The organism is Yoonia sp. SDW83-1 (genome assembly GCF_046762885.1).
Lineage (GTDB): Bacteria > Pseudomonadota > Alphaproteobacteria > Rhodobacterales > Rhodobacteraceae > Yoonia.
Genome location: NZ_JBKQXO010000008.1, coordinates 1 through 57,527, shown reverse-complemented (window position 1 = coordinate 57,527; position 57,527 = coordinate 1). Strand labels below are relative to the sequence as shown.

52 protein-coding genes and 1 riboswitch (1 of these 53 running past the window's edge) are annotated in these 57,527 nt (G+C 58.1%); of the genes, 36 read left to right on the top strand and 16 right to left on the bottom strand.

What is annotated here, in order from left to right:
* The 5 genes in view from ACFWW4_RS11755 to ACFWW4_RS11735 are tightly spaced (each overlapping or abutting the next) and all read left to right on the top strand, a layout consistent with a single transcriptional unit that may run on beyond the window.
* Positions 1 to 309, top strand: partial view of an acyl-CoA dehydrogenase family protein gene (locus ACFWW4_RS11755; protein ID WP_411891026.1) — the 3' end only. The gene continues 729 nt to the left of window position 1, outside the view; only the last 309 of its 1,038 coding nucleotides appear in the window; the start codon falls outside the window, past its left edge; the stop codon is at positions 307 to 309.
* On the top strand, positions 293 to 709 hold the full coding sequence (locus ACFWW4_RS11750) for a PaaI family thioesterase (protein WP_411891025.1): 417 nt from the start codon (positions 293 to 295) through the stop codon (positions 707 to 709). Before ACFWW4_RS11755 ends, ACFWW4_RS11750 begins: the two co-directional genes overlap by 17 nt.
* On the top strand, positions 706 to 1,473 hold the full coding sequence (locus tag ACFWW4_RS11745; RefSeq protein ID WP_411891024.1) for an oxepin-CoA hydrolase, alternative type: 768 nt from the start codon (positions 706 to 708) through the stop codon (positions 1,471 to 1,473). Before ACFWW4_RS11750 ends, ACFWW4_RS11745 begins: the two co-directional genes overlap by 4 nt.
* Positions 1,470 to 2,462: an NAD(P)H-dependent flavin oxidoreductase gene (locus ACFWW4_RS11740; protein ID WP_411891023.1), complete on the top strand. Its 993-nt coding sequence runs from the start codon at positions 1,470 to 1,472 to the stop codon at positions 2,460 to 2,462. Before ACFWW4_RS11745 ends, ACFWW4_RS11740 begins: the two co-directional genes overlap by 4 nt.
* Positions 2,459 to 3,934 carry a class I adenylate-forming enzyme family protein gene (locus ACFWW4_RS11735; protein ID WP_411891022.1) on the top strand — a complete coding sequence of 492 codons (1,476 nt, stop codon included), beginning with the start codon at positions 2,459 to 2,461 and terminating at the stop codon, positions 3,932 to 3,934. The genes ACFWW4_RS11740 and ACFWW4_RS11735 overlap by 4 nt, the downstream gene beginning before the upstream one ends.
* 964 nt (positions 3,935 to 4,898) lie before the next feature.
* Here ACFWW4_RS11735 and ACFWW4_RS11730 read toward each other — a convergent pair.
* From ACFWW4_RS11730 to rimO, 3 genes are all read right to left on the bottom strand, one after another.
* Entirely contained in the window at positions 4,899 to 5,111 is a 213-nt protein-coding gene (locus ACFWW4_RS11730; RefSeq protein ID WP_411891021.1) for a DUF3892 domain-containing protein, read from the bottom strand.
* Positions 5,108 to 5,317: a hypothetical protein gene (locus ACFWW4_RS11725; protein WP_411891020.1), complete on the bottom strand. Its 210-nt coding sequence runs from the start codon at positions 5,315 to 5,317 to the stop codon at positions 5,108 to 5,110. The genes ACFWW4_RS11730 and ACFWW4_RS11725 overlap by 4 nt, the downstream gene beginning before the upstream one ends.
* A 697-nt stretch (positions 5,318 to 6,014) precedes the next feature.
* On the bottom strand, positions 6,015 to 7,403 hold the full coding sequence (rimO, locus tag ACFWW4_RS11720) for a 30S ribosomal protein S12 methylthiotransferase RimO (protein ID WP_411891019.1): 1,389 nt from the start codon (positions 7,401 to 7,403) through the stop codon (positions 6,015 to 6,017).
* A 21-nt stretch (positions 7,404 to 7,424) separates the two neighbouring features.
* Between rimO and ACFWW4_RS11715 the strand changes: the two genes are divergently transcribed.
* Together ACFWW4_RS11715 and ACFWW4_RS11710 are read left to right on the top strand one after the other, a co-directional pair.
* A complete protein-coding gene (locus tag ACFWW4_RS11715) occupies positions 7,425 to 7,637 on the top strand; it encodes a hypothetical protein (protein ID WP_411891018.1) in 213 nt (70 codons plus the stop codon).
* Positions 7,638 to 7,825: 188 nt separating this feature from the next.
* Positions 7,826 to 8,485, top strand: a complete 660-nt coding sequence (locus ACFWW4_RS11710) for a VPLPA-CTERM sorting domain-containing protein (RefSeq protein ID WP_411891017.1) — start codon at positions 7,826 to 7,828, stop codon at positions 8,483 to 8,485.
* Positions 8,486 to 8,542: 57 nt separating this feature from the next.
* Here the strand turns inward: ACFWW4_RS11710 and ACFWW4_RS11705 are convergent, their stop codons facing one another.
* The 4 genes from ACFWW4_RS11705 to ACFWW4_RS11690 form a co-directional block, all read right to left on the bottom strand.
* Positions 8,543 to 9,313 (bottom strand): SDR family NAD(P)-dependent oxidoreductase, encoded by a 771-nt coding sequence (locus ACFWW4_RS11705; RefSeq protein WP_411891016.1) that lies wholly within the window; start codon positions 9,311 to 9,313, stop codon positions 8,543 to 8,545.
* A gap of 331 nt (positions 9,314 to 9,644) precedes the next feature.
* Complete coding sequence (gene argF, locus ACFWW4_RS11700) at positions 9,645 to 10,550, bottom strand: ornithine carbamoyltransferase (RefSeq protein WP_411891015.1); 906 nt, start codon at positions 10,548 to 10,550, stop codon at positions 9,645 to 9,647.
* Between the two features lie 37 nt (positions 10,551 to 10,587).
* Positions 10,588 to 11,070 carry a GNAT family N-acetyltransferase gene (locus ACFWW4_RS11695; RefSeq protein ID WP_393930323.1) on the bottom strand — a complete coding sequence of 161 codons (483 nt, stop codon included), beginning with the start codon at positions 11,068 to 11,070 and terminating at the stop codon, positions 10,588 to 10,590.
* Positions 11,063 to 12,241 carry an aspartate aminotransferase family protein gene (locus tag ACFWW4_RS11690; RefSeq protein ID WP_411891014.1) on the bottom strand — a complete coding sequence of 393 codons (1,179 nt, stop codon included), beginning with the start codon at positions 12,239 to 12,241 and terminating at the stop codon, positions 11,063 to 11,065. The genes ACFWW4_RS11695 and ACFWW4_RS11690 overlap by 8 nt, the downstream gene beginning before the upstream one ends.
* 260 nt (positions 12,242 to 12,501) lie before the next feature.
* Here ACFWW4_RS11690 and ACFWW4_RS11685 point away from each other — a divergent pair, with 260 nt between their 5' ends.
* Together ACFWW4_RS11685 and ACFWW4_RS11680 are read left to right on the top strand one after the other, a co-directional pair.
* The gene (locus ACFWW4_RS11685) at positions 12,502 to 13,659 is read left to right on the top strand and encodes an exo-alpha-sialidase (protein ID WP_411891013.1); all 1,158 of its coding nucleotides are present in this window, start codon (positions 12,502 to 12,504) and stop codon (positions 13,657 to 13,659) included.
* Positions 13,660 to 13,770: 111 nt separating this feature from the next.
* Positions 13,771 to 14,826 (top strand): AI-2E family transporter, encoded by a 1,056-nt coding sequence (locus ACFWW4_RS11680; protein WP_411891012.1) that lies wholly within the window; start codon positions 13,771 to 13,773, stop codon positions 14,824 to 14,826.
* Here ACFWW4_RS11680 and ACFWW4_RS11675 read toward each other — a convergent pair.
* From ACFWW4_RS11675 to ACFWW4_RS11660, 4 genes are read right to left on the bottom strand one after another with little or no spacing between them, the layout of a single operon-like run.
* Positions 14,760 to 16,298 carry a phospholipase D family protein gene (locus tag ACFWW4_RS11675; protein WP_411891011.1) on the bottom strand — a complete coding sequence of 513 codons (1,539 nt, stop codon included), beginning with the start codon at positions 16,296 to 16,298 and terminating at the stop codon, positions 14,760 to 14,762. The genes ACFWW4_RS11680 and ACFWW4_RS11675 overlap by 67 nt on opposite strands.
* A complete protein-coding gene (locus ACFWW4_RS11670) occupies positions 16,298 to 18,001 on the bottom strand; it encodes a sensor histidine kinase (protein WP_411891010.1) in 1,704 nt (567 codons plus the stop codon). The genes ACFWW4_RS11675 and ACFWW4_RS11670 overlap by 1 nt, the downstream gene beginning before the upstream one ends.
* Positions 17,998 to 18,555: an RNA polymerase sigma factor gene (locus ACFWW4_RS11665; RefSeq protein WP_393927595.1), complete on the bottom strand. Its 558-nt coding sequence runs from the start codon at positions 18,553 to 18,555 to the stop codon at positions 17,998 to 18,000. The genes ACFWW4_RS11670 and ACFWW4_RS11665 overlap by 4 nt, the downstream gene beginning before the upstream one ends.
* A complete protein-coding gene (locus ACFWW4_RS11660) occupies positions 18,552 to 18,716 on the bottom strand; it encodes a hypothetical protein (RefSeq protein ID WP_411891009.1) in 165 nt (54 codons plus the stop codon). Before ACFWW4_RS11660 ends, ACFWW4_RS11665 begins: the two co-directional genes overlap by 4 nt.
* 101 nt (positions 18,717 to 18,817) lie before the next feature.
* Between ACFWW4_RS11660 and ACFWW4_RS11655 the strand changes: the two genes are divergently transcribed.
* The gene (locus ACFWW4_RS11655; protein ID WP_393927593.1) at positions 18,818 to 19,627 is read left to right on the top strand and encodes a response regulator; all 810 of its coding nucleotides are present in this window, start codon (positions 18,818 to 18,820) and stop codon (positions 19,625 to 19,627) included.
* Positions 19,628 to 19,674: 47 nt separating this feature from the next.
* On the opposite strand, the gene ACFWW4_RS11650 is transcribed toward ACFWW4_RS11655, so the two are convergent.
* Complete coding sequence (locus ACFWW4_RS11650) at positions 19,675 to 20,172, bottom strand: Dps family protein (protein WP_411891008.1); 498 nt, start codon at positions 20,170 to 20,172, stop codon at positions 19,675 to 19,677.
* A gap of 38 nt (positions 20,173 to 20,210) precedes the next feature.
* On the bottom strand, positions 20,211 to 20,372 hold the full coding sequence (locus ACFWW4_RS11645) for a DUF1328 domain-containing protein (RefSeq protein WP_411891007.1): 162 nt from the start codon (positions 20,370 to 20,372) through the stop codon (positions 20,211 to 20,213).
* 161 nt (positions 20,373 to 20,533) lie between these two features.
* On the opposite strand from ACFWW4_RS11645, the gene ACFWW4_RS11640 reads away from it, so the two are divergent.
* From ACFWW4_RS11640 to ACFWW4_RS11615, 6 genes are all read left to right on the top strand, one after another.
* Entirely contained in the window at positions 20,534 to 20,863 is a 330-nt protein-coding gene (locus ACFWW4_RS11640; RefSeq protein WP_411891006.1) for a YqjD family protein, read from the top strand.
* A 3-nt stretch (positions 20,864 to 20,866) separates the two neighbouring features.
* On the top strand, positions 20,867 to 21,208 hold the full coding sequence (locus tag ACFWW4_RS11635) for a phage holin family protein (protein ID WP_411891005.1): 342 nt from the start codon (positions 20,867 to 20,869) through the stop codon (positions 21,206 to 21,208).
* Positions 21,209 to 21,615: 407 nt separating this feature from the next.
* Positions 21,616 to 22,344: a Crp/Fnr family transcriptional regulator gene (locus ACFWW4_RS11630; RefSeq protein WP_411891004.1), complete on the top strand. Its 729-nt coding sequence runs from the start codon at positions 21,616 to 21,618 to the stop codon at positions 22,342 to 22,344.
* Between the two features lie 102 nt (positions 22,345 to 22,446).
* Positions 22,447 to 24,273 carry a thiamine pyrophosphate-binding protein gene (locus ACFWW4_RS11625; RefSeq protein WP_411891003.1) on the top strand — a complete coding sequence of 609 codons (1,827 nt, stop codon included), beginning with the start codon at positions 22,447 to 22,449 and terminating at the stop codon, positions 24,271 to 24,273.
* 1 nt (position 24,274) lies between these two features.
* A complete protein-coding gene (locus ACFWW4_RS11620; RefSeq protein WP_411891002.1) occupies positions 24,275 to 25,924 on the top strand; it encodes a flavin monoamine oxidase family protein in 1,650 nt (549 codons plus the stop codon).
* Between the two features lie 3 nt (positions 25,925 to 25,927).
* Positions 25,928 to 26,956, top strand: a complete 1,029-nt coding sequence (locus ACFWW4_RS11615; RefSeq protein WP_411891001.1) for a 3-oxoacyl-ACP synthase III family protein — start codon at positions 25,928 to 25,930, stop codon at positions 26,954 to 26,956.
* Between the two features lie 7 nt (positions 26,957 to 26,963).
* Here ACFWW4_RS11615 and ACFWW4_RS11610 read toward each other — a convergent pair whose 3' ends face one another.
* Positions 26,964 to 30,881, bottom strand: coding sequence for an AAA family ATPase (locus tag ACFWW4_RS11610; RefSeq protein WP_411891000.1), 3,918 nt, complete (start codon positions 30,879 to 30,881; stop codon positions 26,964 to 26,966).
* A 274-nt stretch (positions 30,882 to 31,155) separates the two neighbouring features.
* On the opposite strand from ACFWW4_RS11610, the gene ACFWW4_RS11605 reads away from it, so the two are divergent.
* From ACFWW4_RS11605 to ACFWW4_RS11570, 8 genes are all read left to right on the top strand, one after another.
* Positions 31,156 to 33,219: a type VI secretion system Vgr family protein gene (locus ACFWW4_RS11605; RefSeq protein WP_411890999.1), complete on the top strand. Its 2,064-nt coding sequence runs from the start codon at positions 31,156 to 31,158 to the stop codon at positions 33,217 to 33,219.
* Positions 33,219 to 33,476, top strand: coding sequence for a PAAR domain-containing protein (locus ACFWW4_RS11600; protein WP_411890998.1), 258 nt, complete (start codon positions 33,219 to 33,221; stop codon positions 33,474 to 33,476). Before ACFWW4_RS11605 ends, ACFWW4_RS11600 begins: the two co-directional genes overlap by 1 nt.
* 24 nt (positions 33,477 to 33,500) lie before the next feature.
* Entirely contained in the window at positions 33,501 to 34,256 is a 756-nt protein-coding gene (locus ACFWW4_RS11595; protein ID WP_411890997.1) for a hypothetical protein, read from the top strand.
* Positions 34,253 to 35,866 (top strand): C39 family peptidase, encoded by a 1,614-nt coding sequence (locus ACFWW4_RS11590; RefSeq protein ID WP_411890996.1) that lies wholly within the window; start codon positions 34,253 to 34,255, stop codon positions 35,864 to 35,866. Before ACFWW4_RS11595 ends, ACFWW4_RS11590 begins: the two co-directional genes overlap by 4 nt.
* Positions 35,863 to 36,714 carry a hypothetical protein gene (locus tag ACFWW4_RS11585; protein ID WP_411890995.1) on the top strand — a complete coding sequence of 284 codons (852 nt, stop codon included), beginning with the start codon at positions 35,863 to 35,865 and terminating at the stop codon, positions 36,712 to 36,714. Before ACFWW4_RS11590 ends, ACFWW4_RS11585 begins: the two co-directional genes overlap by 4 nt.
* Before the next feature lie 114 nt (positions 36,715 to 36,828).
* The gene (locus ACFWW4_RS11580; RefSeq protein ID WP_411890994.1) at positions 36,829 to 37,839 is read left to right on the top strand and encodes a DUF4123 domain-containing protein; all 1,011 of its coding nucleotides are present in this window, start codon (positions 36,829 to 36,831) and stop codon (positions 37,837 to 37,839) included.
* Positions 37,839 to 40,871 carry a toxin VasX gene (locus ACFWW4_RS11575; RefSeq protein WP_411890993.1) on the top strand — a complete coding sequence of 1,011 codons (3,033 nt, stop codon included), beginning with the start codon at positions 37,839 to 37,841 and terminating at the stop codon, positions 40,869 to 40,871. The genes ACFWW4_RS11580 and ACFWW4_RS11575 overlap by 1 nt, the downstream gene beginning before the upstream one ends.
* 12 nt (positions 40,872 to 40,883) lie before the next feature.
* A complete protein-coding gene (locus ACFWW4_RS11570) occupies positions 40,884 to 41,774 on the top strand; it encodes a hypothetical protein (protein WP_411890992.1) in 891 nt (296 codons plus the stop codon).
* Here ACFWW4_RS11570 and ACFWW4_RS11565 read toward each other — a convergent pair.
* Complete coding sequence (locus tag ACFWW4_RS11565) at positions 41,771 to 42,619, bottom strand: DUF4123 domain-containing protein (RefSeq protein ID WP_411890991.1); 849 nt, start codon at positions 42,617 to 42,619, stop codon at positions 41,771 to 41,773. The two genes, ACFWW4_RS11570 and ACFWW4_RS11565, sit on opposite strands and share 4 nt — an antisense overlap.
* Positions 42,620 to 42,776: 157 nt before the next feature.
* Positions 42,777 to 43,649: a MurR/RpiR family transcriptional regulator gene (locus ACFWW4_RS11560; RefSeq protein ID WP_411890990.1), complete on the bottom strand. Its 873-nt coding sequence runs from the start codon at positions 43,647 to 43,649 to the stop codon at positions 42,777 to 42,779.
* Between the two features lie 113 nt (positions 43,650 to 43,762).
* Between ACFWW4_RS11560 and ACFWW4_RS11555 the strand changes: the two genes are divergently transcribed.
* The 12 genes from ACFWW4_RS11555 to ACFWW4_RS11500 all read left to right on the top strand — a co-directional run bounded on the left by ACFWW4_RS11555 (position 43,763) and on the right by ACFWW4_RS11500 (position 57,206).
* The gene (locus ACFWW4_RS11555) at positions 43,763 to 44,542 is read left to right on the top strand and encodes an N-formylglutamate amidohydrolase (protein ID WP_411890989.1); all 780 of its coding nucleotides are present in this window, start codon (positions 43,763 to 43,765) and stop codon (positions 44,540 to 44,542) included.
* Positions 44,542 to 45,099 (top strand): TRAP transporter small permease subunit, encoded by a 558-nt coding sequence (locus ACFWW4_RS11550; RefSeq protein WP_411891181.1) that lies wholly within the window; start codon positions 44,542 to 44,544, stop codon positions 45,097 to 45,099. The genes ACFWW4_RS11555 and ACFWW4_RS11550 overlap by 1 nt, the downstream gene beginning before the upstream one ends.
* Positions 45,099 to 46,424, top strand: coding sequence for a TRAP transporter large permease (locus tag ACFWW4_RS11545; RefSeq protein WP_411890988.1), 1,326 nt, complete (start codon positions 45,099 to 45,101; stop codon positions 46,422 to 46,424). The genes ACFWW4_RS11550 and ACFWW4_RS11545 overlap by 1 nt, the downstream gene beginning before the upstream one ends.
* A gap of 46 nt (positions 46,425 to 46,470) precedes the next feature.
* The gene (locus ACFWW4_RS11540) at positions 46,471 to 47,502 is read left to right on the top strand and encodes a TRAP transporter substrate-binding protein (protein ID WP_411890987.1); all 1,032 of its coding nucleotides are present in this window, start codon (positions 46,471 to 46,473) and stop codon (positions 47,500 to 47,502) included.
* A 93-nt stretch (positions 47,503 to 47,595) separates the two neighbouring features.
* Complete coding sequence (locus tag ACFWW4_RS11535; RefSeq protein ID WP_411890986.1) at positions 47,596 to 48,960, top strand: glutamine synthetase family protein; 1,365 nt, start codon at positions 47,596 to 47,598, stop codon at positions 48,958 to 48,960.
* On the top strand, positions 48,957 to 49,337 hold the full coding sequence (locus tag ACFWW4_RS11530; RefSeq protein WP_411890985.1) for a hypothetical protein: 381 nt from the start codon (positions 48,957 to 48,959) through the stop codon (positions 49,335 to 49,337). Before ACFWW4_RS11535 ends, ACFWW4_RS11530 begins: the two co-directional genes overlap by 4 nt.
* Complete coding sequence (locus tag ACFWW4_RS11525; RefSeq protein WP_411890984.1) at positions 49,334 to 50,704, top strand: aldehyde dehydrogenase family protein; 1,371 nt, start codon at positions 49,334 to 49,336, stop codon at positions 50,702 to 50,704. Before ACFWW4_RS11530 ends, ACFWW4_RS11525 begins: the two co-directional genes overlap by 4 nt.
* A 3-nt stretch (positions 50,705 to 50,707) precedes the next feature.
* Complete coding sequence (locus ACFWW4_RS11520; protein ID WP_411890983.1) at positions 50,708 to 51,853, top strand: iron-containing alcohol dehydrogenase; 1,146 nt, start codon at positions 50,708 to 50,710, stop codon at positions 51,851 to 51,853.
* Between the two features lie 18 nt (positions 51,854 to 51,871).
* Positions 51,872 to 51,957: riboswitch (glycine riboswitch) on the top strand.
* 162 nt (positions 51,958 to 52,119) lie between these two features.
* Complete coding sequence (gene gcvT / locus ACFWW4_RS11515; RefSeq protein ID WP_411890982.1) at positions 52,120 to 53,244, top strand: glycine cleavage system aminomethyltransferase GcvT; 1,125 nt, start codon at positions 52,120 to 52,122, stop codon at positions 53,242 to 53,244.
* A gap of 18 nt (positions 53,245 to 53,262) precedes the next feature.
* Positions 53,263 to 53,622 (top strand): glycine cleavage system protein GcvH, encoded by a 360-nt coding sequence (gene gcvH / locus ACFWW4_RS11510; protein WP_411890981.1) that lies wholly within the window; start codon positions 53,263 to 53,265, stop codon positions 53,620 to 53,622.
* A gap of 12 nt (positions 53,623 to 53,634) precedes the next feature.
* Positions 53,635 to 56,478, top strand: coding sequence for an aminomethyl-transferring glycine dehydrogenase (gcvP, locus tag ACFWW4_RS11505; protein WP_411890980.1), 2,844 nt, complete (start codon positions 53,635 to 53,637; stop codon positions 56,476 to 56,478).
* A gap of 254 nt (positions 56,479 to 56,732) precedes the next feature.
* Positions 56,733 to 57,206, top strand: coding sequence for a cupin domain-containing protein (locus ACFWW4_RS11500; RefSeq protein ID WP_411890979.1), 474 nt, complete (start codon positions 56,733 to 56,735; stop codon positions 57,204 to 57,206).
* Positions 57,207 to 57,527: the final 321 nt, after the last annotated feature.

Here is a 57,527-nt window from a genome sequence, read left to right as displayed (position 1 = left end):
TTTCAGGTTCTGGCGCACAGGCTGGCTGATATGATGCTTGAGGTGGAACAGGCCCGCTCTGCCGTGATTCTGGCGGCCGGGCATCTGCATGATGCGCCCGCCCAGCGTGATCTGCATGTTTCGGCCGCCAAGAACCTGATCGGGCGGGCCGGGCGGATGATTGCGGAAGAGGCGATCCAGATGCATGGCGGCATCGGCATGACCGAGGAATATGCGCTGGGCCGCTTTGCCAAACGCATCATCATGGCCGATCACCGGTTCGGCGATACCGATCATCATCTGGAGCGGTTCATTGCCTTGCGCGCCTGATCCGCTGATCATCACCGGCGAAACCGGCACGCAGCGCCTGATCGGGTATGTGCTGGATGTGTCCGGCACGGACAGCCGCGCCCGGTGTCGGCTGGATGTCCGTGATGATCATCTGAACCGTCACAACGTGTTGCATGGCGGCATCATCAGTTGCCTGCTGGACAGTGCCGCCGGTGCCACCGCATCGATGCAGGTGGACCCGGGCGGTCGTCAGCCGTTTCTGAGCATTTCGCTGAACGTCAATTTCATCGCCCCGGCGCGCCCCGGTCCGGTCGAGGCAGTTGGTGAGGTGACGGGCGGCGGGCTCAAGCTGAAATTCGTCAGTGCGGAACTGCGCGATGATGACGGGCGCCTGATTGCCACCTCGACCGGGACCTACAAGCAGGTGTCAGCGTCATGAGTATCAGACTGGAACAAAAGGATGCTGCCCTGATCATTCACAATCAGGAGGCAAGGCGCGGGGCCATACAGCCGGAGCTTTATGAGGCGATCAAGGCGGCGATGCAGACTGCTGAGGCCCCGGCCATTCGCGCCGTTATTCTGACCGGTGGTCCGTTTTTCTGTGCCGGTGGCGATCTGACCCAACTGCGGCAACGTGCCAGCCTGCCGGAGGATGAGCGGCGCGCGCGGATCGAACAATTGCATGATGTGATCCGGGCGATGCATGCCTGTCCGGTGCCCCTGATTGCGGCGATTGAGGGTGGTGCGGCTGGTGCGGGTCTGTCGCTGGCGCTTGCCTGTGATCTGATTGTGGCGGCGGAAAATGCGGCGTTTACAGCCGCTTATGTCAAGGTTGGCCTGACACCTGATGGCGGGCTGACATCCGCGTTGTCGCGGTTGCTGCCGCGCCAGTTGGCGATGGAGGCCTGTCTGTTTGGCACGCCGATCAGTGCGGAAACGCTGAACGATCTGGGCGTGATCACCCGGCTTTGTCCCAAGGGGCGGGCGCTGGCAGAGGCCGAAACCCTTGCCCGGCGCATCGCCGAAGGCCCAAGGCAGGCGCAGTCGCAGATCTGCGCCTTGCTGCGAAGTGCCGCGGACCAGCCGCTGGATGTGCAGATGGCGCGCGAGGTTGACAGCATGGCGCGGGCCGTCGCATCGCCAGAGGCGGCCGAAGGCATGGCCGCGTTTTTCGAAAAGCGCCCCCCGGTGTTCCAGTCATGACCCTGTTCCGGACGGCGCTGACTGACCGGCTGGGTATCAGAATGCCGATGCTGGCGGGCGGGCTGATGTGGCTGGGCGATGCGGATTATGTGGCGGCTGCCGCCAAAACCGGCATCCTTGGATTTATCACTGCGGCCAGTTTTCCTGACGACGCTGACCTCAAAGCAGAAATCGCCCGTGCCCGCAGGCTGTGTGGTGACAGGCCGTTTGGCGTCAATGTGTCGATGCTGCCGAAACTGGTGCCCGGCGAACGGACTGAAGATCTGTTCCGGCTAATCGCGGATGAAGGGATCACTGTAATCGAAACCTCCGGTCGCAATCCCGAACCCTATATGCCGCTGCTTAAAGACCTTGGCCTAACCATGATCCACAAGGTGCCCGCCGTGCGCTACGCGCAAAAGGCCGAGGCAGTCGGTGTGGATATGGTCAGCATCGTCGGAGCCGAATGCGGCGGACATCCGGGCATGGATATGATCGGGTCTTTCGTCAATGCCGCCATGGCTGGCGAGAGCCTCAAGATCCCGTTCCTGATCGGCGGTGGCGTCGGCCACGGGTCGCAACTGGTGGCGGCACTGTCCATGGGCGCATCAGGTGTCGTGTTGGGAACGCGACTGCTGGTGTCAGAGGAGTTGAACACGCATCCCGACTACAAGGCGGCCATCGCACAAGCAACCGAACGGGACACGGCCCTGACGATGCAATCCGTGCGCAATACCGTGCGGTCACTGGCCAACGAAACCACAAAAGCCGTCGCCCGGATGGAGGCCGAAAACCCCGATATCACCATTGCCGACCTGATGCCGCTTGTATCGGGCAAGATCGGGCGCAAGGCCTACCAGACGGGTGATGTCTCCCACGGTTTGTTGTCTGCGGGCCACGCACTCGGCCTGACCAACGCGGTCGCGCCAATGGCCGAGATCATCAACCAGATCGAAAAAGAAGCGGAAACGGCGATGGCAAGGCTCGACAAAATCAGGATACGGGCATGAGCGACCGTATTCATACCATTCTCGATCGACAGGTCGCCGCGCAACCTGACGCACCGGCGCTGACCGATACGCTAGGGCATATCTGGAATTACGATGAACTGGCGTCAGCCAGCAATGACCTCACTAACAAGCTGACCCAACTGGGTGTACGCAGGAACGACCGGATCATGATCCTGATGGAAAACTGCGCCGCAGCCCTCGCCGCGATTTTCGCCGCATCGCGCATTGGGGCGGCTTTCATCCCTGTCAATGCACGCCAAAGTGCCACCGAAATCGCACGGGTCATCACCCATGCCGATCCCGCAGCGATCCTGTTCACGGCGGAAGTATCAGACGAAGCGCGCGCCCATGCTAACGAGCTTGGCGCAACACCCCTCCACCTTGGTCTGCACGTACTGGCCAGAGTGTCAAACCCCGAGGATGTGTTGGAGGATGTCGCCACCATTCTCTACACCACCGGCACAACCGGCACGCCAAAAGGCGTCATGCTGACCCATGCCAACCTGATTTTCGGCGGTCAGGCCACACGCGAAACCCGACAGCTGCAAAGCAGCGACATCCTGTACGGTGTGCTGCCCATCAGCCATGTCTTTGGGCTCGTGTCGGTTCTGATGGGGGCGATGGTATCAGGCGCCTCGATCAGGCTTGAACCACGCTTTGCGCCCGCCACGCTGTATCAGGCGCTGACATCCGGTCTGACCATCCTCTTTGCGGTCCCGCAGATGCACGCGCTTCTGATGCAATACACCAAGGAACAGGGGCATGACCAGCTGCCCTCTGACACGCTGCGCTATGTTTCATCAGGGGCCGCCCCGCTTGACCCGGATTGGAAACGGCGGGCCGAGGCATTCTACGGCATTCCCTTGCAAAACGGCTACGGCATGACCGAAACCAGCGCGGGCGTTTGCGTCACCCGGCATGCCGACAATAATGACGACATCTCGGTCGGCCCGCCCTCGCCCGGGGTCAGGGTCAAACTGGATCTGGAGGCGCCGGGTGCGGAAGGCGACGTTGGCGAAATCCTGGTGGCTGGCGGCGGGGTGATGCAGGGCTATTTTCGCAATCCCGATGACACAGCACAGGTCTTCACCAGTGACGGCTGGCTGCGCACCGGCGATCTGGGGATGATCGATGATGTGAGCCATCTTCATATCAAGGGCCGGTCGAAGGAACTGATCATCCATGGCGGTTTCAACGTCTACCCGCCAGAGGTCGAGGCGGCGCTGAACGATCATCCACAGGTCATTCAATGCGCGGTGATTGGTCATGCCGAAGACGGTGATGAAAAGGTCTATGCCTTTGTCGAGGCCGCGCGCGACGACTGGCCGGACGAAGACGCGCTCCGCCAATTCGCCGCCGCCCGCCTGACGGGTTACAAACGCCCGTCAAGGATCATCCTAACCGAACGACTGCCCGCCGCCGCAACCGGCAAGATACTCAAACACAAGCTGCTGGATTTGTTGAAAAGCTGATCTTTGAGGGTTCTGGCAACTGCTGCAGCGGATGCGCATCAGTTGTGATTCAGACGGCGACAGGTCTGTGCAGTTTCTGACGCATGTGGGATGATCTCGACGTGACAGGTTAATCCAGCGGGCGGCGGTTCTTGGGCGGCGCAACGGGCAGATGGGCGAATCGTCAGTTAATGCGAGGTTTTGCTGGGATTTGGCCGGTCGGCATCGCGTCGGCAAAGCGTCGGACTTGCGTATGGCAGTTTTGCGGCCCGGACCGTGGTTAAGGCAGCGGACGGTGGTCAGGCGTTAACGAAGTCTGAAACGCGGTCCCGGATCGGGTCCGGGACGGGCGGCGGCTCTGAGCGTTTGATGCTTTCGGTTGCAGGTCACCGGGGCGGAAATTTCGAGACGTGTTGGAAACGGGCGCAGCCCCGGACGGTCTGCCTATGGCGCAACAGGAGGGCAGCGGCCGACCTGGAGGACGCTTGGGGCGGTGGTGTTTTGCGGTGTGGGTGCCGGATGGGTGAGGTTGCGCTGTTTGCGGCGCTGCAAAAGCGGCCTGCGGGGGGAGGGTGAGAACCGTCTCGGAAACGATCCGGGGGATCGTTTCAGGTTCGAACGGGCGGAGCCCCGGGGGCGCGGAGTCTTTGGTTGATGTCGTGCGCGACACGAGGGGAGCGTCTGGACCTCGGGGTGGGTGCGAAGCGCCCTTCCCATGGGGGAGGGTTTGAGGCGTCTTGGAAAAGGTCCAGTGGACCTTTTCAGCCGAAAACGGGCGGAGCCCCGGCCCGAGTGCGATTTAGGCGGGGCGCATCTTTCTTGGTCGGTCAAAAGACTTTGGCTAATATTTCGCACAACAGTAGGGAAGCGTCTGGACCTCGGGGTGGGTGCGAAGCGCCCTCCCCATGGGGGAGGTCCGGGCGCTGCCCGGCGAGGCCGGGCGGAAGAGTTCTGAAGGGCGGGATTTGAATTCCCGCCCCCCATTTCATTTTTTACGATTCACGTTGTCTGACTTGGATCTGTCAGGATTATCCCGCGCGTATTCACGGCCTTTGATTTTTACAACATGCGCGTCAGGATGTTCTCCACGCTTTATCTCGGCAACGATGTTGCGACGGGGAACATCTTTGCGCCGGCCAACATCGTAATGTTCGTTGCGTCCGCCGGGGCCGTCGTTCTTGCCAACGATCCGTGTCATGCCCAACCCTTGTATTCTTGCGGTGCGACATCGGCAAACCGTTGTCCGTTCACAACTTCAGAAACGCGACCCTGATTAATCGCCCCCAAGACCGCAGATATCTGTGCTTGGTTCAGCGGGGTGTTAAGCCAGAGCCATTTGATCCGCCCCGCGAGTTCTCGCGTGAGCTTTGGGCTGCGGTTTTTGGTTCTTCTCAAAGGTGCCATCAATCTACTCCTTTTCATGGCAGTTCTGGCCCCCTAAGCGCGTCCAAAGGACTTGACGCTTGGTTCCATCGCGTGCCACACAAAGGGTGTGAAGCGATGTGCTTTTTGAGCACGCGATGGTTCCTAGTCGGAGCCAAGCGGGGAGTTGTTGGCATATGCCAAGCTTCCCGCTTCAAGAAAAGTGATCCATCTACCCGTGGTGGGTCAACGAATTTTTAGCACAAAACCTTGATTAAATATGTTGACCAAGAAGAAACGTGGGCAAGTTATTTTGCACGATCGATTCATCCACCCAATTGCCCACAGCCACAACACCTACCGCCAATGCGAAATTTCTTTCATTTTTTGAACGGCTTACGTGCGTAATTTCACTCCGGCAAACTTTGCGGAGCAAGTTATCCAAAACCAAAATTTGTGTGGCCGCCTTCTATCAGAAAAATCTCCATCTTTCACAGGAGGTTAACTGCTCTTAAGCTTCCTTGGCCAAAAAGGACGCAATTACCTCATAATTTTGCCACTTTACAGATTTTTGAACACTTTTAGACCATTGATTCGGGTCATGGATTTGCTGGCTTTGTACGAAATCGCGCGACCGGCCTCCGCCTCTCGCGTGGCGAAGTGATCCGCCGGGATCATTTCCGGGAAGCCCTCAGGGCTCCGCCCGCAAACTCGGGAAACGATCCCCCGGATCGTTTCTTTATCCGAGTTTGCCCCACAAATCATACTCCCCCGCCTCCTCCACTTCGACCTTCACGACATCCCCGACGGCCAGCCCCTCAGCCCCCTCATCAATAAACAAATTCCCGTCGATCTCGGGCGCATCCGCCCATGTCCGGCAGGTGGCGATGCCGTCTTCGTCGATGTCGTCCACGATGACCTCCAGCACGCGGCCGACCCTGGCGGCCAGTTTTGCCTCGGAGATGGCTTGCGATTTGGCCATGAAACGCGCCCATCGCTCCTGCTTGACCTCATCGGGCACGTGGTCGGGCAGTGCGTTTGACCGCGCCCCGGCGACGTTTTCGTATTGGAAGCAGCCGACCCGGTCGAGTTGGGCTTCGTCCAGCCAGTCGAGGAGGTGCTGGAATTCTGCCTCCGTCTCTCCCGGGTAGCCGACGATGAAGGTGGAGCGCAGGGTGATGTCGGGGCATATCGAACGCCAGCGGGCGATTTCGTCCAGCGTTTTGGCCCCCGCCGCGGGCCGCGCCATGCGCCGCAGCACGTCGGGGTGGCTGTGTTGGAACGGGATGTCGAGGTAGGGCAGCACGCCATTATCGGGGTCCGCCATCAGCGGGATCAGGTCGCGCACATGGGGGTATGGGTAGACGTAGTGCAGGCGCACCCAGGCCCCCAGTTGCCCCAGTTCGCGGGTGAGGTCGGTGATATGGCTGCGCACTTCACCATCCTTCCACGGGTTCACATCGTATTTCCGGTCAAGCCCGTAGGCGGATGTGTCCTGGCTGATGACCAGGAGTTCCTTGACCCCGGCCTGCACCAGCTTTTCCGCCTCGCGCAGGACCGCGTGGGCAGGCCGGGAGGCGAGTTTGCCGCGCATGTCGGGGATGATGCAGAATTTGCATTTGTGGTTACAGCCTTCGGAAATCTTCAGATAGCTGTAGTGGCGGGGGGTGAGCGACACGCCGGTGCCGGGCAGCAGGTCGATGAACGGGTCGGGCGACGGGGGCACAACCTCATGCACCGCATCCAGCACCTGTTCGTATTGGTGCGGCCCTGTGACGGCGAGGATCTGCGGGTGGTGTTCGCGGATATAGTCGGGTTCGGCCCCGAGGCAGCCGGTGACGATGACCTTACCGTTTTCCTGCAGCGCCTCGCCGATGGCGTCCAGCGATTCCGCCTTGGCACTGTCGAGGAAACCGCAGGTGTTGACGATCACCGCCTCGGCCCCGGCGTAATCGGGCGAGATGGCGTAGCCTTCGGCGCGCAGGCGCGTCAGGATGCGTTCACTGTCGACCAGCGCCTTGGGGCAGCCAAGGGAGACCATGCCGATGGTGGGCTGGCCAGGGCGGCGGGTGTCAGCGACGCGCGCATTGGCGAGGTCGGGGCGAAGGTTGGGTGGGTTCTGGGTCATGGGCGGCGTATAGCGCGAGGGGTGGGCGTTGGGAATGGGTTGTCGGGTGCGGCCTATTCCTTTGCGACGAGGTTCAAGTTTTTCGGGTGTCAGCGGACATTCTTGCTCAAGGGAACGGGTAAGCTTGATGCGATCCCGTGGATGGAGACCTTTGCTGCCGGACAGACGGTTCTTGGGTTCATTCTGCTGTTTTTTCTTGGCCTTGGTCTGCGCACACGGTTTCGCCTGCGTTGACGGTTTGCGCCAGCAGCAGCGATTGTTGCGCAACGGGGGAAAATGGGTGATCTGTATCGCATAAATTGCATGCAGAATGGCAGGTTTGGCCGGGTCAACATCTGTTAATACTTGATTAACCATTGCCATGCGGTAAGCTGCCAGCATCCAATTTTTGGTTGTTCTTAAGCGTAGTGGTGGGGTTCTTTATGACAAAAATGCTTTTGATTTCGGCGATTGCAGCATTGGGTCTGGCGGCGCAAGCGCCTGCGGCGACCCTGACATTCGACGAGTTTTCTCATGGTGATGTGATCACCTCTCTCAATCTCGAAGGTGGCGTGACGGCAACGGTGTCGGCTAATGGTCGGTCCTCATCCTCGCCCGATCAGGCGTGGATTTTCGACACGACGCTGAGCGGCACGCGCGACCGTGATCTTGAGGGGCCGTTTACCAATGATGGCGTCAACTACGACATCTATGCGGGCCGCGCCCTGATTATTCAGGAAAACAACATTGGCCCCGATGACGACGGCAATGGCGGGATCATCACCTTTGTCTTCTCCCAGGCGATCACATTCCTTGGTTTTGATTTTCTGGATGATGAGACAGTGCGCGCCAGTGACAATAACGGCAACCTGACGCGGGTCGGGCGCCCGACCGGATCTGCATTTGACAATTATCACACCTCGTCCGGTCTGCTGAACTGGGCCAATGTGACCCAGCTGACGTTTGATTTCGGCCGCAATTCCGGCGCGATTGATAACCTGCGTTATGAAGTTTCGCAGATTCCTGTGCCCGCATCCTTGCCGCTGATGCTGGCGGCACTGGGTGGTCTGGGCTTTATGGCGCGGCGCAGAAAAACCGCCTGACACCGCAAATGAGGTTTCCGGGAAAGGCCAGAACATGCTGGCCTTTTTTGTTGATCCCTATTTCGTCTGCATCTTGCGGACCATGCCCAGCAGCATCTTGCGCGGCAGAAATGGCATGACCCAGCCGGTCAGAAACCGCAGCTTGGTGTCATTGATCACCAGCAGCTCGCCCCGCCGCATGGCGTCATAGCCGAATTTTGCCACCGCTGCGGGTGTAGCCCCGCCGGAACTGGTCAGGGGGATCCCTTCCAGATCGGCCACGGCGGCAAACTCGGTTTCGACAAAGCCCGGTTCAAGGACGGTGACCGTGACCTTCTTGTCCTTTAACTCGTCCGCCAGAGCCAATGAAAAGCTTGAGACATAGGCCTTTGTCGCGAAATAGGTCGCCTGCAGCGGCCCCGGCATACTGGCCGCTGTCGAGCTGACATTGAGGATCTTGCCGCCACCTTGTGCCGCCATATCACGCCCGATCATATGGCAGAGCGAGACCAGCGCCTTGACGTTGAGGTCAATCATGGTGAGGTCAGTGTCCAGATCGCGTTCGATAAACTTGCCATGCCCGCCAAAGCCGGCATTGTTGATCAGGATGTCGATGCGCTGGCCGTTGATCGCATCATAGAGTTTCTGCGCCCCCCCGCCGGCCCCCAGATCAAGCGGGACGGTGGTGACGCTGACCTCATGGTCCTTTTCCAGTTCCGCTTTCAGCGCGTCCAGTTCCTCCGCCCGGCGGGCGGTGATGATCAGATCGCCCCCTTTGCGGGCGTGGTAGGTGGCAAAGGCACGACCGATCCCTGCGGAGGCGCCTGTGATAAGGGCAGTGTTGGGCATGGTGTTCTCCTGATAAGTCAACGGGCAGGTACGACATGGGCCTGCGCTGACCGTGCCTGTCAGGCATTGGCAGGTGGCAGCACAAGAGCAGTCTAACGGCTTTCCACTGCTGATTGTATAGACGTCGTCGCTGGCTGTTACGCTGACGTTGCGGAAAGTCAGCGTTGTATCGGTGTAGATGGGTATCAGGGCATTCTGTGCGGCGCGGCCATGGTTGGGGCCGAGCCAATGCGACGCCTAGGTCTCGGACGTCCACGTGGCGCGGGTGGGGGTTGAACCCCACCCGACAGATGATCTTGTGTAAGATGGGTCTTGACCCATCCTGCCTGGTCTATTTTCCCAGACAATAGCGCATGATCGCCTTTTGCGCGTGCAGCCGGTTTTCGGCCTCGTCAAAGATCACCGAATGCGGCCCGTCCATCACGCTGCTTGTCGCCTCGTCATCGCGGTGGGCGGGCAGGCAGTGCATGAAAAGCGCGTCATCCTTGGCCTTGGCCATCAGCGCGTCGTTGACCTGATATCCCCGCAACTGGTTGTGCCGCCGTTCGCGGGCCGATTGCGGGTCATGCATCGACACCCAAGTGTCCGTCACCACCAGATCAGCCCCTTGCACGGCCTCATCGGGGTTCCGGACGGTTGTATAAAGACCATCCAGCGCCGGTTCCGGGTCAAGGGGCGGTGGGCCGGTAAAGACCAGATCAAAATCGAACTGCTTGGCGGCGTGCGCAAAGCTGGCAAAGACGTTATTGCCATCGCCCGACCAGACGACCCTTTTGCCTTTGATTGGGCCCTGATGTTCCTCGAACGTCATGATATCGGCCATGATCTGGCAAGGATGCGTCCGGTTGGTCAGCCCGTTGATCACGGGCACAGTGGCATATTCGGCCATTTCCTGCAGTGTCTGTTCCTCGAACGTGCGGATCATGATCAGGTCCACGTAGCGCGACAGCACACGGGCAGTATCTGCAATCGTCTCGCCATGGCCCAGCTGCATATCGGCCCCTGACAAAACCATGGTCTGCCCGCCCATTTGGCGCACGCCCACATCGAAGGACACCCGCGTCCGCGTCGATGGTTTTTCGAAGATCAGGGCGACCATATGGCCCGCCAGAGGTTGTTCAGCATCCGGCGTGCCCTTGGGCAGGCCGTCGCGCGCATTTTTCATGGATTGCGCATTGGCGATAATGTTGTGCAGGTCACCTGCCGGGGTGACATCAATATCAAGAAAATGTTTCATAAGCGTCGCTTTTGTTGGGTCACCGAGGACCGGAAAATCAAAGGTGGGTCATCACCTGAACAAGTTTGCCATCACGGGTCGAGGCCAATCGTCGTTTGCGGAAACCGGCCTGCGTATAAATGCCAAGGGTCCGGGTGTCCGTTGTATTCGCCGACACCGCCACCATCGGATAATGCAGGCGCAAGTCACGCAGATAGGCATCGATATAGCCAGCGGCATGCCCCTGACCCAGATAGTTGGCATCCCCCACAAACGTATCGATTACCCGGGTGGACCGGGGCAGGTCCGAATATTCCGGCATGGGAAAGACGTGGGCGTCGTGGTTGTGAATATAGGCAAAGGGCTGCCCGACCAGTTCCACGACATGCATATCAATTTTCTGACTTTCCATATCCTGTTTGATCAGCGCAATCTGCCGTTCCGCGTTTCCCCACCAGACCTTGACATGCGGCATCTCAAGCCAGCCGCGCAGTTGCAGCAGGTCGTCATGGGTCACGCGGCGAAAGTTGTAATTACGCATCGGCCCCTTGCAACTGGCGCGCCGCGGCGTCGATCCTGTCGACGGCGGTGCCAATATCCTCGTCTGCGATGTTCAGGGCGGGCAGCAGGCGGACCACGTTGTCGGCGGCTGGCACGGTCAACACGCCTTGGGCAAAACCGGCGCTGACCACATCGCTATTGGGGACCTTGCATTTCAGCCCCAGCATTAGCCCGGACCCGCGTACAGCCTCGAACACATCCGGATGGGCGGCGATCAGCCCTTCGAGCTTCTGGCGCAATAGGCCGGCCTTGCGGTTCACCTCGGCCAGAAAGGCATCATCGGCGACGATCTCCATCACCTTGGCACCGACTGCACAGGCCAGCGGGTTGCCCCCATAAGTCGACCCATGCGTGCCCGCCGTCATGCCGGAGGCCGCGTTTTCCGTGGCCAATACCGCGCCCAGAGGGAACCCCCCGCCGATCCCCTTGGCGACCATCATGATATCGGGCGTTACCCCTGCCCATTCATGGGCAAAGAGTTTCCCTGTCCGCCCCATGCCGCACTGCACTTCGTCCAGGATCATCAGGATCCCGTGCTGGTCACACAGATCGCGCAGGCCCTTCAGGCAGGCATCGGGCAGTGGCCTGATCCCGCCTTCACCCTGCACCGGTTCGACCATAATCGCGGCGATCTTGTCGCTTGCGGCGGCGTTCAGCGCGTCGTGATCGCCGAATTCCAGATGGGTGAAGCCAGGCAGCAGCGGGCCGAACCCTTTTGTCATTTTCTCGGACCCGGCGGCGGCGATGCCTGCGCTGGACCGGCCATGGAAGGAACCGGAGAAGGTGATGATCTCGGTCCGGTCCTCGCCTTTGTCGTACCAGTATTTGCGGGCCATTTTGACGGCCAGTTCACAGGCTTCGGTGCCCGAATTGGTGAAAAACACCGTGTCGGCAAAGGTTTTTTCCACCAGCATATCGGCCAGCTTTTGCTGGGCGGGGATGTTGTAAAGGTTCGACACATGCCAGAGCGCGCCGGCCTGTTCGGTCAGGGCGGCGACAAGGGCGGGGTTCGCGTGGCCCAGCGCATTCACCGCGATCCCGGCGCCAAGGTCCAGAAAGCGTCGCCCGTCGGCTTCCGTCAACCATGACCCCTCGCCTGATACGAAAGTCAGGGGGGCGCGTGAATAGGTCGGCAGAATAGACGTGATCATGGCGATCATCCTTGCAATTAAGCCCGATTGGTGCAGGACCAAGGGGGGAGAGTCAACGATGTTAAGGGGTTATGAGCGGGTATGACAACAGGCGGCGCGGTTAGCGTCGGCGTCGGGTCTGGGCTGTCATACGGGTTATCATGCTGGCGTGATAGCGTGGTTGGCCGCAGTGCGAAAGCACATTTATTGCTTGTCGCCTGCCCCTAGGTCAATTTCTTGCTTTGTGCTAACGTTGTCCGCGCATTTGTGGAGGAAATTTCATGGCTTCTGATAATGTGACAGTCCTTGTGGGCACGACAAAGGGCGGATTCCTAGTGTCCGGCGACGCCCAGCGCGACAACTGGTCTGTCCAAGGCCCCCTCTGCGACGGCTGGCCGATCAATCATATTGTGGGCGATCCTGATACCGGGCGGCTTTGGGCCGGTGGCGGCGGCGATTGGAATGGCGCTGGCGTCTGGCGGTCAGAGGATGGCGGTAAGACCTGGGAGCTGGCCAAGCTGACCAAAGGCCAGATGGATGACTGGGCAGCGAATGATCCCGACTTTGCAGCGATGATCGGCTGGACAGACGACCCGCTGCCGTTTGAGGGGTTTTCGCAAATCTGGTCGCTGGGTTACGCCCATGGCACGCTTTATGCGGGCACGAAACCGGCGGGCCTGCTGAAAAGCACGGATCACGGCAAGACATGGGAAAAGGTAGAGGGGCTGACCAATCACCCCTCTGCCGATAGCTGGAACCCCGGTGCGGCCGGGCTGGTGCTGCATACGATTGTGTCCGATCCTAAAGATCCCGAGAAGTTGTGGATCGGGATTTCAGCCGCCGGGGTTTTTGCAACCGAAGATGGCGGCGAAACCTGGGACCGGCGCAACCGGCTGTCAAATGCTGAGGCCTGCGGGCATCACGATCATCCTGCCGCCCCGGCCAATGGCGAAACCGGACATTGCGTGCATAACATGATGCGCGCGCCGGGGGATGGTGATGTGCTGTATCAGCAGAACCATCACGGTGTCTGGCGGTCATCGGATGGCGGGCGCAGTTGGGATGATATCAATGCCGGTCTGCCATCGACCTTCGGGTTTCCGATCCGGGTGCATCCGCGCGATCCTGACACGCTCTGGACCTTGCCGCTGAACGGCGACAGTGCGGGGCGCTATCCGCCCGACGCAGCGGCGGCTGTCTGGCGGTCACGCGATGGCGGGCAAAGCTGGCAGGACATGCGGAACGGGCTGCCGCAGCAAAGCTGTTTCTTCACCGTGCTGCGCCAGGCGATGGGCGGAGACAGGCAGGACCCCGCAGGTGTTTATTTCGGCACCAATAGCGGGTCGGTGTTCGGCAGTTTTGACGAAGGCGACAGCTGGCACGAGATTGCGCGCCACCTGCCGACCGTGCTGGCGGTCGAGGTGCTGGACCGGGCGTGAATTCAGTGTTCCGGCTGTCTGGCGAGGTCTGGACGGTCTAACAGTTTCCCCGGACTTTGGGTCAAGGAACCAATCAGGCAACTGCGCGTTAGGCCCGGAAGGAGCCCAATTATGGCCAATCAATCCGCCTTGCGCATTTGCATCACATTGCTGACTGCTATCGCTGTTTTTACCGTGCTGCGGTACGCCAAGGATCTGTTTGCGCCGGTGATCACTGCGCTCCTTCTTGGTATTGTCATGACGCCCCTGTCCGACCTGATGGATCGGATGCGCATTCCTGCGGCGCTGGCGGCATTTGTTTCGGTGACCCTTGCGCTGCTCTCAATTCTTTTACTGATCCTGCTGATTGAGCCTTATGTCACCCAGGTGATTGATCGCGCGCCCGTCATATGGAACGAACTTCGCACAACCGTTGATGAGTTGAAGCGCATCATGCGGGGCATCGAAGAAATGACCGAGGATGTCGCAGCCGCAATCGAGGCGAGCCCCAACACAGAGGAGGGTGGGCCCGTCGCCTTGCCGTCCCTGACCGATGCCCTGTTTCTGGCGCCGCAATTCGCAGCACAGATCATGATTTTCACAGGTACACTTTATTTCTTTCTGATGGCGCGCAACGGTATCTATGACTGGGTCAGCGCATCCTTCGCTTCGTTTGGCGAAAGCGATCTGCGATATGCCGCCAAGCAGGTGTCGCGCTATGTTCTGACCATAAGCATGATCAATCTGGGCTTCGGCGTTTTGGTCACAATCATCATGCAATTAATCGGGATGCCCTCGCCGATTGTATGGGGGGTTTTGGCCTTTGCGCTTAACTTTGTGCTTTATCTGGGTCCAGCGGTGCTGATCGCAACCTTGCTTGTCGCGGGGATCGTTGTTTTTGACGGTGCAGCCAGTTTTCTGCCTGCGGCGATCTATCTGACCCTGAACGCGACCGAGGCGCAGTTTGTCACGCCGACGCTTGTGGGCAAAAGCCTGGCGGTTAATCCCTTGCTGGTCTTTCTGTCGCTTGTCTTCTGGTTATGGTTATGGGGCCCCATCGGTGGCATCATCGCCATCCCGCTGCTGGTTTGGAGCCTGTCGGTGCTCAAGGGCCTTTCTGGTCAGACCATCTCTTCCGGGACGCCCGGCAAATTGCGCGCGAGTTCAGAGGAAGAACCGATAGCGTAAGGCAACAGAAAGCCCTTCCTTTCTGTTGGTTCAAGCTGGGCATTTCTTGCGGCATGGGCCGACCACGCCTCGCAAGCGGTTAGATCCGAAAAACAGGCAGGGTCTGCGTCCGACCCCAGCCAATGCGAAAAGCATCGTGATTTCAGTTGCGCCACTTCGGCGGTTGACTGTGTTCCAACCCCGGCTTCCGTATCCCACGCAAAGCTGCGTCCATTGAGGTTGGCGGAGGCTACCATCGCATACTGATCATCGAATATTGATACTTTGGCATGCAGATAGACAAGCGGCGCACCGAACAGGGCCGCCCTGCCCTTTTCATTGGTTGGTCTGGGTTGGGCGGGCGAACCGATAAAGACGCGCGGCCCGAACGCCTCTTGGACGATCTTGATGCATTCCCGCTGCAGATGCTCGCCATATGCTGCATCGCTGCCGGGTTCATCCTTAAACGCGACATCCTCTGGTGCTGCAGGCAGGATCAGGATCATGGTCAGGCCCGGCTTTTCCTGCGCACGTCTGGCGAGTTCGTTTGCCAGGTCGCGGTCGCGAAAGAACTGTGTTTCCAGATAGACCAGATTTTCTGTCTCGGCGATCTGAACCTTGTGCCGTTCCGCAAGCTCACCGACAACTGGCTTGGGCGACATGAACGGTAGCGACAGCTTGCGCCGCGCCGACAGCGTGCGCAGCAGCAGCTTTGTGGTGTGTGGTTTGCGGCCGTTGGTAACCGCCTGAAAGCTGGCCAGATGTGACGCTGCCTCTTCAGCCACCGGTCCGTCCACGATCACCTGCACATCATGCCATGTCTGATCGGCTGATTGCTGATGCGCTGGCGTGTCGTATCGACGGTCGTTCAGATCAAGACCACCGATGTAAAGGCGCTGTTTGTCGAACACCGCGAGCTTCTGGTGGTGGGTCGCAGGAACCAGCGCGGGCGGTGGAAAGCGGCGTGCCCGCAAGCCATCGCTGGTCTGGCGCAACATGGGGCGCAATCGTGGTGCCGTCTTCAGAAAATCGTCGCGGGCTGCATCATTCTCTAATGCCGCATCGGCAAGCTCGGCGTTGATTTCCTTGATCAGCCTTGGCCACAGCAGCAATCGGGGCAGTAGCCCCACCCGCGCCGGATGCATGGCCGCGCTGACGCTGAGCAATTCAGGGTGACGTGATACCTCGGCTGCGGCATGGAGCTGTCCGACGCATCGCCATGTGTATTGGTGGTTTTCGAGGCGGACCACAGGATCAAAATCGGTGATGGCAATCGAAATTCGCACACCCCGATTGAGAGTTGCAACTATCAGATCGAACCATATCTCGCCCAGCTTGCGCGCCTCGGGGGAGCGCAGTTTGGTCGTCACATCGAATATCCGGAAACCAGCCGCGATTTCCGTGTTTGCTGCCAGAAACTGGCGCTCCAAGGCGGGATATGCTTCCTGCGCCGTCAGCAACACCTCAAAGTGTCGATCCAGCGTGTCCTCCATCAGAAATCTCGCGCTTCTGGCACGAACTCTTCGACTTTGAACGGTATTGTCATTGTGTAGCTTTCCGGTGCTTCATTTACTTCGATTTTGCCCCCTAGCTGGATCGCAAATGCATTGATTAACTGCGCGCCAAGACCAGTACTTTCAGCATCCGACATTCGCCCGACGGAGTTGGCAATGGACAGCGTGCACATTCCGTCAGCCTGTGTCAGGGACACGGCCAACCACGGTTTTTCACCCCCCGCGCTGCCCAGATACTTCATTGCATTTGTTGCCGCTTCCGACAGCAACAGGGACAGAGGAACCGCCTGATCGGGATAGAGCATGACTGCTTCAATATCTTTTTTCACCGCAATTGAATTGCTGTCTTCCATTGCCACTTCGACGACTTTTTCGATGATCTCGTTTGCCAGATTGCCGGCATTCACCAAGCCGCCGTACTGGGATTGATAAAGATCACGGTGGATCGTGGCGAGGCTGAGGACACGATCCTGCAGCCGTAACAGCACGGATCGGGTCTCGTCCTCTTCGGCGGTGCGAATATGCATGTTCATGATGGACGATATCAGTTGCAAGTTGTTCTTGACCCGATGATGCACCTCTTTGATCAGTACGTTCTTCTCGCGCAACGCATTCTCCATCCCGGCTTCTTCGCGCAGGATATCATCTGTCATTTGTGCAAAGTTGTCATAGAGGGCCTGCATTTCATTGGGCATCGACAACCGACGCCCAAATGATTCCGTCGAGCGCTTTTTGGCGAAAACATCCATGTCGGCGCGCAATCGGGTAATGTGGCGCAAAACCAGCGTGTAGATCGACAGCATCGCAACCGCCATACTTGCAAACCACATCAGCGCCGGAAACAAGGCGGGCTTTAACAGCAGTGAAATAGGCCCGCCAAACCCATCATCACGCCGCCAGATGCCCAGAACGCTCGCCGGGCTGCCTTCTACAGGGACGATTGTATAGGTGTGTAAGTCGCCACGTGAGTCTTCCGCCTGAAATACGGTGCTTACCGCTGATTTCATCTCGGCCAGCGTCCGGTCTGAAGGCAGCTGTGCCGCTGCGCCCGCAATTGTAGAGCGTGCCATGAGAATCTCGCCGTTCTGATTGAACGTGATTAACTCCTCCAAGCCAAGTGCGGCCAAGTCTTCGGTCGTCTCCTGCAGGCCGGTATTTGGGATGGAAATCGAGATGAAGCCGGCAAAGACATCATCAATCAGATACGGCTCTGAGATCACGAACACGGATTGCCCGCTCAGCGGGGCCGCCGGATTTGCTACAATCGTCGGTGCGCGGGCCGCCATAGCATCCGCAAAGAACGGATCGCCGGAAAAATCGTAGCTGCGGTCAGCGGAAGAGCATGTGACGATCCCGGAAAGTGGCAGGATCCCGATGAAGCTGAATGTCTCATCGTTTTCGACAAATTCGGACAGAACGCGTTTACATCTGTCGGGGTTTCCGACAAAGTCATCGGCCACCATAGCAAAAAAGCCGGCCGCCCCGAGGGCGCGTTGGATAATCAGTTCTTCTGATTTCGCGGCCTTTTCCGTCAGGGCCAGCAGCGCCAGATCCGCATTGCGTTCAGCCTCTGCCGCGACCCTGCTGGTTTGAAAAATTGCGACCGATCCAAGCGGAAACAGGGCAAGTGTCATGAGCAGAACAATCTGCACACGCAGGCTGTTGAGCCAGCCGGTTTTCATTTCGTGGCAAAACCCGAACCGCTGACAACTGCCATCGTGGCCTGATCGGTCAACTCAAGAGTGTCGTCATCCTCGAGCTTGAGAAGTTGGGTCAGTTTTGCACGCCCGCGATTAACCCTGCTTTTCATCGTTCCTGTCGCCACCCCGCACATTTCCCCTGCATCTTCGTAGGAAAATCCGGAGGCGCCGACAAGGATCAATGCTTCGCGCTGCTCGTCGGGCAATTGATTGAAGGCGACTTTGAAATCCATCATCTGCAACCGCCCGTCATGTTCGGGCTTCACTGACAATTGGCCGGACATCACGTCGTCGACATCCGCCACTTCACGGTTCAACTTGCGGCGGGAGGTGTAGAAATTGTTACGCAAAATTGTGAAAAGCCAGGCCCGCATATTCGTCCCTGGCGTAAATTTGTCGATGTTTGACCACGCTTTCAGCACTGTGTCCTGCATCATATCATCTGCCGTTGCGCGGTTGCGTGTGAGGCTCATCGCAAACGCACGCAGTGCGGGGAGATGATCGACCAGCTCGTCTCTCGGATCTGGTGCAGTCATTTTTTTGTCTTGCGCTCGTCGTCCTGCGCACGCAAAACGGCAAGAAGATCGGTGATTTGGGTAGGCATTTCGTCGCCTTCCAAGTCAGAAAACACCTGCTTGAGGTTTTCATCTATGTACTTGGCAATCTTTGCCTTTTTGGGATCGTCTTGACCTGCCATGCTCTTACCTTGCCTCGTGAACGAAAAAACCACTGCCTGATACGGAACGAACCAGACGTGTCAGTGTTTGGTTCCAAGTAAAATGAAAAAAGGTCAAAAAAATGAATAACACGACTGCGGATGCAAATTTCTCGGATCTCATCGCTGAACAATTGCCGTATCTGCGCCGCTATACAAGGGCTCTGACCGGGTCACAATCGCGTGGTGACAAATATACAGTCGCAACGCTGGAATTGATCCTCAAAGACCGGTCGCCCTTTGAAAACGATGACCCGATCAAGGTCAATCTGTTCAAGTGTTTTCATGCGATCTGGACCTCTTCGGGTCAGGCGCTGTCCGAACCGGAAGATGGGCTGCGCGGCCGTGCGCAGGGCCTTCTTGCCAAACTGACCGCGAACTCACGCGAGGCATTGCTGTTGCGGACCATCGAAGAATTCAGCCTGAACCACATCGCCACCATCATGCAGACCGATGTCGACGAAGTGCGACGTTTGATTTCCGCGGCCAACGAAGAACTGGCAGGCAGTATCAAAGGCAACGTCATGATTATCGAAGACGAGCCCATTATCGCCGCCGATCTTACGGCCATTGTCGAAGGGTTGGGCCATCGGGTCACCGGCGTGGCGCGCACCCACAAAGAAGCGATCAGTTTGGGTAACGATGAGAGCGCCGATCTGATCCTCGCCGATATCCAGCTTGCCGACAACTCCTCAGGTATTGATGCGGTGAACGACTTGCTTCAAACCATGGATGTTCCCGTGATCTTCATCACCGCTTTCCCGGAACGCCTACTGACTGGTGACAGACCGGAGCCTGCATTTCTGATCTCTAAACCGTTTCAGGAAGCGCAGGTGCAGTCGGCCGTCAGCCAGGCCATGTTTTTTGCGTCAACCGCTACATTGAAAGCTTAACCGCTCACGAAAGGGCCCGCAGCCAGATCGCTGCGGGCTTTATGTCTTCATTGTGCGGTGATGGCTTTCAGCATCCAGGCGGCCTGTTCGTGAAATGCCGACCGGGCCGTCGCCATATCCTCGGTCACAGGATCGTTATGCTCTTCAGCAATCTCGATCAACGCATGTAACCGGTGCGCCACGCGTTCGTGGTCCTGCGCCAGTTGTTCACACATTTCGCCCGCTGACATCGTGGTGGTCGCATCTTCGATGACGGACTTTTCAATTATGCCTTTCATCGACATCGGCGCCATCTGCCCAATAGCACGGATCCGTTCCGCGATCGTATCTGCGGCGGCGAACATGTCTTCGTATTGCGTTTCAGTCAGCTGGTGGATCGAATAGAACAATGGTCCTTCGACATTCCAGTGAATGGCATGGGTCTTGAACGTCAATTGGTAAGTGTCGGCGAGCACATCTGCCAACGCCTCTGCCACGGTTGCCGGTGCGCGCACGCCAGATGCAATTTCCTGCTCATTCGGCACAACATTAAGTGCATTTGTCATCGTATTCTCCTTCTTGGTGAGTGGTGACCTTCAGTTCCTTATCCGCGCACGGCTCGCACGATCAGCGTCAGGACAAACAATACGATGAAGACGAAAAACAGGATCTGGGCGATGCCGACCGAGGCCGATGCCACCCCACCGAAACCAAAGACTGCGGCGACCAGCGCCACGATGAAAAATAAAGCTGCATAGTACAGCATTGGACTGCTCCTTTTCAGTTTGTTTGGCGAGGCATCAGCCACGCTTTCTGGCATTTCAACCGCCGGTAGCAGTAATCCGTTCCATTTTTTTCCAGCACGGTTGGAACGGATTTTACGGATCGGTGTTGGGTATGCAGACACGATTTGAAAAGGAGACCAAGATGGCCACCAAGGCAGTAAATGGACGTTCAAAAGATGTAACAACAGCCGATCTGACAGATCAGATTGAAGTTCTGCGCGACGACATCAGTTCGTTGACCCAAACGATTGCGGATATCGGCAAGGCCAAGGGTGCCGAGGCGACCGACGCAGCTAAAGCGAAAGCGACCGAATTGCGCGATCGCGCGTCAGCAACGGCTGAGGCTGCACGGGGTCAAGCGGCACAACTGCAAGGTCAGGCGAACGACTTTATTCGTGATCAGCCCGCCACGGCGTTGGGCATTGCAGCCGGTATCGGCTTTCTTGTCGGCTACATGGGTCGCCGGAACTAATCCATGTTTGGGATTGAAAAGAAAGTGACACGCACCGCCAAGCGGGCAGGCCTCTATACCGGAGGCCTGCTACTATGCAGTGTTGGTGTTGCTTTCATGACAGCAGCAGCATGGATCGCATTGGCTACCGCTTTGGACGCGCAAATTGCAGCCATTGTCATCGGCTGCACATATCTGGGTGTTGGTCTGGTCATCTTCGGGGTGGCGGCTTCATCTCCTTCGCAGGAACAGCCGAAAGCTCCACATGTCGAACAGCCAACAGCACCAGGTGATGCACCGCCTATCGTGCAAGCTTTTATGTACGGCTTACAGGCTGGGGCGGAGGCGAACCAAACGCGTCATTAGATATCGCATCCAGCACCATATCGCTGGTGAAGGGGTAATCAACAAATCGTGCGGGCGCTCCTATGTCGTGGGCGCGCCCGATGAAAATGACTTTTCCCCCATTGTTTGCGATGGTCGCCAACGGCACCGCTTGCCGGTTGTTGTAATGCATGCCAGCGATAAGGATACAGACAGATCCGCTCACGCTGCCAGCAACCACGACAGCATCGTCGACTGTCGGTAGAACATTTATGCTTGTCCCCGGAAAACTGGTGTCTAGCAAGCCTACCAGATCCATGCTGATCACGGGGTCGGTCTCGACGACGAAAAACGTCCGGTCCATTGCGATACCCCGCTGACCACCGTGACAATGAATAGTAGCCAAACGCGGGTGCTGCATTAATCTATGACATAGGAAGGATAAGAAAGTGGCTACGAAGTGCATTAATTGCCCCCTGCGCCGTCGGGACATTTTTGAAAAAATGTCAGCCGACGAAGTTCGGTTCATGGAGCGTTTCAAAGTGGGTGAACTGGTTGTGGATGCAGGTACGCCCATCCTGATGGAGGGGTCCAACAGTCCGCAGCTTTACACAGCGCTCTACGGTATGGGATTGCGGTACAAGCTGCTGCCCAATGGCAAACGGCAGGTCGTCGGTTTGATATTTCCCGGCGATTTCATCGGGCTTCAGGCTAGTGTGATGGGCGAGATGGGGCATTCTGTTGAGGCCACAACACGAATGACGCTCTGCGTTTTTGACCGGTCGGCTTTGTGGTCATTCTTCAAGGAAAGTCCCACACGCGCCTACTCACTGACATGGCTTGCAGCGGTTGAGGAGCATTTTTTGGGCGATGCGCTCGCTACCTTGGGGCAGCGCAATGCGTTGCAATCGGTCGCCTGGGCGCTTGCACGTATCATCATCCGCGCTCGGGCGCTCGGGGTGGAGCATGAAGGCGAGATGAAGTTCCCTTATAAGCAACAGGATCTAGCAGATGCTTTGGGCCTGTCGCTCGTCCATACCAACAAGACCTTGGCGCGTCTGAAGGACAGACAGTTGGCGATTTGGTCTGATGGCATCTTGCGTGTCAATAACCTCGAGGAGTTAGCCGAAGTGGGATTGTTGTCAGACCTTGATGCCGCGACCCGTCCCATTCTTTGAGCCAATACTGGCTTTTTGCGCTCGCCCACACAGGATTGACACACGGCTGAAAACCAGCGCCATATTGAAAGTGATTAGAAAAATCACATTGGGCGGAGAGTGATGCCAAAAAAAATTCCGAATGTCGCGCAGGTTTTAATCGATTATTTGAAACTGGAAGGTGTCACCCACGTGTTCGGCGTGCCCGGCGGCGGCCTGATCGAAATGCTGGATGAATTTTATCACCAGCGTGGCACGATTGACTACGTTGTCTGCCGGCAGGAAACAGGCGCGGCATATATGGCTGACGGCTATCATCGCGCGACCGGCAAGCTGGGCGTTGTCATGGTGACCACCGGTCCCGGTGCGACAAACGCGGTCACTGGCGTGATGAATGCCGAGGCTGGTGGGTCCGCCCTGCTCGCGCTGACGGGCGAGATTGCCGAGGCTTATGCTGGCATGGGTTATCTGCAGGAAGGCATCGACGGTAAGCTTGACGTTAACCAGATTTTCAGCGGGGCCTGTGCGTCCTCGACCATTCTGTCATCCGGCATCAGCGCGCAGCGTCTGATCGAGGCCGGATTGCGCACAGCCATGGACGTGCCACGTCATGCGGCACATTTGTCATTGCCCGTCGATGTCACCGGGCAACCGGCGACCAAGCTGCCCCAGAAAGGCAAAGCCCCGGAACCGGTGACAATGCCGGACACCCCATCCAGATACCGCAGCGCCCCATCGGAGGCGCCTTTGCGCAAGGTCGAACGCACGCTGGAAATTCTGGCGGCTGCCAAGCGGCCATTGATCATGCTTGGCAATGGCTGCCGCGAGGCGCTGCGCAACAAGGCAACGCTGGATGCCTTTACCCGCTTTGTTGAGGCACGGGGCATTCCGGTGATTACAACGGCAGACGGCAAGGGCATCTTTCCCGAAGATCATCCGCTTTCGCTGCGGATGTTCGGGATCGCGAACTGCATGTGGCCCTATTATTGGATGAATCAGAAAGACCCTGCATATGACGCGCTTGTCGTGATCGGATCGGGCCTTGGTGAACTGGCGACAAATAAGTGGAACCCAATGCTGATCCCCAAAGGCCCGCTGGTCCAACTTGACGCCAGCCAGCGCATGATCGCCCGTGATTTCCCGGTCGATCTTGGGATTGTGGGCGAGGCTGGTGCCTTTATCAACGCGTTGGCGAAGCTATCAGGCGAAGCCCCACCGCCGCCGGATGAGGTGTCCGAGCGCAAGGCCAAGGTCGCCCAGATCAAGGCGGATCATTCGCCGTTCTTCTCGGACGAGGAATATAATTCAACGGACGCCCCGGTGCAGCCTGCGGCCCTGTGCCGTGTCATGCAGGAGGTGCTGCCAGCCGACAACACGATCATGATGCTGGATGCGGGCAACTGCGTCGGTTGGGCCGCCCATTATATGGTGTCCAGGCCGGGCTTTGAGGTGCATTCGGCGCTTGATATGGGTCCGATGGGTTTTGCATCCGGCGCAGTCATCGGGGCCAAGATCGCCCGACCGGATGCGACCTGCGTGGCGTTCACAGGCGACGGGGCGTTCATGATGCAAGGTGCCGAGATTTCGACAGCACAGCGCAATGGTGTCGGGGCGATCTGGGTCGTCCTGCATGATGACGACCTGTCGATGGTCAGTCAGGGAATGGAGCATTTCAAGGGCGGTGATATCGCAGACTGGAGAGACATGTTCTCGCTCGGCACACCGGATCTGGCTGGCTATGCAACGGGCCTCGGTGCCGATGCCTATACCGTCAAAAGCCCGAAAGATTTCAAGGCCGCGCTCAAGAAAGCCGTCAAAAAGGCGGACGCCGACAAGAAGCCACAGGTGATCGTCGCCCAGATCAATCGGGAGGCAGAGCCACCCTATTACAACCCGCTTTACGTGCCGACCAAAGAAGAAGCGCGCAGAATGACCACAAGAGGAGCGTGAGATGTCTGATATTCTTGATTTCGCCATTGTCGGCGGCGGTGCATCCGGCGTTTATACCGCGTGGCGGCTTGCCCGTGCGACAGAGCGTGAATTGAGGAAGATCCGCGCCCAGATTGGTGGTGAGGGCCCGCTGAATATCGCGATTTTCGAAGGGTCTGATCGGATCGGCGGGCGTCTTTTGTCAGCATCCCCGTCCAGCATGCCAGATACGCCAATGGAAATTGGGGGCATGCGGTTTCTCAACAATCAGCCGCTTGTCCGCGATCTTGTGCACAAGCTGGGCATCGCCCATCATGAGCAGGTCGTTGATGCGCCGGATAACTATGCCTGGCTGCGGCGCAGACATTTCATTCAGTCCAATCTGAACAAGCCCGAGGCAAAGCTTCCCTATAATCTGACCGACAAGGAAAGAGCTGTGGTCAAGTCAGCGGCCACGCAATCACCGGCAGAGTTGATTTTTTGGGCTGTTTATCAAGAGTTTCCTGAAATCAACGGCATGAAACCGGATGAGTTGGCGGCGTTTCTGCGCAAGGCCAAGGTCGGGGGGCGCGATCTTTATGATATTGGTTTCTGGAACCTGCTGTCGCGCCATCTGAGCCATGAAGGCCGCCAATTGGCGATCACCACGATCGGCTATGATGTATTGGGGGCCAATGCCAATGCCGTTGATATCATCGCAGAGAATTTCGACTTCACACCCGATACAAAGTATTATCTGTTCGATGACGGGTTCGAGGCGATGCTGTGGGAATTGGCCAACCAGTTCCAGAAGTCAGGGCATATCCACATGGAACGCGTGCTCGACAGTTTTGACGATTTTGAGATGGACGACGGCAAGACCGCGATGCGTCTGCGGTTTGAAGACGGCGAAGATGTAGAGGCACGCGCCATTGTGCTGGCGATGCCGCAGGCCGCGATCCAGGGGTTACGCCGGACGGGCCCCGTGCTTGATCCAGAACGAGCACCCGAGGTCCAGCAGATGCTCCATGCCGTCGAAGGTATCCCGCTCTACAAGCTGTTCCTGATTTATGAAACGCCATGGTGGAAGGAACAGTGTGGGCTGACAGAGGGCCGGTCACTGACCGATATTCCGGTGCGCCAGTGCTATTACTGGTCCACCAATGATGACAGCTATTCCGCAATCATGGCCTATAACGATCAGGCCAGTTCCAGTTTCTGGGGTGGGTATCAGATTGGACCGCTCGGCCCACGGGACGCCGCACAGAGCGGGTTCGGGGCGCGACCGTTTGAAAGCCGCCACGACGAATGGATCACGCCCAAGGACCATTTGGGCGAACGGCGGCGCAAGAATTGGGACGACCACAAGGCACCACATGAAATGGTGGTCGAAATGCATCGTCAGTTGATGGAAATGCACCGGGTCGCCAGTGCGCCGTTCCCGATTGATGCGGCCTTCATGGACTGGATGAATGCGCCTTATGGCGGTGCCGTGCATTTCTGGAACCCGGGCTACAAATCCTGGGAGGTGGTCGAAAAGATGCCGCAGCCGGTTGACGGTGTGAATGCATTCATTGTTGGCGAAGCTTATTCAACCGTGCAAACCTGGGTCGAGGGGGCGTTCCAGACCTCTGAAATCGCGTTGGGTAAGCTTGGTATGGACAGTCCGGGCTGGTTGCAAGAACAGGGATAGTAAATGAGTAGATTTGTACCGCGTATCCTGGGAACGGGTCACACTGTTCCGGGGAAAATCAGGCTGAACGATGATCCGATTTTCGACTGGCTGAAGAAAAACGATCCGGCAGGGTCGGAACTGTTTGCCGGATATGAAAAACGGCACGTGCTGTCTGATGGCGAAAAGATGATCGACATCATGCTGCCGGCGGCAAAGCTTGCCCTGGATAATGCAGGAATACGCCCTGATCAGATTGATCTGTTGCTGGGTGACGGGTCAGTCGGCGACTATCGCACGCCGAATACGATCAGCGATTTGCATCAGCGCCTTGGTCTGCCGTCCCGGGCCTGGCCCTTGCCACTGCAAAACAGTTTTTCACAGTTCAATGCCAGCATGATGATGGCGGATGCGCTGATCCGTGCTGGACGGGCGACATACATTCTGGTTGCGTTAGGTGACAACTGGACCCGCTATGTCGACTACAAGACGCCGCAATCCATTTCAGCCGCCGATGGGGCTGCCGCCTGTGTTATCGGGCCATCTGACAATGGATCGAAATGGGAGTTCGTCGACCAGATCACCATCGCCGATACGTCCTATTACGGCTCCATGTATATGGCATCGGATGTGATTACCGAAGGTTTTGCAGATGCACGCTCCCAATTCAGCCGGGCCGAGGCGGCAGAGTGTTCACATGCCTACTTTCACATCACGCAAAAAGGGATCAAAGGCTTTACGGAGTTTGGCGTCAACAAATCGCCCGAGGCCGTCACAACGCTGCTCAAACGCAATCGGCTTGAGGCAAAGGATGTCTGCCTTTTGACCCATCAGGCCAGCACCAAACTGATGGAACACTGGACGAACGTCATCAAACCGGGCTGTTACGTCCAGACGATTAAGCAATATGCCAATATCGTGCAGTGTAGCGTACTGTTCAATTTGTCCTGGGGCATGCAAAACGCGCCCGAGTTCACGCAGGATTGGGTCGTTATCCTATGCCTTGGCCCGGACATGCATGCCAGCGCCATGCTGATGCGGCGCAACGGTTGAAGGCGGGTTAGTTCAACCCGCGTTCTGCGAACCGTTGGGCCACGGCCAACGCGCCCCAGTTTTTATAGGCCTGAATGGCGTCATTGACCCGACCGGTGTCAGGCTGCAGTCGCGCTGCGTATTCAAAGGCAAGGGCGCGATCCTGCAACCAATGCTGTGTATCGCCGGCCCGGGCAAGTGTGGCGAGGCCGTCAGCGGCACTGATATCACCCTCAACGCCAGCCCAGACCAGATTGGCCATCTTGGCCTTCGCCCCAAAGTTTTGCGGGTGAATTGCGCTCCACTCGGTCAGTTGTGACAGTCCAGCTTCAATTGCGCCGCGCTGTGCCTCCAAAACGGCAGGATCGGCCAATACTTGGCCCAAACGCGCCAGTACGGCATGCAGAACAAGGTCGAATTCGATCATCTGACCGGCGATCGCTGGGCGGACGGGCACAACGCGCTCGTACCAGTCCAGCGCACCGATCCAATCGCCTGCATGGCGATGCAAGCGCGCGCGCGTGGCGAGGTAGAAGCCAATCTGATTGGCAAACTCGGTTTCGGTGACCCAGCCGATGTCTTTGTCTTCATTTAGTTTTTCGTCAGACAATGACAGCAAATCATGTGTTTCGCCGCGCAGCGCGCGTGCAAACTGCATCTCAAGATGCACATGCACCAGCGCGTTTCGATGCAATGGGTGCTGCAAGGCTTGCGCGCCCTGCGAGATGACATCAGCCAAGGGATAGCCCAAAGCCGCCTTCAGGATGACGCCCCCAGCGATGTTGTAACTGGCATATTGCAGGTCGTTATCGGCCAACGCGCGTTCGACAGCGATACGGTTGGTTTCTACGCTTTCCTGCAGCGGATCACGCCAATGACCATGAAACCACATATCAATAAAGGCCGCGGCAGGTAGGGCGTTCCCTTCCGTTGCCGCATCCAGATCAAGGGCTGCGCGCGACCAGGCCGCACCGGCCGCCCTGTCGCCGGTCAACAGGGACTGCACGATGGAATACATCGAAAAGGCGTGCGGCGGGCCTGCGACATTCTCCATCACAAGGCGCATGGCCGCCGAAGATGCCCATGCAAAAACCAGGAACTGGTTGGATTGAAACGCGAACGGGGCCGTGGACAATATGGTTTGAAACTTCAGCAACAGGTCAGCTGGCGGTTGCCGCATTCTGGAAAGAAGCTCGGTCGGATGCCGGCCTTCGGTCAGTTCCGCAACGACGGCCATGTTGCGCTGCGTCGCCTCGTTCAGGGCTTCTGGCCCCTCAGGTACATCCACGCCAGCAACACGCATTGCGCGCAACCCAACCTGCACTGCATCGACGGCAAAACCCTGGCTGAAAAGACGCAATGCTTCTTCCACAAGGCAAGAAACAGCACGCGGGCGCAGCCCTGCTTCCATCCAGTGGTGCGCAAGCTCCAATAATCGGCTCGCGCGGTCTTCCCCGGAGTGGCGTTCGATCCATTCTGCGGCCTTTGCGTGTAACCGGCGGCTTTGGGCCCGGGGCAGTTGACTATGGGCAACCTCGCGAACGATGCCGTGAGAGAAGGCAAAGCCGGGACTGTTCAGTGCGTTTTGGACGCGCAGGAAACCTTGTGTCACCTGGTGGTCCAATTGCTGCGACATGTCTTTGGCAGAACGTTCCAACGGATCCAGCGCACATACCAGTTTTGTCGGAAAGCTGAGACCGGCGACGGACGCAACCCTGAGCGACAGTTGATCGCTCGGCTCCAACTTGTCGAGCCTTTGCAGGACCATCCCATGAACCGTGTCAGGTAATGCCGCCGTGGCCAACGCATCGGCGCGGGCCAGCGATGCCTGACCATTGCTGATAGTGACAGCATCAGCCGCCATCAGGTTCCGTAATACCTCAGCGGTGTAGAATGGGTGACACTCAGTCTGCACACTGATCTGCTCAAGAAGGCCTTGATCAACGCTGTCGCATCCAAGGCTGCGAACAATCAATTGCAACAGACCGTCTTGAGACAGGGGGCCAAGGCTCAGATGGGTAAAACCGGCATCATCGGCAAACGCGGACCAACTGCCGGTCTGCTTTGGCTGTGCCAGAATGACAATCATCAAATCAGGTGCAGATTTCGCCAACCGCGCGAGCACGTGATGCGTCTCAGTATCCAGCCATTGCGCGTCATCAACACACAGGCAGGTCGGTTGTCCTGCAAATGCGTCAAAAAGCAAGTCCACGACAAAGCCCTGAATGTGTTCAGCACGCGCCTGACCCGTCAACGTGGCCGTAAATTCTGTTTCCTCAAGCCCGCTGGGGAACACAGCGTTCAGAAACGGTGAGGCCGGGCGCAGCCGTTCTGGCAGTTTGGCCATAATTGCCTTTTGACGCGACACTGCGGACATCAGGGGCAGAACATCCAGGCTTTCCATCACCAAACGCCGCAATGCGCTGAACGGTGCGTCCTGTTCAATGGCAGAGGCCGCTTCGAACTTGAACTGACCGCCGCTCAGGGTGACGATATCCCTCAGTTGCAGGGCAAGGCTGGTTTTGCCCAACCCGGACTCGCCTTCAATCACAACATGACGGATACCGTCGTCGGCGCGATGGTTCCAGCAATCCAGCAATTTGGCAATTTCGCGATCTCTTCCTGAAATCTCCTCTGAGGCTCTTGCATATTGCTGATCAAGCTGCGGTGCCCAGGCAGGCGCTTCTCGTGATGCACCCTTGAACAGCAGCATCAACGGCTCTGCCCCGTAGGACATCATATTCCGCGTGGCCTGCATCGTCGTCTCGTCGACAAGCATTCCGCTTTGCGTGGTGGTCGCTAATCGTGTGGACCGGATCAACGCATCGCCCAAGACCAGATCACAGCGACGATCCGCGTTGCCGACAATGCAACAGAGCATACGCCCCGTTGCAACCCCCACACTGGATCGCAACCCCCGTTGCGACAACGCCTCGAGGATCTCGCGGCCCGATAGAACGCTGCGCAGTGGATCGTCGGAATGCGCATCAGGCGGCGTGCCAAACGTGATCAGGACGGACACGCCTTTTTCATCCACCGTCACCTCTGCCACATACCCGTCGCGGCGATGCACAATGTCCTGAATACTCTGCACAACCTCGTTCAGCCGATTGGCTCCACCAACCGCACTCTGATCAAAACCATGCAAAACAACGCTGACTGAGGTCACCGGACGCAGCTCAGCCACATATTTCAGGCCAACCGTTTCAATCCAACCCGCAGCAAATCGCGGCATGCGTGCGAGGGCCGCGTTCCAGGCGGCGGGTGGTGGAACTGCCAGTGATGCCTTGCCCAGCCGCCTTGAAGCTTGAGGACGCAGGAGCCTTCGGGCCCCGTAGCGACCCATCGGTGCAGAGACCGCCTCAAGTGCACAAAATGTGGCAGCTTCAGCCGTCAGAACAACCTCGTTGGGAGCCTTGATATCTGCAATACGCTCCAATTCCTTGAGCGCCGATCCCACCGAGGTCGAAAGCCACCGGCCATGCCGACCGCCAAGCTCCACCGTCTGGAACTCGCCACACGAAACATGGTGATTGAGGTTGAATCGCGCGTCACCATTTGCCCGCGACCGGACAAGCGCGCAGGCGGTCCCGATTGCGCTTTCGACGGCGGCGGCCATCCCGCCGGCTTCGACCGGCCATACCGAAAGCAGCCCGTCCCCCACAAAAGTAACCGGTTCGCCACCATGCGACAGGATGGTCTCGATCAGTTTGTCGTAATGCGTATCAATTTCACGATGCAGGCGGTCAACGCCTTCGGCGCCAGCTGACAGAAACTCTGCGGTGTGGCGGGAAAAGCCCGAGATATCGCACCAGAGCAGCGCCACCTGCCGACGCGGCAAAACCCCGCATCCTGTACCATCCGGGGCAGCCGCCAGCGCCCTGCGCAATTCGGGCGAAAGAAAGCTCAGCGCCTGTAGAAAGCTCTGTTCGCGTGATTCAGGCATTTCATGCACTCTCGGCTGGCATTTTTGGAAATTCTCCCACGCCATGGTTTGTGAGGCTTGATTGGCAAGCAATCAAGGGCTTGCTATATTTTTGCATGAACAGTCACCGGTGTGACGCCGCAAGACGGTTGAACCGCAGAACACTCCCCACTTTTGGATTTATGATGTCATTGACGCAACCATCCAAGGTTGATGCAATTCGCAAGATTGATCCTTTGATCAAGCAATCTATGCTGGACTAACCGATTCTGAATGAAGTGCGAGGTCGATCTGCATGAATGCTCCTTTTAAGCAGGATTCCCGTTTGGGGCGATTGACGACGGCTTTGGGCAAGGATGCGCTGGTACTGCTCAGATTTGACGGTACGGATTATGTGAATGGGTTGTTTGACTACCGTGTGGAGGCGCTGTCCTCCTCCCCCAATATCGACTTTGATGGGCTGATCGGCACCCACGCATCGGTTGAAATCGAAAGTCAGAACGATGGCACCCGCGCCTATGACGGGATCGTCACAGAGGCGAAATGGGCCGGTGTGGGCGAGAATGGCAACAAATATGCGCTGACCCTGCGACCCTGGTTCTGGATCGCCGGGCGGCGGCGTAACCAGCGGATTTTCCACAATAAGACCGTTGTTCAGATTATTGAGGAGTTGCTCGCGCCTTATGCGGGCCTCGGTGATCCTGCGCTGAAGGTTAAGCTGACGGGTCACTACCCGGAACTGGAATACACGGTCCAGTATCGCGAAAGCGACCTGGACTTTGCCACCCGACTGATGGAGCGGTTCGGAATTTCATATCATTTCGCCCATAGCGCCGGGAACCATACGCTGGTGTTGACCGATGCCATCGACAGCCATGACAAAGTCCCGGGCGGCAAGCGGGACTACAAGCCTGTGGATGGCGCACGCCAGTCTGGGGCGGAGCATTTCTGGGAATGGCATCCGGAGCGCCGGATGACCACAGGGGCGGTCCGGCTGACGGACTATAACTTCAAGACCCCCCAGGCGGCGATGGAGGTCGACCGGACCGGTGATGCCAAATATGCCGAAGGGCAGATCGAAAGCTTTGACTATCCGGGCGACTATCTGGGGCAGACCCAAGGCAAGGACGTCGTCAGCCTGCGGACCCTGCAGGAACGCGGCCAGGGTGCGCGACACCGGGCGGTGGGCGATTGCACCTCGCTTGGTGCGGGAATGCTGCTGACGCTGACGGGCGATCAGGTGAACGGGGTCAAGGGTGCGGATTACCTCTGCCTTGTGGCGCGCCATTCCTATGTGTCGGACGCTTACGGATCAGGCGGTGCAGACAGCGATGGATATGCCTATTCGGGCGAATATGTGCTGATGCCCAACGATGCGCCATTGGCGCCAGAGCGCAAAACACATGTGCCGGCGGTGCAGGGGCCGCAAACTGCTATTGTCGTGGGCGAGGGCGAGATTGACTGCGACGAATATGGCCGGATCCTGGTGCAGTTCCACTGGGACCTGAACAAGGCCTATTCCATGCGCTGCCGGGTGAGTCAGAACTGGGCCTCCAAAGGCTGGGGCGGCATGGTGATCCCGCGGATCGGCATGGAAGTGGTTGTCGAATTCCTGGAAGGCGACCCCGACAAACCGCTGGTGACAGGCTGCGTCTATAACGGGCGGAACGATCCACCTTACCCGCTGCCCGAAAACAAGACCAAATCGGTGTTCAAGACTGACACCCATCAGGGGTCTGGTTTTAACGAACTGACGTTCGAGGACGAGAACGACAAAGAACTTATCTACATGCACGGTCAGAAGGATCAGCAGATTGATATCCTCAACGATCGGCACAAGACCATTGGACGCGATCAGTCCGAAACCATTGGGCGCGACAAGACGATCAATGTGGGTCAGGATCACACCGAAAATGTCGCGCGTGATGCCGTGCAAACCGTGGGCCGCGATGTGGTGTATCAGGTTGGGCAGAACCAGCAGGAAAAATACGGCAAAGATCACGTCCACTATGTTGGCAACACCCACAAGCAGGACATCTATGCCGACCATCTGGTAAAGGTCGGCCGGAATTCGGAAGAAACCATTTCCGGTCGTTATACGCTCAACGTCAACCAGTCGATCACCAATAACACCAAAACGCATACGCTGATGGCCTTTGATAAATTCGTCATCAAAGGCCCGGGTGGAAAGATAACCATTGATAGCGCGGGCATTACACTCGAGGCGGCGCAAATCAATCTCAAGGGCAACGTATCAATGGGCGGCAGTGGCGGGGCGCAAGTCCCCACTCTGAAAGGTGCCGCCAATGCCGGCCTGCCCCTGGTTGAGGAATGTCTTGCTCAGAAAGAGGGCGAATAATGCTGCCTGTTGCACGTCTGGGCGATACACATGTCTGCCCGATCCACGGCTCCAATACGATCGTTGAAGGGGGTACCGGTAAGGTCGATAATAAACCGGTGGCCCGGATGGGGGACAAGACAGCCTGCGGTGCGGTCATCATTGTGGGGTCCAGCATGGGTCGTGATGATGGCAAGCCGATTGCATATGTCGGATGTGCCACATCACACGGCGGTATCATTACGACCGGTTCACCGACGGCAAAGACTCTGCCGTGATATGCCGCCAACGGTTGATTTTGCATGCTGACTGTCGCTGACCTAAAGGTTGATACCGCCGAACGTGCCATATTTGGCGAACGCCGCGCGCGATATGATCAGGCTGCTCAGGCGCATCTGAAGAAGCATTTCAAGGATGAATTCGCAGCCCACGGGCCGGATGTGACAGACCGCTTCATCGCCCAGTGTTATAGTACAGCCACCTCTTTCGGTGTCGAAAGGTGGTGCGATCATCTGTCCTATCTGACTGTTGCCGTCTATCTTGGCGCTCAGTTCCCCCGTGATCCGCAACATGCCAACCGGCTGCGCCGTGCAGGATGGCGCGGGCGGCAAGCGGCCCGTGATATGGAAGCTTTGACTGTTGGTGTCCAACACTGGCAGTCCCTTGCAGCGCTGGATGTAGAGACGCCTGACACCGGATTTGCATATCTGGCAGATGCAATGAGCCACTGGCTGGTGGAGCTTGACACCCCATCAGCAGAAGAGATTACTGATGTCCTCAAGATGGTCTGGCCCAACCGCACGGTGGTGCTGGATCCGGTTGACCTGATGGAATTCTCTGCAGCAGCGCGGCAGTTTGCAAGCACCCTGGAGCTTTTTGGCGCAGACACATACGTGTTTGCCGTACTCGCGTTCCATCTTGGCCTTCGTTTCACGCAAGACCCACGCTATGGCGAATTGGCGGCCGCCTTGCATCCAGACAAGCGGAGCGTCATGACACGCCGCTCTGACGTGGTGGGTGCGATCATCACAACAATCGAAAAAGGTGCTGGATCTTGAGTGATACAACAGCATCTGGTGCGGGCAATGCTTGTGGCGCACTTTGGTCTCGCCTGACTGCAGCCGTGCAGCGTTACGCTGTGCCTGTTCCGGGTGGTGATACGCAAGTTGAACAAGCCGCAACCGATGCCGCCAATGCAGATGACGCGGCGGTCGAAACCTCTGTCGCCACCTGCCCTGCCCCTTGTGTGGTAACGATCACCACCCGCGCAGGCGATATTCCAATCTCTGGCGTCATCGTAAAGAGCGATGGCCGTCGGGTTGGCATATCTGACGCAAATGGGGTCGTACGCGGCGATCTTTCGGCCTGCGGCGGGACAACGACACTTACAGCGATCTATGAAAATGAGGGCGCCCGCGTAAAACGCGAGGTCTTTACGCTGGAGCTAAGCGGAATCGACATATCAGCCGGTTCCGCAACGGGTGGTCAGGCGCGTAACTATATCAGCAAGGTTCAGGATGTTTTTGGAGATGGTTCGCCGAGTTTCCCGGGTGATCTTGATTTTGATGATAATTACGATGGCGCCGATCTTGTAAGCGTTGGACCACCACCGGGGATGGATAGTGGGAGCGCAGTGCTAATCAGCGCGAAGATGGCTACCCTTTCGATTGAAGTGCCCTATCGCAACCAGAACGACGGCACCGAAACAATCGGCGGAGTGGGCCAAAACGGCTTTGAATTGTGTATGCCAACCTCTGGCGAGATGATGGCAGGCTATTGGGGCATCGAACATGTGGCAGATGACGATACCCGCCGCGCCTTGACGCGCCTTGATATCATGACAGAGGCGCGGGCGCAGAACAGCAGCCTTTCATTGTTCAATTTCCCGCGCCCCTGGCAGGATTGGGCAAACTACCGGGCGGCAATGACGGTTTTGGTTGATGCCTCACATCCCGATGCCTATTCGGTATCAAATGGCCCTTCCGGGGGGGGCAGCGAACGCATTCCATCTGCATATGCTGACGGGCTCACTGATTTGCTGGAAAGTGGGTGCCCAGTGGTCACATCCACCCATGCCACCAATTCGGGACACGTAATGTGCGTGGTTGGCGGCGTTGTCGACCATGCAGACGAAACGCAATGGCTGATTATCAATGACCCCAACGGATCATTGGCTTCGAGCAGTTCGATCTACGGTGAAATGAACATTGGGGCACCTGTTGGCTTGCGCGGTTCGTCAACCGCAGCGGTCATGAACAGTGCCGCAGATGTGCGCGCTGTGCAGCAAAGCCTCGCACGGCTGGGGCACTATACCGGCGAAATCGGGGCCGCAGTCGACGGCGCTGACCCAAACGACCCTACCGTTGTGGCAATCCGCGCGATGCAGGGAAACGGTGGCGACGGACGGGTCGACCCCAACGGCAGAACAGAGCGCCGTATTAACAGCCAAGTGGCCAATGGAAGCCGGTCAAGCTACAGCCGCGCCGAAAACGAAAGCAATGGCGCGAATGGCGACCGGGGCCGACACGTCTATTACAGCAGTTCAACCGAAGCGGCGCCGGGTCGGTTTTTGCTGAAAGGCGAGGCATGGACCTGCGTGATTGAACCAGACACGGCGCTGACCACGGCGCAGATCAGCGCCAGACTGAATGCGGGGATAACGACATGAACCGGTTTAGCCCTCTGATAGCTGCGGTATTTCTGGGCGCTCCATTCGCCGCCAATGCACAGGTAACGCAATTGACTTGTAACGACGCGCGCGTTGCGGAAACCGAGTTTTGCGGCCTCCTAAGCGACGAAACAGAGCGTCTTGACGTGCAGACCAGCGCCTTGCCGCGCCACCATGACATTGTTGGCGGCGCTTATAGCATCCGCCAGGATATCGGAGAGGCAACCGTTTTGGGATACACAGAACCGGCTGTCTTGCCTGAGCAGACTTTCCTGACCGGACGCATGCAAACAGATTGTCTGTTGGCGCAGCTGCCATTTGCCAGCGCATCCGGCACAATCAATCTGGTGCCGCTTAAACTGAACGGGCTTGGTGACACGCGTTCGCTGTCGATTACAACACCGCGCCCGTCTGACCCGTATAGCGCTGGCTTGTCCTGCGACGGGCAACGCATCTACGTCTTTGATTACGAATATGATGGTCTGATGGTTTTCGATGTCGCAACCGAGGACCGGATCACCCCAGAAAACTGGAGCGAGGATCAGACCATTGCCGTCGTATCACATACAGGCCGCTATGTTGCTGCATTGGGTGAAAAACCGGGAGCTTATGTTCTGCAGGATTTTTCCGACGGCAATCAGGTCATCTTCGATGCGACCTTGGAGCTGGATTATCCGTTCTTCAGCGCGAACGACGAACACTTGTTCATTGTGCGAAACACGGGCGGGCCAGCCCGGACCGAGATTTATTCCCTACCTCACATGTCATTTTTGACTGAGGTGCCGGGGGCGCTGCCAAATGGCGTTCCGATGGTATTCGAAAACGACTACCTGATCATGGCGGACTAGTACGTTATCGAAATGCCAGACACCGAGATATGGATAGATGACATACCTGTCGGCGCGGCCTCACTGCGATGCCGCGATGGGTGCGACCCCCATCAATTGCTGCAGATACTTGGCATGCGGACGAACGACCCGATTTCCACCGTACCTGCAGAACTTAACCAACCATGTCTCGGCCTTTCGTTTGCAGATATGATCGCCGATGTCTGGGATGGAATTGCCCCGCTCGGGAAGGAACTCGGCGCGCCGTATGCGCCATCCATACAAAGTCTATTGTTCGACCAAACCGGACCCAGAAAAACCTATTTTGTCTGCGATGCAGCGGCATTGCCTGGCTTTTTCGGACCCGAGGCGGTCGCAGGATTGCGATGTCAATCACTGTTCGACGGTGACGCCGCAGATACACTTTCAGAGGCAGCACCTTATCTGATCGAACTTGATCCGGAACACACCTTTACACGGTCGCTTTTTACTGATGGCAGGATGCCCTGGGCCTATTGGGACAAGCAGGCTGGGATCTTTCTGCGATCACCCATCGATTTCGACGCCCTGCGCAAGAATTTCCGCCGCTTTACCAAATTGCTAGACGACACCGGCAAATGGGTTTTCCTGCGGTTCTTTGCGCCTCAATCGCTATTGCATATTGCATTGGCAATGCAGCCACCGATGCGGGCCCGTTTCTTTGATGGCGACTTACAGATGATCGGCATCTATCCGTCCGTACAACTTGCCATTGTCTGTCGCAGCACGGCGCAGGCAGCGCCAGTATCGCTTGGGATCGATATGCGGATGAGACAGGTCTTGGATGCTTCGGCAATGACAGCCTTTCGCCAGCGCGCCATCAGATTTTGCACCGATACATTGCCAGACGGGGCGGGTATTGATGCCAAGCGTCAGGACGATTTTGCCAGACAGACAATCCTTACCGCGCAACAGCAAGGACTTTTTGCAGAGCAAGCCGTGCTTTATGCTATAGCTGCTGGTTGGTTTGTTGGATCCTCTGATGGTGCCTGGGTCAAGGCGCAGGATGATATTCTGCATCGCAAAGACCAAAGCCAGATCGAAAAAGGCAAGGCACTGTTGGCAAGAGCAATGCAACAAACAAAAACGACCGAGAGGCACGCATAATGGAAGAAACCCTAGAGGCGGGCCTGATCGACGATGTTGAAGGCGCGGCATCGCCCGGGACGGATGCCGGTGCGGCTGAGCGACCTTGCGATAGCACCATCACCCCCATCTATCCTGTGCGCTACGCTTATGCGAATTTCTTTGAAGAGGGGCTGGAGGCACCAGCCCCTCCTCCATCGCTGTCAACGCTGATTGGCGCGCGGACCGTGGCGGCCGGCAATGGATATGTCATCAGGCTGCTGAGAGAGGGCTGGATCTATATCCGCGAAGAAAGCGGCGGCACGAATTTTCAGATATTTAGATACACGCGAACGGATAGCGGCGGCTATGTTTCCGAAAAGTTTGAGAAATACCTCTTTACCAACCGGATCAACGCGCAGGGCGGCCTGACGCTGGATAGATCCTCTGGCCGGGCATCCTACCCATTTGTCTTTGTCGCCAAAGGCGTATCCGAGGTTTCAATCGCCTACAGCGAACATCAATGGTCCGCCGATGTTATTGATCGGATGAATGGGAATGCAGCAACACGCGCAAAGGCCATGCAAAAGGTCAATATCGAAGCCGAAAGCAGTGATCACAGCGTCAGCGCATCCAAAGACAACCTTGGCAGCCTGGTCGAGGACTACAAACGAAGACAGGACCGCGTGCTTGCGCTCAGCGGCGGGGACACAGAAGGGCTTAGCCTTGATATCCTGACGACCGAGGCGAGCTATTCCCTCGATCCCAGTAAGATCGCACAGGAAATACAAAGCAAGCTTTGCTACGGCGAGACGGCTAAGATTGTGGCCTTGCATGACCCGGTCGGTCGCCAGAAAGAAATCGTACAGGCCCACGCCAAGCTTTCAGTCTGGGAAAAGGATCGGGCCGCCCTAACGCTTTATCCCTACATGATCGGTCAGTTTGTCCAGGGCGCGTTGGACAGCGGTGTCGAAGAGGTGCGCGAGGCCGCAGAGGACAACGTGAACCTGGACGAGCACAAGGAATTCTGGTGCGAGATGGAGGAGGAGTTCGACACCTTCAAAGCCCGTCGTGCCAGTTTCGCAGCATTGTATCAGGCCTTCATGTTTCCGGGGAGCACACCGGCACTGAACGACGACGTGGGGAGCCTTGACAGTTACTTCAAATATTTCTTCGCCTACAACCCTGGCGATGAGACGGAGCTACGCAATCTGGCCGACGTTTCTGCAGGTATTTTTGAAGGATTGATGGCAAGCGATGAAGCCAAGGCGGCACTCGAGGCTACCATGGAACATGCCCATGTCGACGAGGCCGACACCCCGATCATCGATCAGAAAAACGCGTACGGGATCATTACGAAAGGCATCATCGCGCTGACGACAACGCCCCAAGCCGAGTTTGATTGGGCCAATAGCTCCGCTATCGCAATGGACCGGGTTCTGAATGGTCTTGGTGTGATGTGGGGCTCTGCCGCAGCCAACCTACGTTACAGCACTCAACTGGCGGGCCGGGCTGGCAACCGTCTGTCTGCCGGAACCCTGCAGGCCATTGTTGACAAGGTCATTCCGTCCGTTCTGAAGGTTTTTGGCCTGCGGATCATGCCGGGTGGGGGTGTCAATCTGACCTCGGCCGAGATCGGGCGTCTGGTGGCAGAAGCCTTGGATGCCAATGTTGCGCGCGGCGGGAACGCAGGGCTGGAAATTCTGGAACGCGCCGCCGCCCGGGTGGAACGTGGTCAGCGCATGTTCAACTGGGGACAGTCGCAGCGCTCTTCGAGACTTCCACGACTGTGGAAGTTGGCGACGATCGAGATCACCCGGCCCGCAGGCTCACGTTTCGCCTTCACAGTAACAGAACGAACATCACAGCGGATTGGGTTGGTGTTTGAAGGTGGGTTCGCCGGTCTGTCGGCCTTTTTCAACATCATGACGATCAAGGACCTGTCCAACCAGTCGCGTTTCAGCAATGCCAATCCGCTTCAAAAGGGCAATATGGCCTATGATGCGTTGCGATTTGGGTCAGCTATATCAGCCCTAACGGTCGATATGATGATCCTGTCCCGCGGCGGTCTGATGGTATCGCAGCAGGTCGTTCGGGTCTTGCCTGCATCAGTGGCGACACGGCTGGTGCCTGGATTGAATTCGGGGGCAAAACATCTTGGTCGTCTGTTGGCGGGCAAGCTTGCCACCAGCCTGGTCGCCGTCGCGAATTTCGCTGGTGCTGTCGTATCAGCATGGGAGGCTGTGCGCGAAGCACAACAGGGCAACACGGGCGCAGCCGTGGGGCATGCGATGGTTGCCCTCGGCTCTGCCATTCTGTTCTTTGGCGCGGCAGCAACGCTAAGCGGCGCAGCCGGCGCATCAGCCTCCACCGGTATCGGGTTGCCGGTGGCCGTTATCTGCGCCGCGCTGGCATTGATCGTTGGTGGTGTCGGCATGATCTTGTGGTTCAGCAAGGGCCCTTTTGAGACGCTTTTGTACCAAAGCTTCTGGGGCAAAAGCAGCAATTATGCCTTCTGGTTCACGGACAATCGCCCGCCGGTTGCGGACCGGTTGCGCCGGGCGCAGGATATCACAAATGAACAGATCAGCGCCTCTTACCAGATTGAATTGCAGGAGTTCATGAACTACTTCGCTTTGCCGCAAATGTCGCTTGACAGGACGGGTGGCAGCAGCCTGCGCCGATGGACTGGCAGCATGATATCAGACGAGACATTCTATTCCGTCACACTGATATTGCCGCAGTTCCAACCGGGCACGTCTGAGATTGTGGCTGGGGTTCATACCATATCGGGGTTTGATCCTTCAGGTCAGTTGGAGACAAAGCTCAACGAAGAGAAAACAGCCATCTTTGCGCGCGCTATTCGGGATGCGATGGAAAACCCGACCAAGCACAGCTATGTCGGTGGCGTTTTGAAGCTGAACTTCGACGTCGATTTTGGGCAGCGTGCTAATATTTTCTGGGGTTATCTGCCATCGCCTCATGTTCTTGTCCCGATGCGTTTTCTGACAAACTATGGCCAGTTGAACATGCAAGGTGTTCAGGCGGGCATGTTGAACGAAAGGCCGCTTTAGGCGGTTCTGGAAATGTCTGAGGATCGCAGTCTGCCTATACGTCTTTCCAGTAAGGCCGACGATCTGCGGCGCATAGCGCCTGATCCGACCCAACTGCCACACAGACCCTTTGTGTCGGGAGATGCGCGGTTTTTGTCGATGCAGGACAGCATGCAGAAGGGGCGCTTTCTGCTGGTTCTGCCCATGGCAATTGCGTTGTTGCTCGTTCCACTTTGGCTTTTTCAGGCAGATCGACAGGCTTATCGACAGGCTCAGATTGAATGGGTCGCCGATCTTGATGACATGTTGTTGCGGTTTGGCGAGCAGGATGTCGTCAGAACCATTGATGAAACCAGTGAAACGACACTGCGATATGTCTATCCAGACAAGGCTCTGACCTATGCCGAGTATCTGCACTACAGATGGACCATTGCTGCCAATGGGCCAACAAATCTTGTCATTCGGGCGGGCTTGGCAGGTGTATTTCTATTGATTGGTGGTCTCGCATTGGGCTGGATCCTTTTGACACCAAGGCGTGCGCTGATTTGGTTTGACCGGGATAGGCGTGCCGTCTTCACCTGGCGCAAAGGGCGCGTTCTTGTAGCGCCGTGGGAGCAGGTGACATTCCATATCAGGGGCAACGGATTGCACTGGTTGCTTTGGGATGAAGGCCGCGTCGTCTGGCGCATTCCGGTACCAACAGCGGACAATCCTGTGTGGGGCTCGGAACATTTCAATCTGTCGTCGCTCGCAATCCTGCAGGCTTTTATGGATCATGGTTTGGACGCTGTTAGCCCGCGCCCGTTTGTAAAACATCTCTCCTGGACTTTGCGAGAAGACCGGCAGCCCAAAGGTTTTGCATCGCGGCGCGACGGCCTGCTGGCGGAACTGCGAGATGACCCGCCCGAAATGCGGGCGCGCTAGGGTCCGCGCATGAAGAGCGTCAGACCGTGCGTCCTGTCCGACCCGCAAATCAGGCTGCACCCCGCCCCAAGCTCGGTCAGTTTTTCCTCGGACATACCGGCGATAATGGTGCGCAGTGTTTCCGGGGCATAGAAGCGAAAGAAATATCGTTTGCCAGTTGCCTCATCCGTAATCAAAGTGAACTTGCGGAAGTGCTGCCACAGACCCTGTAAAGATACCTGAGATCGGATCAGGATACCTGCACCTTCCCCCCAAAGCCCTGTTTGCAAAGGGTCGTCATCCGATGCGCTAAACAAATCGCGGGCAAATTTGTTCTCGCGGTCAAGCCGTAAGATCCATGGGCCATTATCACCAAACTTATCTGCTGCCGTGTCTTTGAACAGGCAACGATGAGCCAGACCGGAACCCCCAAGCCGTTCAGCGATGTTGCGGACCCGTCCGCCATCAAGAATAGCGAAACAATTGTAAGGGAATTGTCGATCGTCCCCTTGATCAAAAAGAAGATCCAACAGGGTTTCTGACGCCGTTCGTCCACCGGCCTCGTCAAATGGGGTGGGGTCCACAAGGCGCAAAGCATCGTCAAACTGCGACTGCCCCACGTCTCGGAAGGAAAGCTCGTAACACGCTTCCGGAGCATTCGTCGCCAGCCTCGTGAACAGATCGTAGGGCGCATCGTCGATACCACCCATGTGATCAACCCGTTCAATGATGATGCCGTCTTTTGACAGCGCGGACCGCAGGTTCAATTCGGCCGCACGCCGGGCACGCCCTGCCGCCACGCCTTCAATCAAACAAGGCGTTCCGTGTAGCGTCGCGGCGCCGCTCATGGTCCATAGTTCGTCCATATCAATCCGAATAGCAGTTCAAGTCTGGATGCCACTTATCACCAATTGCACTACGCCGTCAGCACGATACAACCATTGGAATCTTGGTTTCGGTCCAGAATTAATGACAGCGACATACCCGCACGACTTGCACCAAAACATAAGCCGGGGCCGCCGCTCAGGTAAACTTCCGGAACAGTTTCGTCTGGTCGAACATGTCCTCAAGTTCCTCCATCCGCGCCTTGGTTTCATCCCAGTTCAGGTTCTGCACGGTCGAGATCATGGTTTCGACCAGCAAGAGGGTCGTCGCCGCGGAATCCCATGCGGATGGAACGACGATCCGGCTGCTGAAGCTGATATCAGCCAATTGATGGATCGGTGACCGCCATTGATCGGTAAACAGGATCAGCTTCGCGCTCTTGGCATGGGCCATCTCGGCCAGTTTCAGGGTATTGTTCTCATATCGCCGCACATCGAAAACCACGACCACATCCCCTTCGCTGATATCCAACAGGTGATGCGGCCAGGTATTGGATGTGGATTGGATATGGGTCAGGTTCGGCCGGATCACCTGCATATGCAAAAACAGATATTCGGCCATCGTATGCGTGATGCGCCCGCCGACGATATATAGATGCCGCGCCTCGTCTGCCACCAGATCGCATGCCTCATCAAAGGCAGCTGGATTGATCTGGCCCAGCGTGTGCCGGATATTGTCGATCACGGCGTCGGTGAACCGGTTGAGCATATGGCCGGACGGTGCGCCATCAGCCCATGTATCGTGCTTGGCAATCGGGCTTTTGGCCTTGGCGCGCAATTCTTCGCGGAGTTCGGCTTGAAATTCGGGGTAACCTTTGAAGCCCAGCTTTTGCACCATGCGGGCCACAGTCGGGACGGACACCTGCGCGTCACGGGCCAGTGCCGCCAGTGGCCCAAGGCCAGAGGCCGGGTAGTTTTCAAGGATCGAATGCGCCAACTGCCGCTCTGCCCGTGTCAGATCATCCAGCTTTTGCTGGATACGATCCGAGATTGTCAGCGTTGCGTCAGGCATGATCGCCTTTCGTTTGATCGAAAAATTACCAGACCATTTCCATCATGATAAATTTTTCACAATTCTGTTGACAAAAACCGCCGGGCGCAAGCAATTTGTGTTTGGGGGTCGCAATGAATCACGATGTCGCAAGTCAGGACGCTAGACCGGTCGCGCCGATCAACCCGCAGGGTGCATCCTCGATTATTCTGGTGTGCGAGCACGCAACCCCTTACATACCATCAATATTTTCCGATCTGGGCCTGTCGACCGATGTCCTGCAAAGTCATGTTGCCTGGGACCCGGGTGCTATGTCTGTTGCCGAACACCTGTCGCACAAGCTGGACGCGACATTGATCGCGGGCGTCGTGTCGCGGTTGGTTTATGACTGCAACCGACCGCCTGATGCGCCCGATGCGATGCCGGAAAAAAGTGAGGTTCATGTCATTCCGGGCAATCGAAACCTGTCGCAAGCGGACAAGGCGATGCGGGTCGCGACCTATTATGCCCCGTTTCGGGACTGTCTGTCGAAAACCGTCGCACAGACGCCGAACCCGGTAATCGTGACTTTGCACAGCTTCACCCCGACATATCACGGCAAGGCCCGCAAAGTGGAAATAGGGATCGTGCATGATAGCGATGCAAGGTTGGCCGACGCGATGCTGGCCTGTGCCGCCGACCATACCAGCGCCGATCTGCGCCGCAACGAACCCTACGGCCCCGCGCATGGGGTGACCCACACGCTCAGGGAACACGCCCTGCCCGGCAACCATCTGAATGTCATGCTGGAAATTCGCAATGATTTGATCCGCACCCATACACAACAGGTCGCAATGGCGGACATGCTGGCGGGCTGGATCGCGGATGGCTTTGGCAGAACAAATGCGGCGGGGTCTGTGCAGTGCGTCGCCTGATGCATGGCTATATCACGGCGGTTGACGCGGTGAATTACCGGGTCGGACGGATCATGATGTATGGCGTGTTTGTCCTGATGGGCATTCTACTGTGGTCATCGATCAGCAAGACGTTTTTTCTGCCCTCGCTCTGGACGCTGGAAATGGCGCAGTTCGCCATGGTGGCCTATTACATTCTGGGCGGGCCCTATTCGATCCAACTCGGATCGAACGTACGGATGGACCTGCTTTATGGCGGCTGGTCGGTGCGGCGCAAGGCGTGGTTCGATCTGGTCACCGTCCTGTTTTTGATCTTCTATTTGTGTGTCCTGCTTTATGGCGCGGTCGGGTCGACCGCCTATTCGCTGGGCTACTGGAAAACCGAACCGTTTTCGTTCTTTGCGGGCCTTCTGACTGGAGGTGAGGAGATCGGGCGCATGGAACGGTCCTCCTCCGCATGGCGGCCGTATATGTGGCCGATCAAGACCGTGATGATCGTGGGCTTTTTCCTGATGATCCTGCAATGCCTGTCGGAATTGTTCAAGGATGTGCTGCGCCTGAAGGGTGAAACGATCTGATGTCGTACGAAGTGATCGCGACCCTGATGTTTTCCACCATGATGCTGATGCTGCTGACAGGGCAGCGGGTGTTCGGGGCCATCGGTTTTGTGGCGGTCGTCGCTGCATTGTTCTTGTGGGGTGACAATGGCGGCCACGATATCGGCTTTTCGGCAGCGATGAAGCTGATGAAATGGTATCCGCTGCTGACTCTGCCGATGTTCATTTTCATGGGCTATGTGCTGTCGGAATCGAAGATCGCCGATGACCTTTACCGCATGTTCCATGTCTGGATGGGCGGCCTGCGCGGCGGGCTGGCGATTGGGACTATCGGGTTGATGGTACTGATTTCGGCCATGAACGGGCTCAGCGTCGCGGGCATGGCCATCGGGGCGACCATCGCCCTGCCGGAACTGCTCAAACGCGGATATGACAAAAGGATGGTGACCGGGGTCATTCAGGCCGGATCAAGCCTCGGTATCCTTGTGCCGCCATCTGTCGTGCTGGTGCTATACGCGATGATCGCGCGGCAACCGGTCGGGCAATTGTGGCTCGCCGGGGTCATTCCGGGGCTGATGATGGCTGCGCTCTTCATCGCCTACATCGCGATCCGCTGCCGGATCAACCCGGCCCTTGGCCCCGCTCTCAGCGCAGAGGACCGGGCCATGCCCCGCGCGGAAAAGCTGCGGCTGCTGCGGGCGGGTCTGCTGCCGCTGGTGATCTTTGCGGTGATGATGGTGCCGTTCGTGAATGGCTGGACATCGCTGGTCGAAAGCTCAGCCATTGGCGCATTGGCGGCTTTGGTCGCGGCCATCGTCAAAGGGCGGATGACGCGCGAGGTCTTTGAAAACTCGGTCCGCAACACGCTGGGCATCACGTGCATGTTCATGTGGATTATCCTTGCCGCACTGGCCTTTGGCGCGGTGTTCGATGGGTTGGGCGCGGTCAAGGCCATCGAAAGCCTGTTCACCGAACAACTCAACCTCAGCCCTTGGATGATCCTGATCCTGATGCAGCTCAGCTTTATCCTGATGGGCACGTTTCTGGATGACACGGCGATGCTGGTCATCGTCGCCCCGCTCTACGTGCCTCTGGTCGGCGCGCTGGGGTTTGACCTGATCTGGTACGGTATCCTTTATACGATCACCACACAGATCGCCTATATGACCCCGCCCTTTGGCTATAACCTGTTCCTGATGCGGGCCATGGCCCCGCCGGAAATTGCGCTGCGCGACATCTACGCCTCCATCACACCGTTTGTGCTCGTGATGGTATTCGCGCTGGCACTGGTGATGATCTTTCCGGGACTTGCCACATGGCTGCCCGGCTACGTTTACGGAAACTGAAAAACAGACCGGGCCAACCCGGCATAACCCAACAAGGAGAAAAGTGATGACAACACGACGCAAGTTTATCAAAGGGGCCGCCATGGCCGCCCCCGCCACGCTGGCCGCCCCGGCGCTCGCGCAAAGCACGATCACATGGCGGATGCAGACCTATGCCGGTGCCGCCCTCGCGGCCGAGGTGATCGACCCCGCCATCGCCATGTTCAACAAGATCGCAGGCGACCGAATGCAGATCGAACTGTTCTATGCCGACCAACTGGTCCCCACGGGCGAGCTGTTTCAGGCGCTGCAGCGGGGCACCATCGACGCCGTGCAATCGGACGATGACAGCATGGCATCCCCTACCGAAGTCACCGTATTTGGCGGCTACTTCCCCTTCGGCTCGCGCTACTCGCTCGACGTGCCGGTGCTGTTCAACCAGTACGGGTTGAATGAAATCTGGGCCGAGGAATACGCCGCCGTCGGCGTCAAACATATCAGCGCCGGTGCCTGGGACCCTTGCCATTTCGCCACCAAGGACCCGATCCGGTCGCTCGCCGATCTGGAAGGCAAGCGCATCTTCACCTTCCCCACCGCAGGCCGGTTCCTGGCGCAATTCGGTGTCGTGCCGGTCAACCTGCCGTGGGAGGATATCGAGGTCGCGGTGCAGACCGGCGAACTCGACGGCATCGCGTGGTCGGGCATCACCGAGGATTACACCGTCGGCTGGGCGGACGTGACCAACTACTTCCTGACCAACAACATCTCCGGCGCGTGGATCGGGCATTTCTTTGCCAATATGGACCGCTGGAACGAACTGCCCGAAGACCTGCAAACCCTGTTCCAGGTCTGCTGCGAACAATCGCATTACTACCGCCAGCACTGGTATTGGGGTGGCGAGGCCAATCTGCGTGTGAACGGCACCAAGCTGGAACTGACCACGATCCCCGATGCGGAATGGGCCACGGTTGAGGCAGCCGCCCGCGAATTCTGGGAAGAAATCGCCGCCGAAAGTGAAACCAAGCGCAAAGTCGTCGATATCTTTAAACAGTACAACGCGGATATGGAGAAAGCAGGACGGCCCTACCGCTACACCTGACCGGCTTCCCGGGCCTGTCCTGGGACCCCAACCAGACCCCATGCAGGGGCCCCGGGTTACGCCCGGGGCGCCTTTTCGACAAAGGATAGTTTCATGCCCGGCACCCTCAGCTTCGACGATCTCAAATCCCGTGTGGCGGACGGGTCAATCGACACCGTTCTGACCTGCTTTGTGGATATGCAGGGGCGCTTGATGGGCAAGCGATTTCACGCCGCCAACTTTGTCGAAACCTCGTTCAAGGAAACCCATTGCTGCAACTATCTGCTGGCCACCGATCTGGAGATGGCGACGCCTGACGGCTATGCCGCCACAAGCTGGCAAAAGGGCTACGGCGATTACATCATGGCCCCGGACCTGAGCACTCTGCGGCTCACGCCGTGGCTGGAGGGCACCGCGATGGTGCTCTGCGATATCCTTGACCACCATACCCACGCACCCGTGCCACACGATCCCCGCGCCGTCCTGAAAAAGCAGGTCGCACGGCTCAAGGACATGGGCTTTGATGCCATGATGGCGACCGAACTTGAGTTCTTTCTGTTCGAAAAATCCTTTGACGAGATCCGCAAGGATGGCTTTCACGATCTGATGCCGATCAGCGGTTACAACGAAGACTACCACATTCTGCAGACCACCAAGGAAGAACACGTGATGCGCCCGATCCGCAATCACCTGTTCGCTGCCGGTCTGCCTATTGAAAACACCAAGGGCGAGGCCGAGACAGGGCAGGAAGAGTTGAACATCCGCTACGCACCTGCCGTCGACTGTGCCGACCATCACAGCATCGCCAAGAACGCGATCAAGGAAATCGCCTGGGCGCACGGTCACGCCGCGACATTCCTGCCGAAATGGCATCACGACCGGGTCGGCAGTTCGTCCCACGTGCATCAGTCGCTGTGGAAGGACGGGGAACCGGCATTCTATGACTCCGATGCTGATCTGGGCATGTCGGACCTGATGAAACATTACATGGCCGGGCTGATCGCCTATGCCCCTGACTACACCTTCTTTCTGGCCCCCTACATCAACAGCTACAAACGCTTTGCCAAGGGCACCTTTGCGCCCACCAAAACCGTCTGGTCCGTCGACAACCGCACCGCCGGTTTTCGCCTGTGTGGCGATGGCACCAAGGGCGTGCGCGTCGAATGCCGCATCGGCGGGTCCGACCTGAACCCCTATCTGGCGCAGGCCGCCATGCTCGCCGCAGGGATCAAGGGGATCGAGGACAAGATGGATCTTGCCCCGCCCACCAAAGGCGACGTTTACGAAGACGCCAAGGCGGCGGATATTCCCCAGACCTTGCGCGCCGCGACCGAGACTTTGCGCAACTCGACATTCCTGCGCGACACCATGGGCGACGATGTGATCGACCATTACACCCGCTGCGCCGAATGGGAGCAGGAAGAATTTGACCGCGTCGTCACCGACTGGGAAATTGCGCGGGGGTTCGAGCGGGCATGAAGGTCTATCGCGCAACACCTTCGCTGCCCGTGGATGATCTCAATGCCGCTCGCGAATTTGCCGAGACGTGTTTGGGGTTCAAAACCCTGTCTCAAGACGACCGCCATGTGCTGTGCAATCGGGACGCGGCGTTTATCCGCTTTATCAACGCCGCGCCCGATGCGGATATGGCGGATGAGGCGCGTCAACTGGTGCTGTATCTTGATGTGGACGACGTCGATGCATTTTGGGCGGCCAAACGCGCGTCTCTGAAAGCACTGCCAAAAGGGCGGGTGCGGGAGCCGTTTGATCAACCGTATGGGCAGCGCGAACTGCACGTGATTCATGGGCCCTTTCTGTTCATTCTGGGTCACCCATTGTCAAAGGAACAAACATGATACGCTGTATCTCCCCTATTGACGGCTCGGTCTACGCGGAACGGCCGACGCTCAGCGCCGATGCCGCGCAAGCCGCCGTCGCCCGCGCCAAAGGCGCGCAATCGGCATGGGCCGCGCGGCCTCTGTCCGAACGAGTCGCAATGGTGCAGGCCGGTGTCGCCCGCATTGGTGACATGAACGATGACATCGTGCCCGAACTCGCGCATCAGATGGGCCGGCCGATACGCTATGGCGGCGAATTTGGTGGGTTCAACGAACGGGCCACCTATATGGCACGGATCGCGGACGACGCGCTGGCAGATATCACGGTCGAGGATAGCGAGCATTTCAGGCGCGTTATCAAACGGGTGCCGCACGGCGTCGTTCTGGTCGTGGCCCCGTGGAACTACCCTTACATGACCGCGATCAACACGGTCGCCCCAGCTCTGATCGCAGGCAACACGGTCATGCTGAAACATGCCTCGCAAACGCCGCTAGTCGGTGAACGGATGGCGCAGGCGTTCCACGACGCGGGCGTGCCAGCGGACGTATTCCAGAACGTGTTTCTGGACCACCAGACAACATCCGACCTGATCTCCGCCAAATCGTTCGGCTTCGTGAACTTCACCGGCTCCGTCAGCGGCGGGCAGGCGATTGAACAGGCCGTCGCTGGAACCTTCACCGGGATCGGCCTGGAACTTGGCGGCAAGGATCCCGGCTATGTCTGCGATGATGCTGATCTTGATGCGGCAGTCGATACGCTGATCGACGGGGCGATGTTCAACTCCGGCCAGTGCTGCTGCGGGATCGAACGCATTTATGTGGCCGAACAGCATTTCGATGCTTTCGTGGCCAAAGCGGTCGAGATCGTGAATGGCTACATTCTTGGCAACCCGCTCGACCCCGAAACCACCTTGGGACCGATGGCGCATGTCCGCTTTGCCGACGCGGTCCGCGCCCAAACGGCAGAGGCGATCGCCGCCGGGGCCACCGCCCATATCGACCCCGCCCGCTTCCCGCAGGATGGCGGGGCATACCTGATGCCGCAAATCCTGACAAACGTGACCCACGACATGCGCGTTATGCGCGAAGAAAGTTTCGGCCCCGTGGTCGGCATCATGCCGGTCAAGGACGACGCCGAGGCGATCCGCCTGATGAACGACAGCCCCTATGGGCTGACCGCATCGGTCTGGACAAAGGATCCAGTAAGGGCCGAGGCGATTGGCGATCAGATCGAAACCGGCACCGTCTTCATGAACCGCGCCGATTATCTTGACCCCGGTCTATGCTGGACCGGCTGCAAGGACACCGGGCGCGGTGGCGGTCTGTCCATCATCGGTTATCACAACCTGACACGTCCGAAATCCTACCACCTCAAGAAGGCATAGATCATGTCGCTTACCGCTAGCTGGTCCTACCCCACCTCTGTCCGCTTCGGCGCCGGGCGCATCGCCGAAATCGCCGACGCTTGCGCCGCCGCCGGGATCAAGAAACCCCTGCTGGTCACCGATCGCGGACTGGCCGGGATGGAGATCACAACCAGCACGCTTGATCTGCTCGAGGCGGCGGGGCTTGGCCGCGCGATCTTTGCTGATGTGGACCCGAACCCCAATGAAAAGAACGCCGCAGCAGGGGTGCAGGCCTTCAAGGAGGGCGGGCATGACGGGGTGGTCGCCTTTGGCGGTGGCTCCGGCCTCGACCTTGGCAAGCTGGTGGCGTTTCTGGCCGGTCAGACCCGCCCGCTGTGGGATTTTGAAGACATCGGCGACTGGTGGACCCGTGCAGACGCGGACGCCATCGCGCCCATCGTCGCAGTACCGACCACCGCCGGCACCGGGTCAGAGGTGGGCCGCGCATCAGTGATCACTAATTCCGAAACGGAAGAGAAAAAGATCATCTTCCACCCCAAATTCCTGCCCAGCGTGGTGATCTGCGACCCGGAACTCACCGTCGGCATGCCGGGGTTCATCACCGCAGGCACCGGCCTTGATGCCTTTGCCCATTGTGTTGAGGCGTATTGTTCACCCCACTACCACCCCATGTCGCAGGGGATCGCGCTGGAAGGAATGCGGCTGGTCAAGGAATATCTGCCCCGCGCCTATGCCGACGGCAGCGATATCGAAGCGCGCGCGCATATGATGTCCGCCGCTGCAATGGGGGCAACCGCATTCCAGAAAGGGCTGGGGGCGATCCATGCCCTGTCCCATCCCATCGGGGCCATCCACCATACCCATCACGGTACAACCAACGCCGTCTGCATGCCCGCCGTGCTGCAATTCAACAAACCCGCGATCAGCGATATCATCGGGCGGGCGGCGGATTATCTGGGCATTGCAGACGGGTTCGACGGGTTCTGCGCCTATGTCGATGACCTGAACGCATCGCTGGGTATCCCGCGCACGCTGGGCGGTATCGGCGTCAGCAACCCCGATATCGACCGCATCGTCGCAGGCGCACTCAAGGATCCCAGCACTGGCGGAAATCCGGTCACCATGACAAAGGAAAACACAACAAAGCTCTTGCTTGCCTGTCTGTAACAGGGCAGCATCGCGCCGAAATCGACGTCGGGAGAACCAGTCAATCTGGTGCCGAAGGAGCAACCGCCCCGGAAACTCTCAGGCCCAAGGACCGACGCCGATACGAAGACTCTGGAGAGTGGCACGGAACATGAGGTGCCCGCCGAAGGGATAGCAATCTCAGGCACATGGACAGAGGGGGCATCACGCGTAAAGGGTACACCTTTGCGCCAAAGTGGTGCCGGAAGATATGACTATCTGATCGGCGGGAAGGAAAGAGGCCGCCGATGTCGGATTTGTTGAAAACACCGCTGCATGACCTGCATCTGGAACTGGGTGCCAAGATGGTGCCCTTTGCGGGCTATGACATGCCCGTGCAATATCCGATGGGCGTGATGAAGGAACATCTGCACACCCGCGCGAGCGCAGGGCTGTTCGATGTCAGCCATATGGGTCAGGTCATCGTGAAGGGCAGCGATTACGCGTCAGCCGCCAGCGCGCTGGAACGACTGATCCCGGTCGATATCCTCGGCCTTGATGAAAACCGCCAGCGCTATGGTTTCTTTACCAATGAAACCGGCGGGATCATGGATGACCTGATGCTGGCAAACCGGGGCGATCATGTTTTCGTCGTGGTTAATGCGGCGTGCAAGGCCGCCGACATTGCCCATATGAAATCGCATCTGGAACCTGATGTGACGGTGACCAAAATCACGGACCGCGCCCTGCTTGCCTTGCAGGGGCCGGCGGCCGCGGCGGTGTTGTCCTCCCTCAACCCTGCCGCGGCCACGATGGCGTTCATGGATGTGGCCACGCTGACGCTGAACGGCGTTGAATGCTGGGTGTCACGGTCGGGCTATACCGGCGAAGACGGCTTCGAGATTTCGGTGCCGAACGAAAACGCCACCGATCTGGCCCGCGCCCTGCTGGCGCACCCGGATGTTGAACCCATCGGGCTGGGTGCGCGCGACTCGCTCCGGCTCGAGGCGGGGCTGTGCCTTTACGGGCACGATATCGACACCGGCACAACCCCGGTGCAGGCCGCTCTGACATGGGCGATCCAGAAGGTACGCCGCGCCGGTGGCGACCGGGCCGGCGGGTTTCCGGGGGCCGACGCGATCTTTTCAGAACTGGCCGAAGGGGTCGCGCGCAAACGGGTCGGCCTGCTGCCCGAGGGACGCGCGCCGATGCGCGAGGGCGTGCCGCTTTTCGCCGACACCGATAGCGATGCACAGATCGGCATGATCACCTCTGGCGGGTTCGGCCCGACCGTCGGCGGCCCCGTTGCGATGGGCTATGTCGCCACCGCCAATGCCACACCCGGCGCGACCGTCTACGGTGAATTGCGGGGCAAACGGCTGCCGCTGACCGTGACGAAGATGCCGTTCACACCAGCCAATTTCAAACGGTAAGACCAAGGGAGACCACCAATGAAATATACATCAGAGCATGAATGGCTGCGCGCCGAAGACGACCTGATCGTCGTCGGCATCACAGAACATGCCACAACCCAGCTGGGCGATATCGTCTTTGTCGAATTGCCAGAAGTAGGGACCACCGTCGTGAAGGACGACGAAATCGTTGTCATCGAAAGCGTCAAGGCCGCGTCCGACATCCTAGCCCCCATCGACGGTGAAGTCGTCGAAGTGAACGATGCACTGGCCGACAATCCGGGCCTCGCCAACGAAGACGCTACCGGCGATGGCTGGTTTTTCAAGATCAAACCGTCTGACACGTCCCAGATGGACGAATACATGGACGAAGCCGCCTATAAAGCGATGATCGACTAAGGGACCAGCATCATGACCTTCACCCCCACAGACTATCTGCCCTACGACTTTGCCAACCGCCGCCATATCGGCCCGTCACCGGCCGAAATGGCCGAGATGTTGCAGATCGTGGGGGCCAAGGATCTTGATGCCCTGATCGACGATACGCTGCCGCCCGCCATCCGCCAGAAGCAAAAGCTGGATTTCGGCAAGCCCAAATCAGAACGTGAACTGCTGCACCACATGCGGGTCACGGCCTCCAAGAACAAGGTCCTGACCTCGCTCATCGGTCAGGGCTATCATGGGACGGTCACGCCCCCCGCGATCCAGCGCAACATCCTTGAAAACCCGGCCTGGTACACCGCCTATACCCCCTATCAGCCCGAAATTTCCCAAGGCCGGCTTGAGGCGCTGTTGAACTTCCAGACCATGGTCAGCGATCTGACCGGGCTTGAGATTGCCAACGCATCCCTCTTGGACGAGGCGACAGCCTGCGCCGAAGCGATGACCATGGCGCAGCGGGTATCGAAATCGAAAGTCAAAGGTTTCTTCATCGACGAAAACTGCCACCCGCAGAACATCGCCGTGATGAAAACCCGCGCGGCGCCTTTGGGGATCGAAATCACCGTCGGCAACCCCGACGATCTAGACCCGACCGCTGTTTTCGGCGCGATCTTTCAGTACCCCGGCACATACGGCCATTTGCGTGACTTCACCGATGAAATCGCCAGACTGCATGAAAACAAGGCGATTGGCATCATCTCCGCCGATCCGATGTCACTGACATTGCTTAAGGAACCCGGCGCAATGGGGGCCGATATCGCCGTCGGCACCACCCAGCGTTTCGGTGTACCCGTCGGCTATGGCGGCCCGCACGCGGCCTATATGGCGACGAAACAGGCTTATGCCCGCTCCATGCCGGGCCGCATCGTGGGCGTGTCCATCGACAGCCACGGCAACCGCGCCTACCGGCTATCACTGCAGACCCGCGAACAGCATATCCGCCGCGAAAAGGCGACATCGAATGTCTGCACCGCACAGGCCCTGCTGGCCGTCATGGCCGGATTCTATGCGGTGTTCCATGGGCCAGAGGGGCTCAAGGCCATCGCCCAGCGCATCCACCGCAAGACCGCGCGGCTGGCCGAAGGGCTGAAGCAAGGCGGGTTCGATGTGCGCCCCGCGACCTTCTTTGACACCATCACCGTCGATGTCGGCCCGCTGCAATCGGCAGTCCTGAAATCGGCGGTGGATGAAGGGGTCAATCTGCGTGCCGTCGGCAAAACACAGGTCGGCATCACGCTGGACGAACGGACCCGGCCTGCCACCATCGAACGGGTCTGGCGCGCCTTTGGCATCGAACGGCAGGACAAGGATTACACCCCGCATTACCACATGCCCGAAAAACTGATCCGCACGTCGGATTACCTGACCCACCCGGTGTTCCACATGAACCGGGCCGAGACGGAAATGATGCGCTACATGCGGCGTCTGGCCGACCGCGACCTCGCGCTGGATCGGGCGATGATCCCGCTTGGCTCCTGCACGATGAAGCTGAACTCCGCCGCCGAAATGATGCCGGTCAGCTGGCGCGAGTTTTCCCTGCTGCACCCCTATTGCCCCGCCGATCAGGCCGAAGGCTACCGTGAAATGATCGACGATCTGTCGGCCAAGCTTTGCGATATCACCGGCTATGCGGCCATTTCCATGCAGCCCAATTCCGGCGCGCAGGGCGAATATGCGGGGCTTCTGACCATCGCGGGATATCATCGGTCCAATGGTCAGGGGCACCGCAATGTCTGCCTGATCCCGATGTCCGCCCACGGCACCAACCCCGCCTCGGCCCATATGGTCGGTTGGACGGTTGTCCCTGTAAAATCAGCAGAAAACGGCGATATCGACCTTGATGATTTCCGCGCGAAGGCTGAACAGCACGCAGATAATCTGGCGGGCTGCATGATCACCTATCCGTCCACGCATGGCGTGTTCGAGGAAACCGTGATCGAGGTTTGCAAGATCACCCATGACCATGGCGGGCAGGTCTATATCGACGGGGCCAACATGAACGCGATGGTCGGCCTGTCACGCCCCGGTGATCTGGGCGGCGATGTCAGCCACCTGAACCTTCACAAGACCTTCTGCATCCCCCATGGCGGCGGCGGCCCAGGCATGGGGCCAATCGGGGTGAAGGAGCATCTGGTCCCGCACTTGCCCGGCGATCCCGTCACCGGCGATGGGGCTGTTTCGGCGGCCGCTTTCGGGTCACCATCGCTTTTGCCGATCTCATGGGCCTATTGCCTGATGATGGGCGGCGATGGCCTGACACAGGCAACGCGCGTCGCGATCCTGAACGCCAATTACATCGCCAAACGGCTCGAAGGGGCGTTTGACGTGCTTTACAAAGGGCCGACGGGCCGGGTCGCCCATGAATGCATTATCGACACACGACCCTTTGCCGACAGTGCGGGTGTGACAGTCGATGACATCGCCAAGCGCTTGATAGATTGTGGTTTTCACGCCCCAACGATGAGCTGGCCTGTCGCGGGCACCCTGATGATCGAACCGACGGAATCCGAAAACAAGGCCGAACTGGACCGGTTCTGCGACGCGATGCTGGCGATCCGGGCGGAAATCACCCAAATCGAAAAAGGCGAAATCGACCCCGAAAACAACCCGCTGAAAAACGCGCCACACACGATGGAGGATCTGGTCAAGGACTGGGACCGGCCCTATAGCCGCGAGGTCGGATGCTTCCCCCCCGGCGCGTTCCGGGTGGACAAATACTGGCCGCCGGTCAACCGGGTCGACAATGTCTGGGGCGACCGCAACCTGACCTGCACCTGCCCCCCGATGGAGGATTACGCGCAGGCCGCCGAATGAGCCGGTGCCACCGTGCGGTAGGTGTTGCGCAGCCCCCACCCTACGGTGCTTTTCGTGGTTTTCGGCGAATCATGGGTTAACGCCCTATTTTGCCGGGATATGCGCTGTCGGCATCGCGTCGGATTTGCGTCGGCAAAACGTCGGACCTCTGGGTCGCATTTGGCGGGGTTAACGGGGCGCACGGTGGGTTTTGTTAACAGCGCTTAAGATTTAAGGCAGGATGGACATAGCCGCCTCCAACAAAGGAAAATGTGATGCCCGTATTCACGCCCGACACCGCCAAGACCGACGCCAGCGATGGCGTGGGGCATCCCTGCGGCCCCTACCGCGCCTTGCTGTTCAGCGACAGCGGCGGGCTGACCCAGTTCGGGGCTTTCGTGGAAATCCTGCCGCCCGGTTCATCCTCCTCGAGCAAGCACTGGCACGCGGGCGAGGATGAAATGGTGTATGTGCTGGAAGGGAAGGTCACCTTGCACGAAGGCGACAGCAGCACCGTGATGCACCCCGGCGACGCCGCCACGTTCAAGGCAGGCGATCCTGTCGGCCATTGCCTGGAAAACCGCACCGATACAAAGGTGAAATATCTGGTCATCGGCACCCGATCACCAGGCGACGTGGTGACCTATCCCGACCACGACCGGGTACTGCACTGGGACCGCGCGACACAATGCCGCCGGTGGACAGATCACGCAGGGGCGCCCGCCAACAGCCCCTATGAGGGCGAATGACCACGGACTGATCTTCCGCAGGTCAGACGGATTCGCCCTTTACTCAACAGTCCCGCACTAGCGGCATTCTGCGCAATTGAAACACACACTGTCTGACCGGACAGCGGCCGCTCAAAGCTACCATACCAAAGGTCTGGTGTGCGGGACATTTCGTTGAAAAACTCATCCTTGATCGAAGCATAAGTCGCTGACTCAATTGCTCTTGCAGGGAGGGATTGGCGATGACGGGACCGAGGCAGGAAGCGCAAGTGGCGCTGTTCTACGAGTTCTCGCTGGAGGATCATGTTCCGCAAGATCATCTGCTGAGATCGATTGACCGGT

Bases quoted from the DNA above. Each gene is read 5' to 3' on its own strand.
- ACFWW4_RS11685 (WP_411891013.1), top strand. From the start codon at position 12,502: ATGGCTTCTGATAATGTGACAGTCCTTGTGGGCACGACAAAGGGCGGA.
- ACFWW4_RS11565 (WP_411890991.1), bottom strand. From the start codon at position 42,619: ATGGACGAACTATGGACCATGAGCGGCGCCGCGACGCTACACGGAACG.
- ACFWW4_RS11735 (WP_411891022.1), top strand. From the start codon at position 2,459: ATGAGCGACCGTATTCATACCATTCTCGATCGACAGGTCGCCGCGCAA.
- ACFWW4_RS11605 (WP_411890999.1), top strand. From the start codon at position 31,156: ATGAATGCTCCTTTTAAGCAGGATTCCCGTTTGGGGCGATTGACGACG.
- ACFWW4_RS11580 (WP_411890994.1), top strand. From the start codon at position 36,829: ATGCGGACGAACGACCCGATTTCCACCGTACCTGCAGAACTTAACCAA.
- ACFWW4_RS11570 (WP_411890992.1), top strand. From the start codon at position 40,884: ATGTCTGAGGATCGCAGTCTGCCTATACGTCTTTCCAGTAAGGCCGAC.
- ACFWW4_RS11725 (WP_411891020.1), bottom strand. From the start codon at position 5,317: ATGGCACCTTTGAGAAGAACCAAAAACCGCAGCCCAAAGCTCACGCGA.
- ACFWW4_RS11655 (WP_393927593.1), top strand. From the start codon at position 18,818: ATGAATAACACGACTGCGGATGCAAATTTCTCGGATCTCATCGCTGAA.
- ACFWW4_RS11535 (WP_411890986.1), top strand. From the start codon at position 47,596: ATGCCCGGCACCCTCAGCTTCGACGATCTCAAATCCCGTGTGGCGGAC.
- rimO (WP_411891019.1), bottom strand. From the start codon at position 7,403: ATGACCCAGAACCCACCCAACCTTCGCCCCGACCTCGCCAATGCGCGC.
- ACFWW4_RS11705 (WP_411891016.1), bottom strand. From the start codon at position 9,313: ATGCCCAACACTGCCCTTATCACAGGCGCCTCCGCAGGGATCGGTCGT.
- ACFWW4_RS11575 (WP_411890993.1), top strand. From the start codon at position 37,839: ATGGAAGAAACCCTAGAGGCGGGCCTGATCGACGATGTTGAAGGCGCG.
- ACFWW4_RS11615 (WP_411891001.1), top strand. From the start codon at position 25,928: ATGAGTAGATTTGTACCGCGTATCCTGGGAACGGGTCACACTGTTCCG.
- ACFWW4_RS11710 (WP_411891017.1), top strand. From the start codon at position 7,826: ATGACAAAAATGCTTTTGATTTCGGCGATTGCAGCATTGGGTCTGGCG.
- ACFWW4_RS11740 (WP_411891023.1), top strand. From the start codon at position 1,470: ATGACCCTGTTCCGGACGGCGCTGACTGACCGGCTGGGTATCAGAATG.
- ACFWW4_RS11695 (WP_393930323.1), bottom strand. From the start codon at position 11,070: ATGCGTAATTACAACTTTCGCCGCGTGACCCATGACGACCTGCTGCAA.
- ACFWW4_RS11525 (WP_411890984.1), top strand. From the start codon at position 49,334: ATGATACGCTGTATCTCCCCTATTGACGGCTCGGTCTACGCGGAACGG.
- ACFWW4_RS11555 (WP_411890989.1), top strand. From the start codon at position 43,763: ATGAATCACGATGTCGCAAGTCAGGACGCTAGACCGGTCGCGCCGATC.
- ACFWW4_RS11745 (WP_411891024.1), top strand. From the start codon at position 706: ATGAGTATCAGACTGGAACAAAAGGATGCTGCCCTGATCATTCACAAT.
- ACFWW4_RS11660 (WP_411891009.1), bottom strand. From the start codon at position 18,716: ATGGCAGGTCAAGACGATCCCAAAAAGGCAAAGATTGCCAAGTACATA.
- gcvT (WP_411890982.1), top strand. From the start codon at position 52,120: ATGTCGGATTTGTTGAAAACACCGCTGCATGACCTGCATCTGGAACTG.
- ACFWW4_RS11680 (WP_411891012.1), top strand. From the start codon at position 13,771: ATGGCCAATCAATCCGCCTTGCGCATTTGCATCACATTGCTGACTGCT.
- ACFWW4_RS11635 (WP_411891005.1), top strand. From the start codon at position 20,867: ATGTTTGGGATTGAAAAGAAAGTGACACGCACCGCCAAGCGGGCAGGC.
- ACFWW4_RS11665 (WP_393927595.1), bottom strand. From the start codon at position 18,555: ATGACTGCACCAGATCCGAGAGACGAGCTGGTCGATCATCTCCCCGCA.
- gcvP (WP_411890980.1), top strand. From the start codon at position 53,635: ATGACCTTCACCCCCACAGACTATCTGCCCTACGACTTTGCCAACCGC.
- ACFWW4_RS11610 (WP_411891000.1), bottom strand. From the start codon at position 30,881: ATGCCTGAATCACGCGAACAGAGCTTTCTACAGGCGCTGAGCTTTCTT.
- ACFWW4_RS11540 (WP_411890987.1), top strand. From the start codon at position 46,471: ATGACAACACGACGCAAGTTTATCAAAGGGGCCGCCATGGCCGCCCCC.
- ACFWW4_RS11670 (WP_411891010.1), bottom strand. From the start codon at position 18,001: ATGAAAACCGGCTGGCTCAACAGCCTGCGTGTGCAGATTGTTCTGCTC.
- ACFWW4_RS11730 (WP_411891021.1), bottom strand. From the start codon at position 5,111: ATGACACGGATCGTTGGCAAGAACGACGGCCCCGGCGGACGCAACGAA.
- ACFWW4_RS11645 (WP_411891007.1), bottom strand. From the start codon at position 20,372: ATGCTGTACTATGCAGCTTTATTTTTCATCGTGGCGCTGGTCGCCGCA.
- ACFWW4_RS11560 (WP_411890990.1), bottom strand. From the start codon at position 43,649: ATGCCTGACGCAACGCTGACAATCTCGGATCGTATCCAGCAAAAGCTG.
- ACFWW4_RS11620 (WP_411891002.1), top strand. From the start codon at position 24,275: ATGTCTGATATTCTTGATTTCGCCATTGTCGGCGGCGGTGCATCCGGC.
- ACFWW4_RS11675 (WP_411891011.1), bottom strand. From the start codon at position 16,298: ATGGAGGACACGCTGGATCGACACTTTGAGGTGTTGCTGACGGCGCAG.
- ACFWW4_RS11520 (WP_411890983.1), top strand. From the start codon at position 50,708: ATGTCGCTTACCGCTAGCTGGTCCTACCCCACCTCTGTCCGCTTCGGC.
- argF (WP_411891015.1), bottom strand. From the start codon at position 10,550: ATGAAACATTTTCTTGATATTGATGTCACCCCGGCAGGTGACCTGCAC.
- ACFWW4_RS11550 (WP_411891181.1), top strand. From the start codon at position 44,542: ATGCATGGCTATATCACGGCGGTTGACGCGGTGAATTACCGGGTCGGA.
- ACFWW4_RS11595 (WP_411890997.1), top strand. From the start codon at position 33,501: ATGCTGACTGTCGCTGACCTAAAGGTTGATACCGCCGAACGTGCCATA.
- ACFWW4_RS11640 (WP_411891006.1), top strand. From the start codon at position 20,534: ATGGCCACCAAGGCAGTAAATGGACGTTCAAAAGATGTAACAACAGCC.
- ACFWW4_RS11650 (WP_411891008.1), bottom strand. From the start codon at position 20,172: ATGACAAATGCACTTAATGTTGTGCCGAATGAGCAGGAAATTGCATCT.
- ACFWW4_RS11545 (WP_411890988.1), top strand. From the start codon at position 45,099: ATGTCGTACGAAGTGATCGCGACCCTGATGTTTTCCACCATGATGCTG.
- ACFWW4_RS11585 (WP_411890995.1), top strand. From the start codon at position 35,863: ATGAACCGGTTTAGCCCTCTGATAGCTGCGGTATTTCTGGGCGCTCCA.
- ACFWW4_RS11530 (WP_411890985.1), top strand. From the start codon at position 48,957: ATGAAGGTCTATCGCGCAACACCTTCGCTGCCCGTGGATGATCTCAAT.
- ACFWW4_RS11690 (WP_411891014.1), bottom strand. From the start codon at position 12,241: ATGATCACGTCTATTCTGCCGACCTATTCACGCGCCCCCCTGACTTTC.
- gcvH (WP_411890981.1), top strand. From the start codon at position 53,263: ATGAAATATACATCAGAGCATGAATGGCTGCGCGCCGAAGACGACCTG.
- ACFWW4_RS11500 (WP_411890979.1), top strand. From the start codon at position 56,733: ATGCCCGTATTCACGCCCGACACCGCCAAGACCGACGCCAGCGATGGC.
- ACFWW4_RS11600 (WP_411890998.1), top strand. From the start codon at position 33,219: ATGCTGCCTGTTGCACGTCTGGGCGATACACATGTCTGCCCGATCCAC.
- ACFWW4_RS11625 (WP_411891003.1), top strand. From the start codon at position 22,447: ATGCCAAAAAAAATTCCGAATGTCGCGCAGGTTTTAATCGATTATTTG.